The organism is Mesorhizobium sp. WSM4829, from assembly GCF_055811475.1.
This window is the reverse complement of sequence record NZ_JBVVQJ010000014.1, coordinates 80627-138297: the sequence shown is the minus strand read 5'-3', so window position 1 is coordinate 138297 and position 57671 is coordinate 80627. Positions and strand designations below refer to the sequence as shown.

The following is a 57671-nucleotide window of genomic DNA, read 5'->3' as shown; positions in this document are numbered from 1 at the left end:
GAACCCGCTGGCCGGCGCCGGGACCAAAGGCACTGTCGAAGGCGGCGCGGATCTGGCCAGAGGTCAGATCCCGGCCAATGTTCTGCGTGAAAAGGTCACGCAGGGATGACGCATTCACCGCGCGCGTCAAGTTCAGCGCATCGGAAAAATACGCCTGCTGGCTCTTGCCGTAACAGGTGCCATGCTTGATCCATTCATGCCTGTCGAGAGCGGATGCGGTGCCTGGCATCACCCGATCGAGCTCCGACCGCGTGTTCGGCTCGAGCTCGACCGGCGGCAGGTCCTGCCAGTGCGCCGGATTGTCGTTCGCCTTGTCCGCCGCTGCCACCTGGCAATAGAAATTTCCGTTCGGCTGCGGCCACAGCCCGTGCAAGGTGAAATGCGTCGCCTCAAAACCGGCCGCGGTCTGCGCCCTGCATTCGGTCTTGCCGGGCCTGGTCTCGCAAAACGCCGGCTGCCAGCTCAGCGCGAGGACATATTCGGGCTTTCGCGAAACCGGCGCAGCAGGTTTCTCCCGGTCGGCCGGCACAGGCGCTGCCGATTCCCCGGACGCGCTGCCACCCGAAACATGGCCGCAATCGACCTTCACCCAGCGACGCTCCGGATCGGCCCCGGGCACGCGGATCAGATAATGCGTGGGAGCATCCTTGTTGCCAGCCAGCAGCTCGTAGCTCTGTCCCGCATCGGTCGCGATATTGCCCGGGTTCTTGCCGCTCCTGATGGCCTGGGTGGCTGGACAGATGGCGTCGGCGACGAAAGAGCCGCTCATCTTGACCTCGGCCCGCACAGCACCCGTCAGCGACGCAGCGGCAAGCGCCGATCCAAAAACAAGACCTGTCAGCGTACGCATGGGTACTCTCCGGTTGAATAATGCTGGGCAACAGACTGCCGCCCTCTCTCGGTAGCAAATTCTCCATGTCAGAATTGCGATACCTGCGTTGCGGCGCAAGAACAGCGTTGCGAAACACCGCCGACGGATTGACGCAAAACCGGCGTCGGCGCACACAAATGTCCAGGCGGAAAAGGCGCGTTGGAGACGAATCGATAATGTCATTCAGCCAGCAGCGCGTGCTGCCATCGCCGACCGGTGCGGCGCTCAACCTTTACGTGAAACGCGCCGAGGGCCGCCCGCGTGCGGTCGTCCAGATCAATCACGGACTGGCCGAACATGCGGCGCGCTATGTCCGCTTCGCTACCTTTCTGGGAGAGTGCGGCTTCCATGTCTATGCCCATGACCATCGCGGCCATGGCGCCACCAAGGCGCCAGACGCTCCGCTCGGCACATTCGCCAAAGTGGATGGCGGCGCCAAGGTCATCGCCGATGTCGCCGCCGTGCATGACCTGATCGCCGGCGACCATCCCGGCCTGCCGGTCATCATCTTCGGCCATTCCATGGGCGGCCTCGTCGCGCTGAATTTCATGCTTCATCATTCGAACCGGCTGCACGCCGCAGCCATCTGGAACGCCAATTTATCCGCCGGGCTCGCCGGCCGTGCCGCACAAATCATCCTGGCCTGGGAAAAATTCCGGCTCGGCTCCGACATGCCGTCGCGCCTGCTGCCGAGACTGACCTTCCAAGCCTGGGGCAAAGCCGTCCCTGATCACCGCACGCCATTCGACTGGCTGTCGCGCGACGCGGCCGAAGTCGACAAATACATCGCCGATCCGCTGTGCGGCTGGGATGCGTCGGTGTCGATGTGGCGCGACCTGTTCGGCTTTGTCTTCGACGGCGACACCAAATTTTCCGGCATCCGCAAGACCCTGCCGATCTGCCTGGTCGGCGGCGAAAAGGATCCCGCCACCGGCGGTGGCAAGGCGGTCAGCCATCTCGCTGGGCGCCTGCACAGGATGGGCTTTTCGAATCTCTTTTCAAAGGTTTACGCCGAGACCCGCCACGAAAGCCTGAACGAGGTGAATCGAAATATCATCATGGACGATTTCGCCGCATGGGCCGACAGCGTGCTGAAACAAGCCTGACCGAGATTGGCACGGTCCGGTTGGCCCATTGCAAGAACCGTGACTTCGGCACGCGGGATTGATAGTGCATGTTGCCCAAAAGTGCGCAGCGGTTTTGGAATAACGACATGCATAAAAAGAAAACCAGAGCCTGCGCTTTCGATCAATCACGGTGATCCATGACCGAGCCTCCGCTGAAAGGCATCCGCGTAATCGAACTCGCCCGCATCCTGGCCGGGCCGTGGGCGGGGCAATTGCTTGCCGATCTCGGCGCCGACGTGATCAAGGTCGAGAGCCCTGATGGCGGCGACGATACCCGCAAATGGGGTCCGCCCTTCGTCATGAGCCATGACGGCGAAAACCTCTCGGCCGCCTACTACCATTCCTGCAATCGCGGCAAGCGCTCCATCGCCATCGATTTCTCGACGCCCGAAGGCGCCGAGACAGTGCGCCGGCTGGCTGCGACATCGGACGTGCTGATCGAAAACTTCAAGCTCGGCGGGCTGAAGAAATACGGCCTCGACCATGACAGATTGCGCAAAATCAACCCGCGGTTGATCTATTGCTCGATCACCGGCTTCGGCCAGGACGGGCCCTATGCGCTACGCGCCGGCTATGACTTCATCATCCAGGGCATGGCCGGCATGATGTCGATCACCGGCGAGGCCGGCCGCGAGCCGCAAAAGGCCGGTGTCGCCATTTCGGATATTTTCACCGGCCTCTATTCGGTGATCGCCATCCAGGCCGCACTTCGCCATGCCGAGAAGACCGGCGAAGGCCAGCATATCGACATGGCGCTCTACGACAGCCAGATCTCGGCGCTCGGCAACCAGAACCTCAACTATCTGGTCTCGGGAAAATCGCCGGTGCAGATGGGCAATGCGCATATGAACATCGCGCCCTACGAAGTGGTGCCGGTCAAGGACGGCCATATCATCCTGGCCATCGGCAATGACGGCCAGTTCGCCAAATTCTGCGCGGCTGTCGGGTTGGACAAGCTGCCATCCGACCCCGATTTCGCCACCAATCCCGCCCGGGTCGCCAACCGGGCGACGCTGCGCGAGCATATAATCGAGGCGCTGAAAACCTTCGATCGCGATCCGCTGCTGGCCAGGCTGGAGGCGGCAGGCGTGCCTGCCAGCCCAATCAACACGATCGGCGAGATGTTCGCCGATCCGCAGACCATCGCGCGCGGCATGCGGCTCGACCTCGACGACGGCCATGGCAATCTGTTGCCCTCGGTGCGCGCGCCGATGGTCATGTCGGGCACGCCGCTGGTCTATGAGCGGCCCTCGCCGCGGCTCGGCGAACACGCCGAAGAAATCCTTGCCGAACTGGAGAGGTCAGGAAAATGAAGACCGGCGGACAACTAATTGTCGATGCGCTCGAAGCCAACGGAACGGACCGTATCTATTGCGTGCCCGGCGAATCCTACCTTGCGGTGCTCGACGCGCTGCACGACTCGCCGATCCGCACCATCGTCTGCCGCCAGGAAGGCGGCGCCGCGATGATGGCCGACTGCCATGGCCGCCTGACCGGCAAGCCAGGCATCTGCTTCGTCACCCGCGGCCCCGGCGCCACCAACGCCTCGGCCGGCATCCACATCGCCATGCAGGATTCGGTGCCCGTCATCCTGTTCATCGGCCAGGTCGCCAGCCACGCCAAGCAGCGCGAGGCTTTTCAAGAGGTCGACTACGTCAGGTTCTTCGGCGACATCGCCAAATGGGTGGTCGAGATCGACGACGCCGCGCGCATCCCCGAATTCGTCACCCGCGCCTTCGCGGTGGCGACATCCGGCCGTCCCGGCCCGGTCGTCATCTCGCTGCCGGAAGACATGCTGACCAGCCTTGCGGAGGCGCCGGCCGCCCTGCCCCACACGCCGGTCGAAACGCGGCCGGGCGAGGCCGAGCTCGATGCTCTGGAAAAGCTTCTCAACAAGGCAAAGCGCCCCTTCGTCATCCTCGGCGGCACGCGCTGGGATGCGGAGGCCGTCGCGCGGATGCGGACGATCGCCGAAGCCTGGTCGCTGCCGGTCGGCTGTTCCTTCCGCCGCCAGATGCTGTTCGATCATCTCCACCCTAGCTATGCCGGCGATGTCGGCATCGGCATCAACCCGAAGCTGGCGACCGCCATCAAGCAGGCCGACCTCGTGCTGCTGATCGGCGGCCGCATGGGCGAGATGCCGTCCTCCGACTACACGCTGCTGAAGAGCCCCTACCCCGACCAGTCGCTGGTCCATGTCCATGCCGACGCCAGCGAGCTCGGCCGTGTCTACCGGCCGACGCTGGCGATCAACGCCTCGCCGTCCGCCTTCGTCGAAGCCTTTGCCGGGCGCAAGCCGGCCGCCTCGCCGGTCTGGGCGGATGAAACACCGAAGCTGCACGCCGCCTATCTCGACTGGTCGACACCGCCCGAAAGCGGCCCCGGCGCCGTCCAGATGGGGCCGATCATGAACTATCTCGAAAAAATGCTGCCCGACGACGCGATCCTCACCAACGGCGCCGGCAACTACGCCACCTGGGTGCACCGCTTCCACCGTTCCCGCCGCTTTGCCACACAGGCAGCACCGACATCCGGCTCGATGGGCTACGGCACGCCGGCAGCGGTCGCCGCCAAGGAATTGTTTCCCGAGCGCGACGTGATCGCCTTCGCCGGCGACGGCTGCTTCCTGATGAACGGCCAGGAATTCGCCACCGCCGTGCAGTACGATCTGCCGATCATCGTCGTCGTTGTCAACAATGGCATCTACGGCACCATCCGCATGCACCAGGAGCGCGAATATCCCGGCCGCGTCGTCGCCACCGACCTGAAGAATCCCGACTTCGCGGCGCTCGCCCGCGCCTATGGCGGCCATGGCGAAACCGTCGAGAAGACGGCCGACTTCGCGCCGGCCTTCGAACGCGCCCGTGCCAGCGGCAAGCCGTCGATCGTCGAGATCAGGCTCGACCCCGAGGCGATCACGCCGACCCGGACGATGACCCAGATACGGGACAGGACCTGAGCGCCAGAGGCATAGGCCGAATTCCTTCGCGGCGCTGTCCCGCAAACTTCGACAGGCCAGTGCAGCGCTCCGCCGGGCCGACGTTGCGCTACATCGTCGCCGCCTTCTCGATCTGCCCGCGGATCTCGCCGTCCTTGTGGGCCGCCGTATGGATGTTGATGTAGTATTTGCCGGCCATCAGGTCGGCAGCCTGCGCGTCGGTCAGGATCGCCGCCCCCTTGAACGGGCTTTTCGGAGCGCCCTTGAACGGGACTACGACGTCGGCATTTTCACCCTTTGCTGCCGGACCGTGAATATGTCCGGCCGTCGCCGGTCCACTGAGACCTGAATACATCACGTTCCAGGTGAGCTGTTTCGTGTCGGTGTTGAAGCCGAGAGTGGCCTCGCCTTTGCCCTCCGTGGTGACGGCTGGATTCTGCTGAGCGCCATCGAGCGTCGCCTTCATCTTCATCATGTCGGCCAAGGCCGGTGAAGCGCACAGGAAGGAAGCCGAAACGGCGAGCGCCGAAAGCATCGGCGGGAAGGATTGCATGCGCATGGAATTCTCCGTTGTGACGATGACATCCGCTGAAGCAGGATGCACTGGAACAACGGTTGTGGCGAGCGGATGTTTCCACCGGTAACGGCTATTTTACATCAAAAAAGGGGGCGGTCGCCCGTCCCCTTTTTTCAAACTGCGGACCCCAGAGGCCCTGGTTGACGGCTTACTTGATGGCCTTGTCGGTGATGGCGGTCGTGTAGGCGCCGGTCGGCTCCTTGGTGATGATCTTCTGGTCGAGCAGCGCCTTGGCGGTGCGCGCGTAGGTCGCCGGGTCGAGCTTGCCGTCGGCATTGTCGATCAGCTTGGCGACTTCGCCCATCATGCGCTTCTGATGGTTCTCGTCCTGGCCGCCATTGTCCATGACGATGCCGGCCGCCTCGTCGGAATTGTCGACGGCGTATTTCCAGCCCTTCATCGAGGCGCGCACGAAACGCACCATCTTGTCCTCGAAGGCCGGATCCTTGAGCTTGTCCTCCAGGGCGTAGAGACCGTCCTCAAGCAGGTCGTTGCCCATGGCCGAGTAGTTGAACACGATCAGCTCTTCCGGCTTGTAGCCGGCATCGATGAGCTGCCAGTATTCGTTGTAGGTCATGACCGAAATACAATCCGCCTGCTTCTGGATCAGCGGCTGCACGTCGAAACTCTGCTTCAGCACGGTGACGCCATCCGGGCCGCCGTCGGTCTTCAAGCCGAGCTTGTTCATCCAGGCGTAGAACGGATACTCGTTGCCGAAGAACCAGACGCCGAGCGTATGGCCCTTGAAGTCGGCTTCGGTTTTGACCGGGCCGTCCTTCGGGCAGACCAGCTGCATGCCGGCCTTCTTGAACGGCTGGGCGATATTGACCAGCGGCACGCCCTTTTCGCGTGCGGCCAGCGCACCGCCCATCCAGTCGACGATGACGTCGGCGCCGCCACCGGCGATCACCTGCTCGGGCGCGATATCGGGGCCGCCCGGCTTGATCTCGACGTCGAGGCCCTCGGCCTCATAAAAACCCTTGTCCTTGGCGACGTAGTAGCCGGCGAACTGGGCCTGCGTGACCCATTTCAGCTGCAGCGTCACCTTGTCTGCGGCCATCGCCTGGAACGCGGCAAGCGACATCGCGCCGGCCAGCATCGAAACAACAAGTCTTTTCATGCTTTTACCCTCTGGAGTTAAGTGTTCACCCTTTTAGGACCAGGACCTTCAATCCACCCCTGATTCCAAACCCGCCACCGCCCTATCCACCACGGACGGAGGGATGCCAAAACGTGACTGCTCTCTCGAAAAGAGCGACCACGCCATAAAAGACCGAACCCGCAAGTGCTGCAACTGCGATTTCGGCCCAGACCATGTCGATATTCATCCGTCCGACTTCGGTCGAAATCCGGAATCCCATGCCGACCACCGGCGTGCCGAAGAACTCCGCGACGATGGCGCCGATCAGCGCCAGCGTCGAATTGATCTTCAGCGCATTGAAGATGAAGGGGGCTGCCGCCGGCAGCCGCAGCTTGAACAGCGTCTGCCAGTAGCTCGACGCATAGGTGCGCATCAGGTCGCGTTCCATATGGCCGGAGGCGGCAAGCCCCGCGACCGTGTTCACCAGCATCGGGAAGAAGGTCATGATGATGACGACGGCGGCCTTCGACTGCCAGTCGAAGCCGAACCACATGACCATGATCGGCGCCACACCGATGATCGGCAGCGCCGAGACCATATTGCCGATCGGCAAAAGCCCGCGGCGCAGGAACGGCACGCGGTCGGCCGCGATGGCGACGAGGAAGCCAGCACCGCTGCCAACCACATACCCAAAGATCACGGCCTTGAAGATGGTCTGCCGCACGTCGGCAGCCAGCACCGGCAACGAATTGGCGATGCGCACGCCGATGGCGCTTGGCGGCGGCAGCAGGATGAAAGGAATGCCGGCACCGCGCGTCACCGCCTCCCAGATGATCAAAATCCAGGCGCCGAAGATCGCCGGGATGATCAGCCGCAAAGCGGTCGCCGCCCAGCGCGAGGCCGGGCGAAGCGCTGACAGCACCGTCACGCAGCGCCAGGCCAGAAGCCATGCCGCGGCGAGCAGCAGATAGAACGAGGCGCGAGCGGTGCCTTCGTTGCCGGTTATGCCGGCGAGCAATAGCCACGCTGCGCCATGCGCCCCAAGAAACAGACAGGTCGCCGCGATTGCAGGTGGAAATTGATCCATCTGGATCGCAAACAGCAACAGGATGAAGATCAAAGCCACCGTCGCGATGTCATAGCCCGGCGTGGCAGTGACAAGCGGCGCCGAAAAAAGGCCGACGGCAAGCAGGACAAGCGCGGCATACCCTTGCCACGAACGGGGCGTGATCGACGCGAGGCTGAGGAGATCGCTCATGCCGGCCTGCCGCCCATGGCGCGGTCGACGAGGCGCCCGGCTATGCCGACCACCATCACCAAAAGAGCCGCCACCACCGAGCCCGCCACCAGCGCCGACCAGATATCGATGGTCTGGCTGTAATAGGCGCCGGCGAGCAGCTTGGCGCCGATGCCGGCGACGGCACCGGTCGGCAGTTCACCGACGATGGCGCCGACCAGGCTGGCGGCCACCGCCACCTTCATCGAGGTGAACAGGAACGGCACCGAAGCCGGCACGCGCAGTTTCCAGAAGGTCTGCGAGGGGCTGGCATTGTAGGTGTGCATCAGGTCGAGATGGGTGAGTTCGGGCGAACGCAGCCCTTTGACCATGCCGACCGCCACCGGAAAGAACGACAGATAGGTCGAGATCAGCGCCTTCGGGATCAGGCCGGTGACGCCGATCGCCGCCAGCACGACGATGATCATTGGCGCCACCGCCAGGATCGGAATGGTCTGCGAGGCGATGATCCACGGCATCAGGCTGCGGTCGAGCGTCGCCACATGGACGATGCCGACGGCAATCAGGATGCCGAGCGAGGTGCCGAAAGCGAAGCCGAGCAGCGTCGAGGACAGCGTCACCCAGGCATTGTAGACAAGGCTGCGATTGCTGGTGACCTTGCGCAGAAACGTGTTCTCGAAGAAATTCACCGCCACCTGATGCGGCGTCGGCAGCGTCGGCTTGGGCTGCGCCATCGTCTTGCCGATAAACTCCACGATCCCCGGCGTCTCGCCGGCACGGCGGTCGAGATCGCGCTGGAACGGCGCGTTGAGGATGACGGCGAAAACATACCAGACGACCACCACGCCTGCGAGGATCGAGGTCACCGGAACGATCTTGTCGCGAAAGGAGTCCATCTAGCGGTACTCGCCAGACGGATGCACGCTGTGCGTTACGCGAGGGGGTAACCACGCCTTCGTCATCCTAGGGCGAAGCAAGGAGCGAAGCGACGCGGCGCAGACCCTAGGATCCATGCCGTTACCTTCGCGCTCCGCAACGGTGCGGAACATCGCTCCCTGTCTGGAGGAAACGTCGGCTGCCATGGCTTGCCTGGCGGACACTCTGAACCGCTTGCGCCTTTCGGCTAATGTCACGGCATGGATCCTAGGGTCTGCGCAGGCCGCTTCGCGGCTGCTCCGCCCTAGGATGACGAACGTGGCCGCCCCCTCACCCGACCTCCGCTTCGCTCCGGCCACCCTCTCCCCGTCGGGGAGAGGAGGGAGCTCATCCCGCTCAATCCTCATAGCTGTGCTGTGCCCTGCCCTGCGCCGCGTCGCTTCGCTCTTTGCTTCGCCCTAGGATGACGAAGGCGTGGTTGGCCGCGCTCTCGATGAACGCCGCTTCGCGGCGGCTCCGCCCTAGTCTTACTGAGTAGACGAAGGCATGGGTGGGCCCGCTGGCACCGTAGGGGAGAGGAGGGAGCCCATCCCGCTCAATCCTCATAGCTGTGCCCTGCCCTGAGGCCGTCACGGACCCGCGCCGCGATCGCCAAAAACTCCGGCGTCTCGCGAATGTCGAGCGGCCGCTTTTTCGGCAGCGTCGATTCGATGACGTCGCTGACGCGGCCCGGGCGCGGCGACATGACGATGATCCGTGTCGACAGGTAAACCGCCTCGGGAATGGAATGGGTGACGAAGCAGATGGTCTTGTTGGTCCGATCCCAAAGCTCCAGCAGCTGTTCGTTGAGGTGGTCGCGCACGATCTCGTCCAGCGCGCCGAACGGCTCGTCCATCAACAGAAGATCGGCATCGAAGGCCAGCGCCCGCGCGATCGAGGCACGCTGCTGCATGCCGCCGGAAAGCTGCCACGGGTACTTCTGCTCGAAGCCGGACAGGTTGACGAGGTCGAGCGTGCGCTTGATGCGCGCCGCCTGCTCTGCCTTCGACAGGCCCATGATCTCCAGCGGCAGCGCCACATTGCGCTCGATCGTGCGCCACGGATAAAGTGCGGCCGCCTGGAATACATAGCCATAGGCGCGGTTTTCGCGCGCCTGCTCCGGCGTCACGCCATTGACGGAGATGCTTCCTGATGTCGGTTTCTCGAGATCGGCGATGACCCGCAGCAAGGTCGTCTTGCCGCAGCCGGACGGCCCGATGAAGGAGACGAATTCGCCCTTGCCGATGGTCAGGTCGACATTCGACAGCGCCTGCACCGGACCGTCGCTGGTCTGGAAGGTCAGGCCGAGCTTGCTTGCCGAAACGACGGCTGGCGACTGTCCGGTCATAGGCCGCAGCCCGGCTTTTCGCGTCGCCGCCGCGCCAGCCGGTTACCCGTTGCTTTTGCCAAAATGCTGCTTTCCACTTATCTTGTCCCACTCGATCGAGAGTTTGCCCGATGTCGTCCAAACCCACCTGCCATCTTATCCGCCCCGAAAGCTCTTATGAAGGCAAGCAGGGACTGAGTTATTTCGCCGGCATCGCCGCCGAAACGGTCGGCTCTACCGGCATCTGCATGCACCTGCTCACCATGCCGCCCGGTGCCCGCGCCAAGGCGCATATGCACGAAAGCCATGAAACGGCGATCTATGTGCTCTCCGGCGAGGTCCATACCTGGTATGGCGACCGGCTCGAGCAGCGGATCGTCGCCAAGGCCGGCGACCTTTTCTACATTCCCGCCGGCGTGCCGCATCTGCCGGCCAATCTGAGCGACAGCCCGGCCTCGGCGGTCATCGCCCGCACCGATCCCAACGAACAGGAAAGCGTCGTGCTGCTGCCGGAACTGGAGGGGCTGGTCGCGCGATAGGCGGGCTACCCGCCGGCCAATTGGTATCGGGCATAGAGACAGTGCAATCGCTTCAGGTTTGCGCTGCCCCCCGGCGCCGACTTCGACAAACACTAGCACCGGGACAGTACCGTCCTTGCGCAAGCTCACACCCCGGTCGCCGGAATACCTGACCGTTCCACCTTGCGCGGCGCGGAGATTTCCTTCCAGGTCGACAGCGCCCGGTTGACTGCGGCATTCGGCTCGCGAGCGACGAACTCGCCATGGCCGGGCTTCGCCTTGACTTCAGCCTCCTGGATCGACAGTTCGCCGCGCGAGAAGACGAAGCGCGGCAGGCCGGTCACCTCAACACCTTCGAAGACGTTGTAGTCGATCACCGACTGCTGTTTCTCGGAAGTGATCGTCTTTGTGCGCTTCGGGTCCCAGACGAGGATGTCGGCATCGGCGCCTTCGACGATGGCGCCCTTCTTCGGATACATGTTGAGGATTTTTGCGATGTTGGTCGAGGTCACCGCGACGAACTCGTTCATCGTCAGCCGGCCGGTGTTGACGCCGGTGGTCCACAGCACCGGCAAGCGGTCCTCGAGCCCGCCGGTGCCGTTTGGAATCTTGGTGAAATCGCCGACACCGTTGCGCTTCTGGCTGGTGGTGAAGGCGCAATGGTCAGTCGCCACCACTTGCAGTGATCCCGCCTGCAGGCCGGCCCACAGCGAATCCTGGTGCAGTTTGTTGCGGAACGGCGGGCTCATGACGCGGCGCGCCGCATGGTCCCAGTCCTTGTTGAAATATTCGCTCTCGTCGAGCGTCAGATGCTGGATCAGCGGCTCGCCGAACACCCGCATGCCTTTTTGGCGCGCCCGGCGAATGGCTTCATGGGCCTGCTCGCAGGAGACATGCACGACATAGAGCGGCACGCCGGCCATGTCGGCGATCATGATGGCGCGGTTGGTCGCCTCGCCTTCCACTTCCGGCGGCCGCGAATAGGCGTGCCCTTCGGGGCCGTTGTTGCCGGCGGCCAGCAGCTTCTGCGAAAGCGCCGCGACCACGTCGCCATTCTCGGCATGGACCAGCGGCAGCGCGCCAAGATCGGCGCAGCGCTGGAACGACGAATACATCTCGTCGTCATCGACCATCAGCGCGCCCTTGTAGGCCATGAAGTGCTTGAACGAGGTGATGCCCTTGTCGACCACGGTGGCCATCTCGTCGAATACCTGCTTGCCCCACCAGGTGATCGCCATGTGGAAGGAATAGTCGCAGGACGCCTTCGAGGTCTTGTTGTCCCACATCTGCAGGGCCTCGAGCAGCGACTGCTGCGGCGACGGCAGGCAGAAATCGACGACCATTGTGGTGCCGCCGGCAAGCGCGGCGCGGGTGCCGCTCTCGAAATCGTCGGCCGAATAAGTGCCCATGAACGGCATTTCGAGATGGGTGTGCGGATCGATGCCGCCCGGCATCACATAGCAGCCGGTGGCGTCGAACTCGTGGTCCCCATGCAGGTTCGAACCGATGGCGACGATCTTGCCGTGCTGCATCAGCACATCGGCTTTCCACGTACGATCGGCGGTGACGATGGTGCCGTTCCTGATGACCTTGGTCATTTTCTTGTTCCCTTTGTTCTCTTCGCGCTTCTTGGGGAGCGGCGTTCAGAATCCTGGTTTCTAGCTCACCCCACGATCTCCGCCGTCTCCACCACGGCGTGGAACAACACGTCGGCGCCGGCCGCCGCCCATTCCTTGGTGATTTCCTCGGCCTCGTTGTGGCTGAGCCCGTCGACGCAAGGGCACATCACCATGGCCGTCGGCGCGACGCGGTTGATCCAGCAGGCGTCGTGGCCGGCGCCGGAGACGATGTTGCGATGCGTATAACCCAGGCGCTCGGCCGCATCCCGCACGGCCTTGACGCAGCCCGGATCGAAAGTCACCGGATCGAAATGGCCGACCTGGTCAATTTGATATTGGATGTCGAGCGCTTCGCAGATCGTGTCGATGCCTTCGCGGATGCGCCCGTCCATGGCGTCGAGCACTTCCTTTTCCGGCGAGCGGATGTCGATGGTGAACATGGTGCGGCCGGCGATGATGTTGCGCGAGTTCGGATAGACCTCCATGTGGCCGACCGCACCGACGGCGTCGGGCTGGTAGTCCATGGCGATCTCGTGCACCAGTTCGATCACCCGCGCCATGCCGAGCCCGGCATTGCGGCGCTTCGGCATCGGCGTCGAGCCGGTATGCGCCTCCTTGCCGGTCAGCGTCACCTGCAGCCATTTCAATCCCTGGCCATGGGTGACGACGCCGATGTCGATGCCCTCGTCTTCGAGGATCGGGCCCTGCTCGATATGCAGCTCGAAGAAGGCGTGGATCTTGCGCTCACCGACTTTCTCGCTGCCTTTCCAGCCGATGCGTTCGAGCTCCTCGCCGAATTTTTTGCCGTCCTTGTCGACATGTTCGTAGACGTCGGCCTGATCGAGGACGCCGGCGAACACGCCGGATGCCATCATCGCCGGCGCAAAGCGCGCGCCTTCCTCGTTCGTCCAGTTGGTGACGACGATCGGGTGTTTTGTCTTGATGCCGAGCTCGTTGAGCGAGCGCACGATCTCCAGGCCGCCGAGCACGCCGAGCACGCCGTCATACTTGCCGCCGGTCGGCTGGGTGTCGAGATGGCTGCCGACATAGACCGGCGGCAGATCGGGCTCGGTGCCCTCGCGGCGGGCAAACATCGTGCCCATCTCGTCGAGGCCCATTTCAAGTCCCGCCGCCTCGCACCAGCCCTTGAACAGCTGCCGCCCCTCGCCGTCCGCGTCGGTTAACGTCTGGCGATTGTTGCCGCCGGCAACGCCGGGGCCGATCTTCGCCATCTCCATTATCGAATCCCACAAACGGTCTGAATTGATTCGCAGATTCTCGCCCGGAGCGGCCATTTTAATACCTTTTCGATTGCGGCACGCCGGCGTCCCCCTCCCCCTCGAGGGGAGGGTGACCGCGAAGCGGTCGGGTGGGGTCGCCGAACATGCGCGCGACCTTCTCCTTGACCACTTGCGCGACATGCCAAGCGCTGTTTATGACATCAGGCTCGTCAACGCGGAAGACATCGAACCCGAGCGATCGCAGATAGGCATCACGGACAGTATCGTGCCGCTTGCCCCTCTCCTGCTCGTGCAAGTCGCCATCCACTTCCACGACCAGCTTTACCGCAAGACAGGCGAAGTCGACGATATAGGGTCCGATCGGGCACTGGCGACGGAACTTGATACCGGCCGATTTCAGCTCGCGCAGTTCATACCACAGCAGGGATTCGCCCTTGGTCGCGTGAACTCGAAGCGCCCGCGCCTTTTGGCGCATTTCGAAGCTCACGCGGGTACGGGGCATCAGAAATAACCTCGCAGCAAAAGGTCAGGTCGGCGCGCGTCGCCACCGACCCCACCCGACCGCTTCGCGGCCACCCTCCCCTCAAGGGGGAGGGAACGCTGCCGCCCGTCCTTCAATCCACCGCCCTCAGCACTTCACGCACATGGTCGATCAATTCGTTGATCTGGCCCTTGGTGATGATCAGCGGCGGCGACAGCGCGATGATGTCGCCGGTGGTGCGGATCAGCGCGCCGCGCTCGAACGCTTTCACAAAAGCCGAGAAGGCACGCTTGGTCGGACTGCCGGGGATGGGCGCCAGCTCGATCGCGCCGATCAGGCCGATGTTTCTGATGTCGATGACGTTCGGCTCGCCCTTCAGCGAATGCAGCGCGTCTTCCCAATACGGCGCCAGTTCCTCGCCGCGGGTCAGCAGGCCCTCTTCCTTATAGGTATCGAGCGTGCCGAGCGCCGCCGCACAGGCGATCGGATTGCCCGAATAGGTGTAGCCGTGGAAGAACTCGATCATATGCTCGGGGCCGGTCATGAAGGCGTCGTGGATTTCCTTCTTGACGAACACCGCGCCCATCGGGATGACGCCGTTGGAGACGCCCTTGGCGGTGGTCATGATGTCGGGCGTGACGGCGAAATAGTCGGCGGCAAACGGCGTGCCGAGACGGCCGAAGCCGGTGATGACCTCGTCGAAGATCAAAAGGATGCCGTGCTTGGTGCAAATCTCGCGCAGCCTCTCGAGATAGCCCTTCGGCGGCAGGATGACGCCGGTGGAACCGGCCACCGGCTCGACGATGACGGCCGCGATGGTCGAGGCGTCGTGCAGCGCGACGATGCGCTCCAACTCGTTGGCCAGTTCCGCGCCATGCTCGGGCACGCCCTTGGTGAACGAATTCTTCTCGGGCAGGTGGGTGTGCGGCATGTGGTCGACACCGCCGAGCAGCGTGCCGAACATCTTGCGGTTGGTGACGATGCCGCCGACCGAGATGCCGCCGAAATTGACGCCGTGATAGCCGCGCTCGCGGCCGATCAGGCGGGTGCGCGAGCCCTCGCCTCTGGCGCGGTGATAGGCGATCGCCATCTTCAGCGCGGTCTCGACCGATTCCGATCCGGAATTGGTGAAGAACACGTGGTCCATGCCCTCCGGCGCCAGGTCGACCAAACGGTTCGCCAGTTCGAAGACGATCGGGTGACCCATCTGGAACGCCGGCGCATAGTCGAGCTCGGCGGCCTGGCTCTGGATCGCCTCGGTGATCTTCGGCCGGCAGTGGCCGGCATTGACGCACCACAGGCCGGCAGTGCCGTCTAAAACCGTGCGACCGTCGCTCGTCGTGTAATGCATGTCCTTGGCGGACACCATCATGCGCGGCGCCTGCTTGAACTGCCGGTTTGCCGTGAACGGCATCCAGAATGCGCTGAGATCGTTCGGCGTGACTTTCAGCCGGTTGGACATGACCAAGACTTCCCCTTGTAACCTGTTTCGGTGCGGCTAACGCTTGGTCTTCCCGACACTTGGTCTCTGCTGCGTTTTCGTGCTACGCAAATTTTGACCGATTGGACAAACGTTAGCACCGCCCTGTCGGCGGTCAAGGGATTACTAGCGGAAATGCGGCAGCTGAGGCGCGCTCCACAGGCCGGAGAAAAACTGGTCCAGAGAATTGGTCCAGATGGCTCTCCAAGCCATGGTATGCCGCAGTGACGGCCGACATGGAAATTCCCGCTCCTCGCCGCACCCGCATCCAGCAGGAAAAGCGCGAGCTGATCCTGGAGGCGGCGCTCGAGGTGTTCTCGACCAGCGGCTTTCGCGGCTCGACCATCGACCAGATCGCCGAAGCCGCCGGCATGTCGAAGCCGAACCTGCTCTACTATTTCCGCCGCAAGGAGGACATCCACGAGACGCTGATGCAGCGGCTCCTCGACACCTGGCTGGCGCCGCTGCGCGAACTCGACGACATCGGCGATCCCTTGACCGAATTGCGCAGCTATATCAGGCGCAAGCTCGAAATGGCGCGCGATTTCCCCAGGGAAAGCCGCCTGTTCGCCAACGAGATCCTGCAGGGCGCGCCGCGCATCATGCCGATGCTGGAAGGCGAGCTGAAGACGCTGGTCGACGAGAAGGCCGCCGTCATCAAGGGCTGGATGCGCGCCGGCAAGATCGCGCCCACCGACCCCTGGCACCTGATCTTCTCGATCTGGGCGACGACGCAGCACTATGCCGATTTCGACGTTCAGGTCCGCGCCGTGCTCGGCCCCGACCGCGGCGGCGACGGCCGCTTCGAGGATGCTGCAAGGTTTCTCGAACAATTGTTCATCGACGGGCTGAAGCCGAAGAGCTGACGCTTCAGCAATATGGTTTGACAGATTGAGACCGTTTGCCAGAGGCTACGGTGGCTGCCTCCGCGAGGCGGCCACCGAACCGTCAAAGCGGCTGCGCCGCCAGCGCCAGGAAACCTCCGGTCAGCGCCACGTTGCCAACAAAGCCGTTGATGCGCGACGCACGCTCGGGCCCCTGATGATCCCAGAAATTGTGGAACATCGGCGTGGCCACCATCAGGAACAGCACCAGGCACAGAGCCGCGGCAGCGGTCCAGACACCTGATATCACCAGCGCTCCGGAAACGATTTGCAGGACGATCCCCAGCCACAGCATCAGCCGCGCCTGCGGCACGCCTCGCATCGTCATCAACTGGGTCAGGAAGCCTGCATTCTGGATGTTGCGCAGGCCGGCAAAGACAAAGGCGCCGCCAAGCAGCAGGCGTGCGGCAACCAGAATCTCATTCTCAAAATTCGACAACATGGTCTTGATCCCAAAGCAAAAAGAGACGCACGGCGTTAAGGCCGCGCATTCCAGTTTCGCCCACTCAGGCGGCCTTGGCTGCCGCTAACGGATGAATGGCGTGGAAGGGAACGCAGAGCCGGTTCCAGGTGTTGATCATGCCGATCGCGACGGACAGCTTGACCAGTTCCTCTTCCGAGAAGTGTTCGAGCGTGCGAGCGTAGAGATCGTCCGGCACGCCGCTGTCGGCGATCTTCGTCACCATTTCGGTCCAGGCGAAGGCGGCGCGTTCGCGCTCGGAAAACAGCGGCGATTCCTTCCAAGCGGAGACGAGATAGAGCCGCTGCTCGGTCTCGCCATCACGGCGCGCCTCGCGGCTATGCATCTCGACGCAGTAGGAACAGCCATTGATCTGCGACGCCCGCAGCTTGACCAGATGCAGCAGGCTTGCCTCGAGCCCGCACTCGTCGACCGCCTTGTTGAGCGCCGATACCGCTTTCATGATTTCTGGCGCCGCGCCGAAGAATTGCAGCCTCTGTTTCATTCTCTTACCCTTCACGCTTGCTTGGTTGAACTGGATTTTTGCGGTCGTTGATGACGCTCGACAAAGGCGCAGTTGGCGGCGACTGAACGAGGATCGGCATCGCTCACGTATTCCGCAACGATGTCGGACAGCCGGGCCTCGGCAAGATGGGCGCGATAGGCGCGCTCGGCCTTCAGCATCGCGACGCTGATGCCGCAGGGTTTGACATAGGCCGAAGCATCGAGCCTGGCCGGCCCGCGCTGACGAATTTCGCCGCAGCGGAAGGCCGGTTCGCGTCCTTCGACGGCGAGCACGATGTCGAGCAGCGTTATGCGCTCCGCCGGCCGCGCCAGCCGGTAACCGCCCGATGGCCCCGGCACCGATTCCAGGATGCCCGACGCCGTCAGCGCGTTGAGATGCTTGAGCAGATAGCTTGGCGACAGGCCGAACGCTTCCGCCATGGTAGCACCCGGCATGGTCGCCGCGCCTTCCACGCCGGCAAGCATGGCGGCGCAGTGGATGGCCGCTTCAACGCCCTCGCCCAGCTTCATTGTTTTGAGTCCCAATTCATGGATATATATTATCGTGGATAAATTTTATCCGCAATGGGAATTAAGAGTCTCGACTCTGGATGGATTGCCGGCGATTTTATCCGATCGATGGCGCCGCCCCTCATTGCCCTGCCGGGCATTTCTCCCCGTAAACGGGGGAAAGACGCCGGCATCGAAGTTTTCGCCAATCTCCAGCGTTGCAGAATAGAGAGCCAAGGCCGCGGACAGCGGGCTTCTCCGCGTTTACGGGGAGAAGGTGCCGGCAGGCGGATGAGGGGCAGCGCCGACCTCGACAATTAAACCGGACGAAACCGATCTGGCGCTTCGACCAAACTTACTCCGCGGCCACCTTGGCCATCGGATTGTTCGGATGCGTCGTCCAGTTGGCGTAGACCGGCGACACCGGTCTGCCGGTGCGCTGGTCGATGACGCCGGCCGCCAGCGGTTCCATGGTGATACAGTTCTCGACCGGGCAGACATTGACGCAGAGGTTGCAGCCGACGCATTCGGCTTCGATCACCTCGAAATGCCTGACGCCGTCGACGATTGCGGTGATCGCCTGGTGCGAAGTGTCCTCGCAGGCGATGTGGCAGCGGCCGCATTTGATACACGCATCCTGGTCGATATGCGCCTTGGCGACGTAATTGAGGTTGAGATATTGCCAGTCGGTGACGTTGGGCGTGGCGCGGCCGACGATGTCGTCGAGCGAGGCATGGCCCTTCTCGTCCATCCAGTTTTCGAGACCGGCGATCATCTCCTGCACGATCTTGAAGCCATAGGTCATCGCCGCCGTGCACACCTGCACATTGCCGGCGCCGAGCGCCATGAATTCGGCAGCGTCGCGCCAGGTGGTGATGCCGCCGATGCCGGAGATCGGCAAGCCGTGCGTTTCCGGATCGCGGGCGATCTCGGCGACCATGTTCATGGCGATCGGCTTCACCGCCGGGCCGCAATAGCCGCCATGCGAACCCTTGCCGTCGATCGTCGGCTCCGGTGCGAAACTGTCGAGATTGACGCCGGTGATCGAATTGATGGTGTTGATCAGCGACACCGCGTCGGTGCCGCCGGCATGGGCGGCGCGCGCCGGCTTTCGTATGTCGGTGATGTTCGGCGTCAGCTTGGTGATCACAGGCATGCGGGTGTTGGCCTTGCACCAGCGCACCACCATTTCGATGTATTCCGGCACTTGGCCGACGGCGGCACCCATGCCGCGTTCCGACATGCCGTGCGGGCAGCCGAAATTGAGCTCGATGCCATCGGCCCCGGTCTCCTCGACCACCGGCAGGATCGCCTTCCACGCATGCTCCTCGCAAGGCACCATCAGCGAGACGACGATGGCGCGGTCGGGCCAGTCCATCTTGACCTGCTTGATCTCGCGCAGATTGGTCTGCAAGTCGCGGTCGGTGATCAGTTCGATGTTGTTCAAGCCGAGCAGGCGGCGATCGGCGCCCCAGATCGCGCCATAGCGCGGGCCGTTGACATTGACCACCGGCGGCCCCTCTTCGCCGAGCGTCTTCCAGACCACGCCGCCCCAGCCCGCCCTGAAGGCGCGGATGACATTGTAGGCCTTGTCGGTCGGCGGCGCCGAGGCCAGCCAGAACGGATTCGGCGATTTGATGCCGACGAAATTGTTTCTGATATCTGCCATGCTCATGCCCTCCCGTTCGAGGTCAGTGCCCGGTGGATCGATTCGGCCGCGTCGCGCCCCTGCGCGACTGCCGAGACGGTGAGGTCGTCGCCGCCATAGATGCAGTCGCCGCCGGCCCAGACGTTTGGCAGCGAGGTGCGGCCTTCGGCGTCGACCTTGATGCGGCCGGCTTCCAGCGCCAGCAAGGCGCCGCTGCCGTTGAGCGCAGCCGGGACAAAGCTCTGGCCGATCGCCTTGAACACCTGGTCGGCGGTGAGCGTCAGCCGCTCGCCGGTGCCGACGAGTTTCTCGCCATCCATCGCCGTATATTCAAGCTCGATGCCCGATACCTTGCCGCCTTCGGCAATGACCCGCTTCGGCTGCAGCCAGTGACGGATGATGACGCCGTTGGCTGCGGCCAGGTCCTGCTCGAATTCCGAGGCGTTCATGTGCTCCTGGCCGCGCCGGTAGCAGATCGTCACCTCTTCGGCGCCGAGCAGCTTTGATTGCACCGCCGCGTCGATCGCCGTCATACCGCCGCCGATGACGACGATGCGCCGGCCGACCGGCAGGCTGGCAAGATCGCTGGCCTGGCGAAGCTCGGCAATGAACTCCACCGCATTGGTGACGCCTTGCGCGTCCTCGCCGTCGGCGCGCAGCTCGTTGACGCCGCCAAGCCCCATGCCGAGGAACACCGCATCGTAATTCCTGGTCAGGTCCGACAGCTGGTAATCGCGGCCGAGCGCCTTGCCGTTCTGGATGTCGATGCCGCCGATCGAAATGACATAGTCGACCTCGGCCTGGGCAAAATTGTCGATGCTCTTGTAAGCGGCGATGCCGTATTCATTGAGACCGCCGGCTTTCGGGCGCGCCTCGAGGATGGTCACGTCGTGACCGTGGCGGGCGAGCCGATGGGCGGCGGCAAGCCCGGCCGGTCCGGCGCCGACCACGGCGACCGTCTTGCCGGTCGGAGCGGCGCGCGCATAGAACTGCTTGTTCTCAGCCATCGCGACATCGGTGGCATAACGCTGCAGGCGGCCGATCTGCACCGGCTTGCCTTCAGCCACTTCGCGCACGCAGACCTCTTCGCACAGCGTCTCGGTCGGGCAGACGCGGGCGCACATGCCGCCCAAAATGTTCTGGTCGAAAATCGTCCTGGCCGAGCCGATCGGATTGCCGGTCGAGATCTGGCGGATGAACAGCGGGATGTCGATCGAGGTCGGGCATGCATTCATGCACGGCGCATCGTAGCAGAAATAGCAGCGATCGGACTCGACCAGCGCCTCGTGATGATCGAGCGGCGGATGCAGGTCGGAAAAATTATCGGCATATTGCTCGGGCGAAAGCCGCCCGCCGGCAATGCCCTGCTTGAAATGACCAGTCGCCATTCCGCTTCCCCATTCCTTGTTGTTTCGCGGAAGGCTAGCACGTTTTGTTTTTTTATCAATTGGTCAATTTTCGACGCAAGCCGCTGAAAAGCCACGACAAAACATGATACAAATACTCATGTTTTCTATATTGGCCTTGGCTGTCGGAATTCCGTCGCGAAGATCGTCCTAGATGGATCACGCATGATCGATGACTGGAAACCCAAGGAGCACGACAATGCCAAACTCCCCGACGTCCTTCTTCTGGTACGAGCTGATGACCACCGATCTCGACGCTGCCGAAGCGTTCTACACCGACGTGGTGGGCTGGAAGGCGCAGCCCTTCGACGGCGCGCCCGGCATGCCGCGCTATATCGTGATGAATGTCGGCGAGCGCGGCGTTGCCGGGCTGATGACGCAGCCGGACGAAGTGCGCAAGACGGGCATGCCGCCAGCCTGGGTCGGTTACATCCATACCGGGGATGTCGATGCTTCGACGAAATCGCTGAAGGGGGCCGGCGGTGCGGTTCACCGCGAACCCGATGACATTCCAGGCGTCGGCCGTTTTGCCGTCGTCGCCGATCCGCAAGGCGCGGTCTTCAACTTCCTGCAGCCCGACGGTCCCGACCAACCTGCCCTGCCGGCCACCACTCCCGGCAATATCGGCTGGCATGAACTCTACACGACCGACTGGCACGCCGCGTTCGATTTCTATGCCGGGCAATTCGGCTGGACCAAGGGCGACGCCATGGATATGGGGCCGATGGGCACCTACCAGCTGTTTGCCGCCGGCGGCGAACCTGTCGGCGGCATGATGAACAAGCCCGAGCAGGTTCCGGTGCCGGTCTGGCAGTTCTATTTCAATGTCCCCGCAATCGACGCGGCGGCCAAGCGTGTCACCGATAATGGCGGCACGATCCTGATGGGACCGATGGAGGTTCCCGGCGGCGGCTGGATCGTGATTTGCACGGACCCACAGGGTGCTCATTTCGCGCTGACGGCGCCGGTGCGGTAGCTGGATCAGGCGTAACCCGAAGGGCGGTTGTTGGTCGCGGTTGGCGCTCTACGGCGCCCCCCTCTGTCCTGCCGACCTCGCGAAATGGGCGCCGCCATCACCCTCGCATCCGCTCGAGATTCGCGTCGAACAGCGGCGTCGGCTGCACCCGTGCGGTGTAGCGCTTGCCCAAGAGCTCGATCTCGAAACCATCGGCCTCGTCGGCGATCTCCTTCGGCACATAGCCCAGGGCCACGGACGCCTTTGAATGATGTGCGTAGCCGCCTGACGTGACCCAGCCGCGCACCGCGCCGTCGAACCAGATCGGCTCGTCGCCGATGACGTCGGCGTCTGCCGCATCGACGACAAAGGCGCGCAGCCGCAGCTTGCCGCCTTGCTGGCGCTCGGCGAGTGCCGCCTGCTTGCCGATGAAATCGGTTTCTTTCCCGTAGGCGACGAAACGGTCGAGCCCGGCCTCCAGCGGTCCGTAGATCGGCCGGTATTCGCGCGCCCACGAGCCGTAATTCTTCTCCAGCCGCAGCGCGTTGAGCGCGCGCGCGCCGAACAGGCCGATGCCGAAGTCTTCGCCGGCCGCCATCAGGGTCTGGTACGCGGCACGCTGATATTCCGGCGCCACCCAGATCTCGTAGCCGAGATCGCCGGTGTAGCTGACGCGGCCGACCAGGCACGGCGCCATGCCGATATCCATCCTGGCCGTCGCCATGAACGGAAACGCCGCATTCGACACATCCGCCCGCGTGGCTTTTGCCAGCACGTCCCGCGCCCTCGGACCGGCAATCGACAGGCCCGTCAGTCTCGCCCCCAGCGCCTCGATATGGACCGAGCCATCTTGCGGCAGATGCGCCTCGAACCAGCGCATGTGATACTGCTCGGCAATGCCGGAACCGGCGAGGAACCAGCCCTCCCCGTTGGAATTGCCGCTGCCGAGATTGGCCAGCGAAAAGTCGCCGATCAGCCTGCCGTCTTCTTTCAGCATCGGCGCCAGCGTCATGCGGCCGGGCTTTGGCAGCCTGCAGGCAAGCAGGCGGTCGAGCCAGGCTGCCGCGCCCGCGCCCGTCACCCTGTATTTGGCGAAGGACGAGATTTCCGACAGGCCGACACTTGTCCGCACCGTCCTCACCTCTTTTGCGACATGCTCGAAATCGCTCGAGCGCCGCCACGAGAACTCGTCCCTGACGCCTTCGGGCGCATACCACAGCGGCACTTCCAGCCCATAGGCCACACCCCACTGCGCGCCCTTGGCCGACAAGAGGTCGTAGACCGGCGTGGTCTTGAGCGGCCGCCCGGCAGGCAGTTCCTCATTGGGGAAGCGGATGGAAAAACGCCGCGAATAATTCTCGCGCACCTTGGCGTTGGTGTAGGCCATCGTTGCCCAGTCGCCGTAGCGAGAGACGTCCATCGCCCAGATGTCGGCGCCGGGATCGCCCTCGATCATCCAGTTCGACAGCGCCAGGCCAACACCGCCGCCCTGCGAAAAGCCGGCCATGACGCCGCAGGCGACCCAGAAGCCCGGCAGGCCGCGCACCGGGCCGACCAACGGGTTGCCGTCGGGCGCGAAGGTGAACGGGCCGTTGATGATCTGCTTGATGCCGGTGTTCTGGAAGGCCGGGAAATGCCGAAACCCGACTTCCAATGACGGCGCGATGCGGTCGATGTCGGGCTCGAGCAGCTCGTGGCCGAAATTCCACGGTGTCTGGAACTCGGACCATGGCTTGTTGGCCTTCTCATAGGTGCCCATCAGCATGCCGCCGCGCTCCTGGCGCAGATAGAGCTCGCCGTCGAAATCGACCGCGTGGATGATCTCCGTGCCGGTCTTCTGGTTCCAGGCGGCGACCTCCGGCATGTCCTCGGTGATCAGGTACATGTGCTCCATCGCCAGCACCGGCAGTTCGAGGCCCACCATGCGGCCGACCTCGCGCGCCCACAGGCCGCCGGCGTTGACGACATGCTCGGCCACCACCTCGCCCTTGTTGGTGATGATCCGCCACAACCCGTCGGCGCGGCGCACGATATCCTCGACCTTGGTGAAGCGCTCAACCTCGGCGCCAAGTTTTCTGGCCGCCTTGGCATAGGCGTGGGTGACGCCGGACGGGTCGAGATGACCGTCCTCCTTGTTGCGCACCGCGCCGACGAACTGTTTCGGGTCGAGCAGCGGCATCAACTCGGCCGCCTCATCAGGCGAGATCTCCTCGAGGTCGATGCCGAGATAGCGGCCCTTGGCGACAACGCCGCGCAGCCAGTCGAGCCGCGCCTCGGTCGCCGCCAGAAGCACGCCACCGGTCAGATGCACGCCGGTCGCCTGGCCGGACAGCTCCTCGATCTCCTTGTAGAGCGAGATCGTGTATTTCTGCAGCTTGGCGACGTTGGGATCGCCATTGATCGTGTGCATGCCGCCGGCCGCGTGCCAGGTCGAGCCGGAAGTCAGCTCGTCGCGCTCCAGAAGCACAATGTCGGTCCAGCCGTGACGGGCGAGATGGAACAGCACCGAACAGCCGACAACGCCTCCGCCAATGACCACGACCTTCGCATGCGATTTCATGGGTTTTCTCGTTATTTCAGGGAGTTGGAGGGGTGAGATGAATCGGTGCGGGAGGAGCCAAGCCACACGGGCGCAAGCCTTCGACCATCACGGCTCGCCCTGCCCGATCGCTTCCTTGCGCCTGGCCACATACGCCTCCAGCGCCTCGCGCACGGCAATATCAAGCGTCGGTTCGACATGATCCTCCAGCGCTTTCTTCCACAGCCGCGTCGCCCGCGCCGTGGCGTCTAGCCCGCCGGCCTCCTGCCAGGCCTCGTAGTTCTGCCAATTCGAGAGCATCGGCTGGTAGAAGGCGGTTGCATAGCGCTCCAGCGTGTGCGGCTCGCCGAAGAAATGGCCGCCGGTCGGCACCGCACCCAGCGCCTCGACGGCGAGTTCCGCCTCGTTGACTTCGATCGGGCGCAAAAACTCCACCATGTGCTGGATCATCTCGACGTCGATGATGAACTTTTCGAACGATGCGGTCAGCCCGCCCTCCTGCCAGCCGGCTGCGTGGTAGACGAGATTGCCGTGGCCGAGCACCGCGCCCCACAGCGCCATCAGCGTCTCATAGGCGCCTTGCGCGTCGGCGGCGTTGGAGGCCGAGCCCGGCGTCGTCCGGTAGGGCAGTCCATAGCGCCGCGCCAATTGCCCGGAGGCGATGTTGGCCTTGGTGTTCTCTGGCGTGCCAAAGGCCGGCGCACCGGACTTCATGTCGACATTGGAGGTGAAGGCGCCATACATGAGCGGGGCGCCAGGGCGGACAAGCTGCGTCAAGACCACGCCGAACAGCGCCTCGGCGTTCTGTTGCGCCAGCGCGCCGGCAAGCGTCACCGGGCTCATCGCCCCCATCAGCGTGAACGGCGTCACCGCAACCGACTGGCCGAACTCGGCCATGGTCATCAGCCCTTCGGCCATCATCTCGTCGAAGCGGCGCGGCGAGTTGACCGAGATGATGGTGGTGACGCCGGGATCGTCGCGCATCTGGTCGAGGCTCAAGCCCCGCGAAATCGCCATCATTTCGATGCCATCCAGCGCCCTGCCGCGGCCGATCGCCGAGACGTGAAAACTCTTGTCGGTCAGCGTCAGATTGGCGAAATAGGTGTCGAGGTGGCGTGAATTGGCCGGCAGTTCCACCGGTGCGCAGACCTGGTTGCCGAGCATGTGGATGCAGTTGAAATGCTGCGCCAGCCGGGTGAGATCGCAATAGTCGCGCAAATTGCCGGCGCGCCGGCCGCGTTCCATGTCATGCACGTTCGGCGGTCCGGCGACGAGCGTAAAATTGATGGTGTTGCCGCCGAGATGGACTGTGTGGGCCGGGTTGCGCGGCGTCAGCGTATAGCTGGACCGCGTCGTCTTCAGTGCCTCGTCGACCATGCCGCGGTCGATGCGGACAGTCATCGACGCATGATCGACCTTGGCGCCGGCCTTCTCGAACAGCGAAAGCGCCCGCGGGCTCATCACCTCGATGCCGAAATTCTCCAGAATGTGCATCGACGCCTGGTGGATCGCCTCGATCTGGTCGGCCGAGAGCATCGCCATCGGCGGATAGGGATTTGTCACGCGGCGCAACGGCAGTTGCGGGATGGCGGCCGGTCCCCTGTTGCTGGTCCGCTCGGCGCCGCGCTTGCGTCTCGGTTCGGTCATGCGGCGCATCAAAGCGCCGGCACGACGATCGGGCTGTCAGAAATCCGCCGCCTGCAGGCGCGATTTTAGCCAAGGCGGCATTTTGGGATTTTCGTGCCGACAAAAGCGACGGAAAACGTCGGAATATCTATCCTCGCTGTATCGCGGCCAAGCGGCCGATCAGCCGTTAAGGAACGCTGCAAGATTCCTTTTATGTTTTCGGCCTAATCCTCTTGCGATGGGTCGGTCGAGTTTTCGTAAAATTGTAGCCGTTACCGTGCTGCTGGCGCTGTCGGCCTGCGCGACGCCGCCGAGCCATATCAACAATGTCTGCGCCGTCTTCGACCAGAATGACGGCTGGTTCGACAACTGGCAGGCGGCGGCCGAACGCGCCGAACAGAAGCACGGCGTACCGGTTCCCGTGCTGATGGCGACGGTGCGCAAGGAATCCGGCTTCAAGAGCAACGCCAGGCCGCCGCGCAAGAAGCTGCTCGGCTTCATTCCCTGGAAACGTGCCTCCAGCGCCACCGGCTTCTCGCAGGCGCTCGACGGCACCTGGGCGCAATATCAGAGCGAGACCGGCAGTTGGGCGGCGCGCCGCACCAGCTTCGCCGATGCCGTCGATTTCGTCGGCTGGTATCATTCCAAGACATCAGACACGCTCGGCGTCGCCCGCAACGACACCTACAATCTCTATCTGGCCTATTATCTCGGCTGGACGGCCTATGGCCGCGGCAACCGCGGCGATGCCGGCGTGCAGCGCTATGCGCGGGCCACCGAGCAGATGGCTCGGGACTACGCCGCGCAGCTACGCCAATGCGCGCGTTGATGGCGCCACGGACCTAATCGTCCGTCAGCTTCGGCCTCTTGCCGTGCGGACGCTGGGGCGGAGCGCCGGCAAAGCCCGGACCGACGCCCTGCGGCGCGTCGTCGGGCACGCCTTCATTGGCGGCATGCTCCTTGTCGAACTTGATCACCGGCTCCATTTTCGCCAGCACGTCGTCGGCAAGCCAGCACAGGCTCATATGACCGTCGCCGAGATGCTTGACCGGCGGCACCTGCGTCTCGCAAAGGTTGTCCGGCACCAGCTTCTTGTAGCCGCAGCGGGTCTGGAACGGGCAGCCGGTTGGCGGGTTCATCGCCGACGGGATGTCGCCTTCCAGCACGATGTGCTTCTTGATCACGCTGGTGTCGGCGATCGGGATCGCCGACAGCAGCGCCTCGGTATAGGGATGATAGGGCGGCGAAAAGATCTGGTCGGTCGTGCCCTGCTCGACGATATAGCCGAGATACATGACGACGACGCGGTCGGCGATGTAGCGCACCACCGACAGGTCGTGGCTGATGAACAGCATCGTCGTCTTGTTCTTGCGCTGGATGTCCATCAACAGTTCGGTCACCGCCGCCTGCACCGACACGTCGAGCGCCGAGACCGGCTCGTCGGCCACCACCACCTTGGCATCGCCGGCAAAAGCCCGCGCCACGCCGATGCGCTGCTTCTGGCCACCTGAAAGCTGGCGCGGCTTGCGGGTCTCGAACGCCCGCGGCAGCTTCACCAGGTCGAGCAGTTCCAGCATGCGCTTGCGGCGGTCGGCAACGGTGTTGCCGACATTGAACTTTTCCAGCGTGCGGATGATCTGCGAGCCGACCGTGTGGCTGGGGTTGAGCGTGTCGAACGGATTCTGGAACACCATCTGGATCGACGACACCGTCTCGACGCTGCGGTTCTCGACCCCGATCGACTGGATCTGCTGGTTGCCGAGCGTCACGCTGCCGGAGCTTGCCGTCTCCAGCCCGAGCAGCACCTTGGCCAGCGTCGACTTTCCGCAGCCGGACTCGCCGACTATGGCGACGGTCTCGGATTCGCGCGCCATGAAGGAGATCGTCTCATTGGCCTTGACGACGCGGCCCTCGCTCGAGCCGAACACCTCGCTGCCGCCGACCTTGTAGTACTTTTTGAGATCCTCGATCTTGAGCACCGGCGCGCCGGGCTCGACGCGCTCGTTGACCTTCTTGGCGCCGGGCGGCAGCGCTTCCCAGTCGATCTCGTTGAAGCGCACGCAGCGCGAAAAATGGCCTTCATGGCCGTCGACCGCGATCATCGGGATTTCGGCGGCGTTGCAGACGCCCTCGACGAAATGGTGGCAGCGGGGGCCGAAATTGCAGCCCTTCGGCCGCTCGTGCGGCAGCGGCAATTGCCCCGGGATTGAGATCAGAGGCCGCGAATTCTTGTCGGCGCCGGGCAGCGGGATCGAGCGGAACAGGCCTTGCGTGTAGGGATGGCGCATCCGGTCGAAGACGTCCTTGATCTTGCCGGTCTCCACCGCTTCGCCCGAATACATCACCGTGATGCGGTCGCAGGTTTCCAGGATCAGGCCGAGATTGTGCGACACGAAGATCATCGAGGTGCCGAACTTCTCGCCAAGTCCCTTGACCAGGTCGACGATGCCGGCTTCGACCGTCACGTCGAGCGCCGTCGTCGGCTCGTCGAGCAGCAGCAGCGCCGGCTTCGACAGCAGCGCCATGGCGATGACGATGCGCTGTTGCTGGCCACCGGAAAGCTGGTGCGGAAACGAGCGCATCATGCGCTCGGGATCGGGCAGCCTGACCGAGCGCACCATTTCCAGCGCGCGTCGATAAGCCTCTTCCTTCGACACCTTGTCGTGGATCAGCGGCACTTCCATCAGTTGCTGGCCGACCTTCATCGCCGGGTTCAGGCTGGCCATCGGCTCCTGGTAGATCATCGCGATCTTGTTGCCGCGGATGGCGCGCAGTTCCTCGTCGGACAGCTCGCCCATGTCCTTGCCCTGGAACTTTATCCGGCCGCCGACGATCTTTCCGATGTTGGAGAGGTCGCGCATGATGCCGAGCGACACGGTCGACTTGCCGCAGCCGGATTCGCCGACGATGCCCATCGCTTCGCCAGGCATGACCGTGCAGGAAAAATCCATGACGGCCGGTATCTCGCCCTTGCGGGTGAAGAAGGAGATCGACAGGTTCTCGATCTCGATGATCGGCCCGTTGGTCGGCCCATTGGTCGGCTTGGCGGGATTTCGAACTGCCTCATTCATGGGTCGCTCCAATCCTGGTTCTTTCAGCATATCGGGTCGAGAACCCGTCCATCAATCTTTCATCGATTGCTCACGCAGCGAGTCGGCCAGCAGGTTAAGGCCCAGCACGAACGACATCAGCGCGATCGTCGGCGGCAGCGCCGGATGGATGAAGGAGCGCAGCAGCCGGCTGGCATCCTTGATCGCGGTGCCCCAGTCCGGGCTCTCGGGCGCCAGCCCCAGGCCGAAATAGCCGAGCGTGCCGAGCAGGATCGTGGTGTAGCCGATACGCAGGCAGGCATCGACGATCAGCGGCCCGCGCGCATTGGGAAGTATCTCCCACAGCATGATGTACCAGGGCGATTCACCGCGCGTCTGCGCCGCCGCCACATAGTCGCGCGTTTTGATGTCCATGACCAGGCCGCGCACGATGCGGAACACGCCGGGGCTGGAGGCGAACACCACCGCCACGAAGATGTTGAGCTGGTTGGGATCGATATGGATGATCCTGAACGGATCGGCATCGAAAACCAGGCCGGCATAGACCCAGCCGCCAATGATCAGCGTCAGCCCCAGGAGGATGTAAAGGCGGTCGGGCCGTTTCTTGTAGCGCGTCCAGAACAGCACGCTGAAGAAGATGATCGGGAACATGAAGAACAGGCCGGCCATCGCATAGGGGATCGGTGTCTCCATGATGCCCGGCGTCACCAGGAGGTAGAACAGCAGGATCACCGGGAAGGCGAGCACCAGATTGGCGAGGAATGACAACACCGTATCGATCCTGCCGCCATAATAGCCGGCCGGCAGGCCGAGCGTGATGCCGACCATCAGCGCAAACCCGGTCGCCGCCGGCGCGATGATCAGCACGATCTGGCTGCCGTAGACCATGCGGCTGAACACGTCGCGGGCAAGCTTGTCGCCGCCGAACAGGTAGACTAGTCCCGATTGCGGCTCGACCGCGCCCGGCAGCGCGTCCTTCATGATCGGGATCTGGACAAGCGGATTGAAGGGCGAGACGGTCGACGCGAAGATCGCCGTAAACAGCCAGAACAGGCAGATGCCGACGCCGACGATGCCGACGCTGCTGTCGAAGAGCTGACCGTAGAGGCCAAGCCTCTTCTTGTAGGCGAAGCTCGCCCCCATCACCAGGACGAGAGCGGTCCAGACCGGCCAGAAACGCGCAAGCACGCCAAGCACCACATTGAAGGCGCCGATATATTCAAGCTGCATCCGCTCGATCCCCTATTGAACTCTGATACGCGGATTGAGAAACGCGTAGCCGACATCGGAAATGAGCTGCGTGATCAGGACGATGAACACCGAGACCAGGGAGCAGCCGAGCAAAAGATCGATATCGTTGTTGCCGGCCGCCTCGACCAGCGTGTAGCCAAACCCCTGGTAGCGGAACATCACCTCGACAATGACGACGCCGGTGAGCAGCCAGGGAAATTGCAGCATGATGACGGTGAACGGCGCGATCAGTGCGTTGCGCAGCGCGTGCTTGACCACGACGCTGCCGAAGGAGAGGCCCTTCAACCGGGCGGTGCGGATATATTGCTGCGTCATCACCTCGACCATCGAGGCGCGGGTCATGCGGGCAATATAGCCGATGCCATAGATCGCCAGCGTCATCACAGGCAGCGTGAAATTGTAGAAGGTGATGCCGCGACTGGCGGAAGCCGCCGAACCGTTCAGCAGGCCGAGCCATGAGGCGAAGATGACGGTGAAAATGACGCCCGAGACATATTCGGGCGTCGCCGTCGAGGCGATCGAGGCCACTGACAACGTCCGGTCGGTTCGCGAGCCTTCGCGCATGCCGGCGAGGATGCCGATCAGCAGCGAGATCGGCACCATCACCACAAGCACCCAGAACATCAGGATTCCGGTAGCACTGAGCGCCGGGAAAAGCTTCGACGCGACCGTCGTCTTGAACTTGGTCGAGCAGCCGAAGTCACCCTGCAGAACGCCGGAGAATGTCGGCTCGACAGGATCGTTGCAGAAAGCAAAACGTCGCGTGGGTTTGCCCGTTGCCGGGTCTGTGACTGGCTGCTTGGGCACGATACCCAGCCATTGGCCATAGCGGGAAAAGAAATTCTGGCGGTAGCCATGGTTGACAAGCCAGTTTTCGAGCTGCTCGGCCGAGGTGTGCATTTCGGTCTGGCTGATCGCCAGCTTTTTCAGATTGGGATCGAGATTGATCAGGAAGAACACGACCATCGTCAGGCACAGCATCGTCAATGCCATGGTGCCGAGGCGTCGAAGGATGAAAGAAAGCATGGCGGTCCCCTGCCGGCTGGTTGGGGTTGAGGCCGGCTCGGAGCCAGCTCAGCCGCAATCGGCAGAGCTGGCTGTCAAACGGACCCTCAGAATGCGATCAACCCTGTCTTATTGCACGCCCCTTTCCGAAGAGTCTGCGCTTTTTTTCTGCGCCCATCTGCGGTTGTGGGATCATGCATGGCGTGGGTGGAAGGGGCGAACCGCCCCTTCCACGATCGATCCGATCAGGCCTCCTCGTCGAGCCAGACCTTGCCGTAGTCGCGCTCGAAGGTCGGGTGCATGCCGTAGTTCTTAACGGAAGCGACCGAATGGCTGTAGAGCTTGCGCCAGTAGGGCTGGATGATGATGCCGGCATCCTGCAGGATCTGCTCGATGTCCTTCATCATTTCCTTGCGCTTGGCGGGGTCGGCAACGGCGAGCGCAGCGTTGAGCTTGGCATCCCACTCCGCATTCGCCCAGCCCGTCTCGTTCCAGGCTTCACCGGTGCGATAGCCAATCGCCAGAACCTGGACGCCGAGCGGCCGCATGTTCCAGTTGGTCATCGACAGCGGGTATTTGGTCCAGTCGTTCCAGAAGGTCGAGCCCGGCAGCACCGTACGCTTGACCTTGATGCCGGCGTCGCGCATCTGCGCGGCGATCGCATCGCCGGTGTTCTTGTGCCAGTCTTCGTCGACCGTGATCAGCTCGTGCTCGAAGTCGGCCTGGCCGGCTTCAGCCATCAGCGCCTTCGCCTTGGCCGGATCGCGGGCAATCTTCGCCAGCTCGAAGTATTCCGGATGGATCGGCGAGACATGGTGGTTTTCGGCAACTGTGCCGGCATTGCCGTAGCCGAGCTGCAGGACGACAGCGTTGTCGACCGCAAGCTGCAGCGCGTTGCGAACCTTCTGGTCGTCATACGGCTTGTTGGTCACATTGGTGCGGCAGACGATCGTCGAAGCGGTGACCACCTCGGACTTGACCAGATCGACACCGTCGAGGATCGACACATAGTCGGCCGACGTCTCGAAATTGGTATGGACTTCGCCGGCTTCGAAAGCGCTGACCATCGCCGCCGGATCGGTGCCATAGTCGATGAACTCGACGCCGTCGAGAAACACCTCACCGTCCCACCACTTGTTGTCTTCGCGGCGTTTGTAGACGACCTTCTGGCCGACATCGTAGGAAACCAGTTCAAATGGGCCGGTGCCGATCGGGCAGGCTTTGAAATCGCCGCCCTTTTCGTCGAAGGTCTTGTGGACGACGAGACCGGGATAGTCGCACACGTTGGGGATGAGCGCGATATCCGGCGAGCTGAGCGTCAGCTTGACCGTGTGTTCGTCGACCTTGGTGACGGCGCTCTCATCCAGCTTGTCGTCCTTGACCAGCGAGCCGAGACGACCGGGCATGGAATTGCCTTCGGCCTTCTTGTCGGCCCAACGCTTGAAGTTGAAGATGACATCGTCGGCGGTGAACGGATCGCCGTTGTTCCAGGTGACGCCCTTGCGCACATGCAGCGTGTATTCGGTGGCGTCGTCGTTGACGTCCCAGCTCTCGAGCAGGTAGGGGCGGAACGTGTATTCGTTCGTGTACTTGACCAGCGGCTCGAGCGCCTGGCGCTCGGCATTGGCGATTTCCGACCAGTCGGCCTTGCGCGGATCCTTCGGATCCTTGATCCACATAGCGACCTTCAGTATGCCGCCTTTCTTGCCCTGCGCGTCCTGCGCTCTCGCCGGCGTCGGGTCGGCGAGGCCGAGCATGCCATAGGCCATCGCCGTGGACGCGCCGAAGACGCTGGCCAAAGCGAGAAACTCGCGGCGATCGACACGTCCGGCCCTGGCTTCTTCGGCCATCGCATGGATGTGATCCGGAACGCGGTCGCCATTACTCTTGTAGATTGTCATCGAGAACTCCCATTGTTGGCTTTCTGCCTTTTACCATTCCGCATCCGGGCCGTGATGTCAAAAACGGCACGGATTGGGAACATGCCAAGGAATGTGCAACTTTGGAAGGGAAGCAGTTCGCGTGATAACGACAGTCTTGGCGCAAAATTGCTATTGCCCGGTAGATTTCGTTCGAATCTCCGGCATCGATCAAACTGAGACATTCACTGCCGCGCCGCACGTCCGGTTGGCCGCGCAACGGACGCTGTAGCAGTTTGATTTTGCGCCGAAATCGATTTCGATTCTCGCGGTCATGCGCGAAGCTTTGCACCGCGCCGGCCGATCCGGATGAGTGCCGATATGGCGACGAGGGCTGTCGGATTGCCGGACCATTTCGCGCAGGCCGGCTTCAGTACTCGCGTTCGTAGAAAATGCCACCCTTGGCTTCGCCGGCATCGGTGGCTTCGCCGCGCAATTTGACGCCGCGGCCGACGTCGAGATCGATCGCCGCCTTGCCCGAACCCGGCTTGTCGCCCTTCTGGATCGTCACATAGGTGCGGTCGTTGAGATATTTGCCGGCCGAGACCGCGGTGCCGCCCTCCTCGTCGGTGACGACGTCGAGATCGTCGACGCCGATGGCGCTGCGCAGGTTCTGGAGCAGCGAGGTCGAGCCGCCGATGCCGGCCAGTTGCGCGGCGGCTTCGGCAAGCTGGGCGATCTGCAGCGGCGACAGGTTCGACATCGAGCGGCCAAAAATCAGTTGCGCCAGGACCTCGTCCTCCGGCAGCGCCGGCACCGACGAGAAGTTGAATTTCGGATTGGTCGCCTCGCCCGAAACCACGATGGTGACGGTGGTGCTGCTCGTCGTCGATGTCGCCGTGAGATTGAGATAAGGCACCAGCGACCCCGAAAAGCCGACCGTGCCTTCGGTGAAGGTCAGCCGCTTGGCCAGGATCGACAGCCGACCGCGCTGCAAGTCAAAGGTGCCGACCGCTTGCGGCGACGATGCCGGGCCGGTCAGCCGCAGCGAACCGCCAAGCTCGGCATCGACGCCCCTGCCCTGGATGAAGATCTGGCTGGGCGCGTTGACCGTGACATCGAGGTTGAGGCCGCCGCCACTGCTGCTGCTACTCGCCGTCGCCGGGCGCAACGCCTTGTCCTGCGCGCGCACGGCGGCCGGTGCGTTCTTGTGCCTGACGTTGAGCGCCGCCAGCGAGCCCGGCAGCTTTTCGGGAACGGTGATGACGGTCTTGGCCAGGTTGATCGTGCCCGAGATCACCGGCGCCGATGCGAGTGGCCCCTTGATGGTCAGGTCGCCGCCGAGATTGGCGGTGACCACCCTGCCGTCGGTGTAGCGGCCGTCGACGAGCTTGACCGACAGGTCGGCCGGAAAGCCTTGCGCCGGATTGATGCCGACCGTGCCGCTGGCCGACAGGCTGCCGCGCGTCGACAAATTGCCGGTCAGGCGGTTTATCCTGGCGACGCCACCGCCGATCGCCACATCGGCGGTGATATCGTTGATCGCAAGTCCCGAGCGTGCATCGATCAGGCGGGCACCCGACGTGCGGACCGTGCCTGTGATCACCGGCGCCGTCGCCGGGCCGCGCACCTTCAGATTGACGTCGGCCGTGCCGCTCAACGACAGGCCTTGTGCGGCCAGTGTCCGGGTCAGGAAGGCGAACGGCACCTTGCCGGAAAAGTCGAGATCAAGCGTCGGCGTGCCTGATGTCGTCATCGTGCCGCCGCCCTTGAGGCCGAGACCGGCGGCATCGCTCATGTTGGCCTCGAAGGTCAGTCGGTTGCCGGAAAACGTGCCGGAGGACGAAACGCCCATGCCGCCGAAACCGGCGCCGCGGGTCTGCGACGTCTGGACGCCTGCGGCGTCGACCTTGAAGGCGACGGCCGGATTGGCCGGCGCGCCCGTCACCTTCACCGTGCCCGAGATCGTGCCGGCGGCATCGAGGCCGGGCGAGAAACTGTTGGCGAGCGACATCGGCACCCGCGCCAGCGTCGCGTTGAGATTGAGCGCCTCCCCGACCTTGCCCGAAACCGTCGCCGTGCCGCCGCCGAGGTTGAGTGCGAGCCTGTCCAGGCTGGTGGTGCCGTTGGCGATGGTGATGGTCGAGGTCTGGGCGATCGCCGCTTTGATGCCGCGCATGGTCGCCTGGCCGGAGGCGAGCTCAACCGTCGTCGTGCCATTGGCGACCCTGGCGCGGCCGGCCGCCTTGGCCGGAATGTCCTTGACGGTGGCGCCGCCGGAAAAGCCGGTCCAGTCGCCGTCGCGGGTCAGATCGACATCGATGCCGCGAATGACGGTGCCGCCGGAGGTGACGCTGTCGGCACGGATTTTTCCGGAGATCACCGGTGCCGCGAGATAATTGGCGATCGATGCATCGATGGTCACCGTCTTCGCCGAAACATCGCCGCGTGTAATCGAAGCCGTCGAAGCCTTGACGGTGACGCCAGGCGCATTGCCGGCCTTCGAGAAGACGATCGTGCCGCGGATGTCGCCTTCCGCCTTTTCCAGCGCAAGCGCTGCCAGCGGTCCGATGTCAGGCAGGTCGAGCGCCACGGTGCCTTCGGGCACGAACGCCTCGTCAAGCGCCAGGTCGCCTGATATCCGGTTCTTGCCGAGCGACAGCAAAAGCCCGTCGATGGCGCGCTTGCCGTCTGACGTCGCCAGCACGGCGCTGCCTTGCAGGGGCTGGCCCGCGACGTTTCCGGTCAGTTGGACATTGGCCGCCGGGTTGGCGGCATCGGCCTTGCCGGTGGCGGTGAGGCTCAACCCGGTGATCTCGCGTTCGGCAACCGAAAGCCGCTCGCTGTTGACCGTCAGCGACAGGTCGGGCGCGGTGCTGGCGCCTTGCGCGTTCAGCGCAAAGGTGATGGCGCCGTTGGCGTCCCCTGACAGAAGCGAGATGTCGGCCAGCGCGCCCTTGATGTCGACGGTGAGCTTGTTGTCGGCAAGGCTGGCCTGCCCGTCGGCGGTCAGCGCGCCGGATACCAGCCTGATCGCATCGGCGGTGACATTGCCATTGGCGTCGCGCTTCAGCGCGGCACTGAGTTCCGTCCGCTGCGCGAGCACGCCGCGCGCTGCCGCCGGCAGCGCCGCGGAAACGGCGTCGGTCTTGAGGTTGAGGTCGATGGCGCCGTCGGCCAGCGAGATCCTTCCATTGAAGCCGCTGTTCAGCGCGTCGCTCGTCACCGACCCGCTGTCGATGACAATGCCGTCGGTCGCCAGGCTGCCGGCGACTTGTGCCGTGATCTTGCCGGCGATCAGCGGCGCTATGGTCGGATTGTCCAGGCCAATCTTGTTTGCCGTCACCGTGCCGGAGACCGGCCCCGTCCGGCTCTTCACGTCGAAAGCGTCCGAGTGCAATGCCAGCGTGAGCCCCTCGACATCGCTGAATTTCGTCGCGACCGAAGGCAGAACAGCGGAAATGTCGAGCTTCGGCTGCGTGCCCTGCCCTGCAGCCTTTACCGAAAGCGCCTGCAGCTCGAGCTTGATCGGGCTCTCGGTGCTGCCGAGCGTCAGCGGCAGGCTCGGGCCGGCCGAGGCCAGGTCGAGCGAAAAATCGCTGGCGCCGTTCGGATTGATGGTGCCGGCAGCCTTGCCGGTAATTTTGTCTCCTGAAAGCGTCGCGCGGTCGATGGCGACGCCGCCGGCGGAGGAGAAGCTGCCTGCCGCATCGAGGTTGAGCGGCCCAAGCCCCGCCTGGCGGGTCTGGCTGGTCTCGGCGTCGTTGAGCTGCGCATCGAAACGAATGTCAGGGCCTGCCGACGGTCCCGTCACTTGCGCCGTTCCACCGAGCGTGCCCGCGGCGTCGAGGCCGGGTGAAAAATCATTGGCCAGGGCGGCCGGCAGCCCGGAAAACTCTGCCGCGAGATCGAGCGTCTGGCCGGCGGTGCCGGACACTGTCACCGATCCGCCGCCGACATCGAGCATCAGCTTCTCGATGCTGGCGTTGCCATTGGCGATGCTCAGGGTCGACGGCTGCGCGATCGCCGCCTTGATGCCGCGAATGGTCGCGTCGCCGGAGGCGATTTCGACGCTTGTCGTGCCGTCCGCGATCTTCACCCTGCCTTCTGCGGTGGCCGGAATGCCGGCGACGGTGGCGCCGCCGGAAAACCCGGTCCAGTCGCCGTCGCGCTTCAAATCGACATCGATGCCGCTGATCACGGTGCCGCCGGAGGTGACGCTGTCGGCACGGATTTTACCGGAGATCGCCGGTGCGGCGACATAGTTGGCAATCAGCGCATCAATGGTGACCGTCTTTGCCGAAAGATCGCCGCGCGAAATTGAATCTGTGGTCGCCTTGATGGCGACATGAGGCGCATTGTCGGTCTTCGAGAAGACGATCGTGCCACGCACGTCGCCGTCAGCTTTTTCCAGCGCCAGGGCTGCGAGCGGACTGATATCGGGTAGATCCAGCGCAACCGTGCCGAGCGGCAGGAATCGATCGTCGAGAGCAAGGTCGCCCGAAACTTTGTTGTCGCCCAGTGACAGGCTTAGTCCGTTTATGGACCGCTTTCCCTGGCGCGTTACCAGCGACGCCTTGAAATCGAGTGGCTCGTCATTGACGGATCCGGTGAGCGAGATATCGGCCGCCGGGCTAGCGACGTCGCCCTTCCCCGTCGCGGTGAGCTTTAGCCGGGTGATTTCTCGCGCCGCCACCGAAAGCCGGTCGCTGTTGACCGTCAGCGACAGGTCGGGCGCGGTGCTGGCGCCTTGCGCGTTCAGCGCGAAGGTAATGGCGCCCTTGGCATCCCCGGACAGAAGCGAGATGTCGGCGAGCGCGCCCTTGACGTCGGCGCTGACCTTGTTGTCGGCTAGGCTGGCCTGCCCGTCGGCGCTGAATGCACCTGATACCAGCCTGATGGCGTTGGCGATAACATTGCCGTTGGCGTCGCGCTTCAGTGCCGCGCTGAGCTGCGTCCGCTCGGCGAGCACACCGCGCACTGCCGCCGGCAGTGCCGCGGAAGCCGCAACCGCCCTGAGGTTGAGATCGATGGCGCCATCGGCCAGGGAGACCCTTCCATTAAAGCCGCTGTCCAGTACCTCGCTCGTTACCGAGCCGCTGTCGATGACGATGGTATCGGTAGCGAGATCGCCGGCGACCTTGGCAGTAATCTTTCCGGCGAGCAGCGGCGCGATGGTCGGATTGTCCAGGCCGATTTTGTCCGCCGTCACCGTGCCGGAGATCGGCCCTGTTCGGCCCTTCAGATCGAAGGCGTCGGAATGGAGCGCAAGCGCGATGCCTTCGGCCTTGGCGAGGTTGGTGGCGACCGACGGCAGTGTCGCGGAGATATTCAGCGTCGATTGCGTGCCCTGCCCCGCGACCTCCACCGACAGCGCCTGCAACTCGAGCTTGATCGGGCTTTCGGTGCTGCCAAGCGCCAGCGGCAGGCTCGGGCCGGTCGAGGCCAGGTCGAGCGAAAAATCGCTGGCGCCGTTCGGATTGATGGTGCCGGCAGCCTTGCCGGAAATCTTGTCTCCTGAAAGCGTCGCGCGGTCGATGGCGACGCCGCCGGCGGAGGAGAAGCTGCCTGCCGCATCGAGGTTGAGCGGCCCAAGCCCCGCCTGGCGGGTCTGGCTGGTCTCGGCGTCGTTGAGCTGCGCATCGAAACGAATGTCAGGGCCTGCCGACGGTCCCGTCACTTGCGCCGTTCCACCGAGCGTGCCCGCGGCGTCGAGGCCGGGTGAAAAATCATTGGCCAGGGCGGCCGGCAGCCCGGAAAACTCTGCCGCGAGATCGAGCGTCTGGCCGGCGGTGCCGGACACTGTCACCGATCCGCCGCCGACATCGAGCATCAGCTTCTCGATGCTGGCGTTGCCATTGGCGATGCTCAGGGTCGACGGCTGCGCGATCGCCGCCTTGATGCCGCGAATGGTCGCGTCGCCGGAAGCGATCTCGACGCTTGTCGTGCCGTCGGCGATCTTCACCCTGCCTTCGGCCGTGGCCGGAATGCCGGCGACGGTGGCGCCGCCGGAAAACCCGGTCCAGTCGCCGTCGCGCTTCAAATCGACACCGATGCCGCTGATCACGGTGGCGCCTGATGTGACCGTATCGGCCTTGATCGTGCCGGAGATCGCCGGCGCCTTGAGAAAGTTGGCGACCAGCGCATTGACGGCGATGGTCTTCGCCGCCAGATCGCCGCGGGAAATAGACCCGCTCGTCATATCGACGCCTACCGACGGCGCGCCACCATCATTCGAGAGGCGGATGCTGCCCTGCACGTCGCCGGCCGCCGTCTGCCCGGCAAGCGCGGCCAGCGGGCCGATATCGGGCGCTTCGAGGGTCAGCGTGCCGAGCGGCAGCAAGCTGTCGTCGAGCACGAGATCGCCCGAGACCTTGTTGTCGGCCAGCGACAGGCTAAGCCCGTTGACGGAACGCGTTCCGTCGCGCGTCACCAAAGATGCCCTGAGATCGAGCGGCTGGTCGTCGACGGACCCTGTCAGTGCGACATCGGCAGCCGGATTGACGATGTCGGCCTTGCCCGTCGCTGTCAGCTTGATCGCCGTGACCGTATGGCCCGACGCGGTCAGGCTGTCGCTGTCGGCCGAGACCGAGAAATCCGGCGCTGTGCGCGCGCCGCTCGCCGTCAGCGCGAAATCAATGGCCCCGCCGACCGCTACGCCGACCATCGGCGACAGCACCGAAACATCGCCGAGCGTACCCCTGATGTCGGCCTGAATGTCGGTGCCCGTCGCGCTGGCGGTGCCGCTGGCGCTGAGCGAGCCCGAATTGAGTTGCAGCGCATTGGCGGCAAACAAGCCTTGCGGGTCGCGGGTCGCGGTCGCCGAGAATGTCACGCGCTCGCCGAGAATCGGGCGGATCTGCGGCGGCAGCGCAGTCGAGACGGCATCGGCATTCATCTTGAGCGTCATCGCCAGATCGGCCAGCGTCACCCTGGATGTCACCGAGGCATTGAGCGCATCGCTGCGCAGCGTGCCTTGATCGACGACGATCTCGTCCTTGCTGACCGACCCGGCGAGGTCCGCGGTGACCCTGCCGGTCACCAGCGGCGCCAGCGTCGCCACGTCGGTGTTCAGGCCGCCGGCGATAAGCTTGATGGTGACCGGTCCGCTGCGGTCCTGGATGTCGAAGCCGTCGGAATGGATTTCGGCCACCAGATCGTCCACCCGGGTGCCCCCCGCCACCACCGAGACCAGGGACGCGCCGATGTCGATTATCGGCGCCTTGCCGCCGCCGAACGCGCGGGCCGTGGCGCCGGTGATCGCCACCGTCACCGGCTGCGCCGCGGCGCCGAGGCTGAGCACGATTGGTGGACCCTTGGCGGCGATTTCCGCCGAAAGGTCGCTGGCACCGTTGGGGTCGATGCTGCCCGCGGCGGTGCCATGCACGGCATCGCTGTCGATGCTGGCGCGCTCAACCTCGACGCCGCCTGTCACGATCGCGGTTCCGGCGAGGTCGAAGCTGGTCTTGCCGGCGAACAAGGATTTCAGATTGTCGGGCAAGAAGCGCTGGAAGTCGCCGTCGCCCTTGGCCTCGACATAGTTGCCCTTGTCGGTGACCTGGTGGCGACCGGTGAGCTGGGTGACGATCTGGCCGTCGACGACGAAGGTACCGATGCCGCTCCAGTTGGCGACCGGCCCGGTGCCGGTGACGACCATGTTGACCGGCGGCGCATCGGGCAATTTGAGCAGATTGGCGATGATGCCGCCGGCCGGCTCCGATGCCTTCAGATCGAGGTCCAGCTTGTTGTCGGCGGGCGCGAAATGGATGGTGGCGTCGACCTTGCCTTGCCTGCCGTCGCGGCGGGTGATGTTGAGGCTGGTTTCGAGCGCCAATGGCGCCGCGTCGGCCTTGAACGATCCCTTGGCGGCGAGCTCGGCGATACCGCTGCCGGCCAGCGCCTGCCCGAGCGCGATTTCCGGCAGGTCGATCTGCTTGACGTCGAGCGACACCGGCAGCGTGGTGGCGCCACCTTGGCTCGGCTGCGTGCCGGCCACCGGCAGCCGCGCCAGTTCGATGCGATGGGCGGCGACGCGGCCGGCGCTGAAGTTCTTCGACAGAAGCGCCAGCGGCGACCAGTCGACCGCCACCTTGCGCGCCACCAGCCAGGCGCCCTGGCGATCCTCCAGCACCACATGGTCGACCGTCAGGGCGCCGGACCAGATGCCGTCGATGCCGCTGACCGTGACCTTCTGGTCATCGCTCGACGCCGCGGTCGAGATGATGCCGGCGAGATTGGCGCGGCCGCGCTCGGTCTTGGTGAGCACGACGAGCGCACCGACCACCGCCGCCACAAGGACGAGCAGCGTGTAAAGGGCAATGCGAAGGATGCGCTTGAACATTGTCATCAAAACGCCTGGCCGATGCCGGCATAGATGCCGAAATCCGGGTCGTCGGGATCCGGGTTGAGCGGCACCGCCGCGTCGATGCGCAGCGGTCCGAACGGCGTAATATAGCGCAAGCCGACGCCGGCGCCGACCTTCATGCTGGAAAAATCCGGGAATTGATCGGTCGAGACGGTGCCGGCATCGACGAACGGCACGACGCCGATCGTGTCGGTGATGGCGATGCGCATCTCGATCGAGGTCTCGAAGAAGGACAGCCCGCCGATCGGCTCTCCGCCGGCGTCCTTCGGACCGATGCCCTGATAGGCATAACCGCGCACCGAGCCGCCGCCGCCGGAATAGAAGCGCCGGTCGGCCGGAACATCCTGAAGGCCGGCGCCGATGATCGAGCCGATGGCGACGCGTTCGGCCAGGACGAACTTCGAGGCCGCGTCGAGCGCCTGATAGGCCGATCCTTCGCCCCTCAGCTTGACGAAGGCGGCTCCGTTCAAAATGTCGTAGCTCGGCTCGGCATAGGCCAGCGCCCTGAATCCGGTCGTCGGGTTGAGCCGGTTGTCGCGGTTGTCAAAGACATAGCGCAGCGGAATGCTGGCGATCAGAAAAGTGTGCTTGCCGAAGGAATCGGTGATCTTCGAATAGTCGAGCGCGACCTCCGCCGAAACCGTCTGCCGCCTGTCGAGGTCATAAGACAGGCCGGTGCTGCCCTTGACCGAGAAACGGTCGTAGGCGTCGGGATGCTCCAGCACGGTGTTGACGTTGGCGAAGAATTTGGACGCCGGCCCGACCACGCCCGGCTTTTCGAACATGATGCCGGCATTGTAGTTGAGCTCGGTCAGCTCGTTGCTGCCGATGCCGCTGATTTCGCCCTCGATGCGCAGTTTTTCGGCACGGCCGAACAGATTGCGGTGACCCCAATAGCCTTCGAGGCCGAGCCCCTCGGTGTTGGAGAAGGTGCCGCCAAGGCCGAAATAGCGCGGCTTGCGCTCGCTGACTTCGACGCCGATCGGGATGTTGCCGTCGGCGTCGAGACCGTCGGCCTCCTTCAGCGTCACGCTGTTGAAGACTTCCAGCCCGAGCAGCCGGTCGCGCGCCTCGTCGACCTCTTCCGGCGAATATTGGCGGCCGCGCTTCAGGCCGGTCATGTATTCGGTGAAATCGCGGTCGACCTTTTCGGTGCCTTCGACCGTGGTGTCGCCATAGCCGGCAACCGGCCCGGCGGCCACGGTCAGCGCCACGTCGAGCGTCGAGGTGGCGTGATCGGCAACGATCTCGCGGGCGGTCACCTTGGCCAGCGGCCTGCCGTCCTCCTTGAGCGCCCGCACGATCGACGCCTCGGCCTTGAGCACGGCACCGGACCCGGCATCGCCGCCGGCGATCAGGCCGAAATCGGCGCCCGACAGCCCCGCCGCGTCGCCCTCCAGGCTGATGTCGCCAAGCGTGAACTTCGGCCCGGCCGCAATGTTGATCACCACCGGAATCGGCTGCGGACCCGAGAATTCGGCGTCGGGCGGCAAATCGTCGAGCGGCTTGCCTTCGATGGTAATGGTGACGACGCCCTCGTAGCGGGCGTCCGCATAAAGGGCGGCGACAAGCTGATCGCGGTCGGCACGCGCCTTGGCCAGCAGGCCGAGCGAACCGGAGACCGGACGTTCTTCGTCGTCCTTCAGCGCCGAGGCGTTTTCGAGTTTTTCGGCGAGATCCTCGTCGGCGTCGGGCGCCTCGATGGTCACCGCATAGCGCAGCGGATCGACGATGTCGGCATCTTCATCCTCCGACGATCCCCACAGCTTGATGCCGAAGATCTCGAAAGCGGCCGCATTTCCGCTCGCGCCAACCAGTGCAGTCGAGCATAGCAAGGCGGAAAGCAAGGCGAGCGAAAACACGCGCCGTGGCGCGGTTCCTCCCGACATCTGCCTTTCATACGCCGACATTACAACTCTACACTAGCGGCCAAAGCTAAAATTGGAATGAAGTTCTGAATTGCTCGTAAACGGGCCACAATCCAATTGCCACAATCCAACTGTCTTAAATGGACAGGGCTTGGAATTCACACCTTCTGCGTCGCCGCAAGAAAGCGTGATCCCCGTCCTGTGGAGGTACTACCGGTCATCCGCCGGAAAGGAAACGGTTGGGGCCGGAAAGGAAACCGTTGGCAGGCGGGAACCTGCCGCGTCCTTGTGTTGACAAGCTGGACCGAAGCTTGAACATGTCTGGACGTAACGTGGACGTAACGTAAGCAGTGTCCGGAGGGGTGTCATGGCAATGCGCGCGGCTCGTGGTCTGTCGATTCTTTTTCTTCTCTTTTTCGCCTGGGGCAGTGTCGCGCAAGCGGCCGAAGCGCGCCGGGTGGTGACATCGGACAATTCCGATTATTTCGGCTTCGATCTCAGATCCGACCAGAACGTCAGCCTCGATCAGTGCACGACGACATGTCTCGGTGATCCCGCCTGCCGCGCCTTCACCTACAACCCCAAGGCCAAATGGTGTTTTCTCAAATCCGATTATAACACGCTGAAGCCCTTCAAGGGCGCCGTCGCCGGCAAGGTCGTCAACGTCGAAGGCGACCCCGACATCGGCGCGCCGCCGGCGCTCGCCTTCTTCCCCGCCTGGATGGCCGACCAGGCCCAGCAATACCGCAACAGGCTCACCGGCCCGGCCTACACCAAGCCCACCGAAGGGCTGACGGCGCTGCGGGAGGCGGCAAGGCAAGCGTCGCAGGCCGGCGACCACCGTTTGGCCGTTCAAAAATACGAGGCTTTGGTTTCGGTATCGCCCGACGATGGCCAACTCTGGCTTGAACTGGCGCGGGAAACACTTGCCGTGCAGCCGGCCGCCAACAGCGCCGAGGCGTCGACCCTGCCGGCGAACGCCACCTCCGCCGGCTTCAACGCCTACAAATTGCTGCGCACCACAAAAACCCGCGCCGAAGCGCTGGCACTGCTTGGCGACGGGCTCGATCGCCGCGACCTCGCTCGGCCGGCGCTGCAGGCCTACGAAGCGAGCCTCGCCCTGGTCAGTTCGCCCTGGGTCACAGCCGCCTATCAGGACCTCAAGGCGCGCAAAGGCTTCCGCGTCGTCGATCACACGGTCGACGCCGACACCAGCGCGCCACGCATCTGCGCGCAGTTTTCCGAAGACCTGGTCAAGACCGGCGTCGACTACGCGCAATTCGTCACCGTCGACAACGCCGCCCCCAAGGGCGTCGAGGCCAAGGACAAGCAGATCTGCGTCGAGGGGCTCGAGCACGGCCAGCATTACGACGTGACCTTCCGTCCCGGCCTGCCGGCCGCCATCGGCGAGGTGATCTCCACCCCTGTGGTGCTGTCGATCTATGTGCAGGACCGCGCCCCGTCCGCCCGTTTCACCGGCGACAGCTTCGTGCTGCCGGCCGGCGCGCGCCGCGGCATCCCGGTCGTCACCGTCAACATGAGCGCCGCCGAAATGAAGCTTTATCGCATTGGCGACCGCTCGCTGACCCAGCTTCTGTCCGGCTACCAGTTCCTGCGCCAGCTTGACGGCTACGACATCTCCAACATTTCCGATCAGATGGGCGAGCCGGTTTGGCAGGGCCAGCTCGACATCGCCAACGACCTGAACAAGGAAGTCACCACCTCCTTCCCGGTCGACGAAGCGCTGCCGCAGCGCAAGCCCGGCGTCTATGTGCTGACCGCGCAACCGGTCGACGAGAACGACGACGACTATGATTCGCGCGCCACGCAATGGTTCGTCGTCTCCGATATCGGCCTGTCGACCTATACCGGGCAGGACGGGCTGAACGTCTTTGCCCGTTCGCTCGCAACCGCCAAGCCGATATCAGGTGCTGAACTGACGCTGCTGGCCAGGAACAACGAGATCCTCGGCACCGCGACCACGGACGCCGAAGGCCGCGCCGTCTTCAACCCCGGACTGACGCGCGGCGACGGCGGCATGGTGCCGGCCGTGCTGACAGCCAAGCAGGGTGACAGTGACTTCGTCTTCCTCGACATGGGCCGCGCCGGCTTCGATCTTTCCGATCGCGGCGTCACCGGGCGTCCGGCGCCGGGCGCGCTCGACGTCTATGCCTGGACCGAACGCGGCATCTACCGCGCCGGCGAGGACGTCCATGTCGCAGCACTTGCCCGCGACAGCGCCGCCAAGGCGGTCGAGAACCTGCCGCTGACCTTCATCTTCACCCGTCCCGACGGCGTCGAGAACCGCCGCATCGTCAGCGACGGCGCATCGGCCGGCGGCCATGCCGTCGACCTGCCTCTCGAACCCAACGCCATGCGCGGCACCTGGACGGTGGCGATCCACACCGACCCCAAGCAGGCGGCGGTCGCCAGCCAGATGTTTTTGGTCGAGGATTTCGTGCCGGATCGCATCGAGTTCGACCTGTCCTCCGACAAGCAGGAGATCGCGCAGGGCGACACCGCCAACGTTACCGTCGACGGCCGCTTCCTTTATGGCGCGCCGGCCGCCGGGCTGGCGCTCGAAGGCGAACTGACGCTGTCGACCACCCGCGCCTGGGACCGCTTCAAGGGCTATTCCTTCGGCCTCGCCGACGAGCAGTCGGCGGAACCGTCGGTCACCCCGTTCACCGGCCTGCCGGTGGTCGGCGACGACGGCAAGGCGACCTTCCCGGTTTCCGTCGACCAATTGCCCTCGACCACCAGGCTGGTCGACGCCAAGGTTACGGTCAGGATGCGCGAGACCGGCGGCCGCGCCGTCGAACGCTCGCTCAACATCGCCATCCGGCCGCAGGGCCAGATGATCGGCATCCGCCCGGATTTCGACGGCGACGAGGTGCCGCAAGGCGGCACGGCGAAGTTCAGCCTGGTTGCCGTCGACCCCGACGGCAAGCGCGTGGCGCTGCAGGGCGCGCAATGGTCGCTGGTCAAGGTCGAACGCAATTACCAATGGTACCGCTCCAGCAATTCCTGGAATTATGAGCCGGTCACCTTCACCAAGTCGGTGGCCAGCGGCCAGGTCGACCTGACCGCCGACGGCGAGGCCACCGTCTCGCTGCCGGTCGACTGGGGCCGCTACCGGCTCGAGATCGAGACGTCTGACCCGGAGGGCCCGGCGACCAGCTACGAGTTCGACGCCGGCTGGTATGTCAGCTCCACCACCACCGAAACGCCCGACGGCCTCGAAATCGCCCTCGACAAGGACAGCTATGCGGCCGGCGAAGTGGCCAAGCTCAAAGTGTCGCCGCATTTTGCCGGCGAGCTGCTCGTCACCATCGGCGCCGACAAGCTCTTGAAGATCGTCACCGCCAGCGTGCCGGCCGGCGGCAGCACCATCGACATCCCGGTCGGCGACGACTGGGGCGCCGGCGCCTATGTGACGGCGACGCTGTTCAGGCCGGGTGATGCGCAGGAAACCCGCATGCCGGCGCGCGCCATCGGCGTCAAATGGCTGAAGGTCGATCCGGGCTCGAAAAAACTCGCCGTCAGCCTGGCGCCGCCGGACAGGACCATGCCGCGCCAGCAGCTGTCGATCCCGATTTCGGTGGCCGGCGTGCAGCCGAGCGCCAACGCCTATGTCATGGTCGCGGCCGTCGATGTCGGCATCCTCAACCTGACCAACTACAAGGTGCCGGATCCGGAGACCTGGTTCTTCGGCCAGCGCATGCTCGGCCTTGAAGTACGCGACCTCTACGGCCGCCTGATCGACGGCTCGCTGGGCACGACCGGCAAGCTGCGCAGCGGCGGCGACGGCGCCAACATCCAGTCGCAAGGCAGCCCGCCGACCGAAAAGCTGGTCGCCTTCTTCTCCGGTCCGGTCCAGCTCGACGCCGACGGCAAGGCGCGGGTCGACTTCGACATCCCGCAGTTCAACGGCACCGTGCGCGTCATGGCCGTCGCCTGGACCGAGGACGGGGTCGGCCATGCCCAATCCGACGTGATCGTGCGCGATCCGGTGGTGATCACCGCCGGCCTGCCGCGCTTCCTGGCGCCCGGCGATTCGGCCGTCATGCGGCTCGATGTCACCGACGCCGACGGTCCGGAGGGCGACTATGCGCTGTCTATAAGCACGTCAGGCGATCTTTCGACCGGCGATGCCGCCCTGCCCGAAAAGCTGACGCTGGCCAAGGGCAAGCGGCAGACGCTGACCGTGCCGCTGATCGCTGAAACGCCGGGCAACGCCTCGATCACCATCAAGCTCGCCCATGCCGACGGCACCGCTGTCGAGCAGACGCTCTATGTTCCGGTGCGGCCGGCGCAATTGCCGGTGACCACCCGTATGGTGGTCGACCTCAAGGGCAAAGGCGGCTCGCTGCGCGTTGACAAGGAGCTCTTGGCGGCAAGCCTGCTCGACGGTGCTTCGGTCAGCGTCGGCGTTTCACAGGCGGCGGCCTTCGACGTGCCCTCGCTGCTGATGACGCTCGACCGCTACCCCTATGGCTGCGCCGAGCAGACCACCAGCCGGGCCATGCCGCTGCTCTATGTCAACGAGATGGCGTCGGGCGCCGGCATGGCCAGCGACGCCGACCTGCACGGCCGCATCCAGGACGCTATCTACAAGGTGCTGAGCTACCAGGCCTCGGCCGGCAGCTTCGGCCTGTGGGCTCCGGGCTCCGGCGATTTGTGGCTCGACGCCTATGTCACCGACTTCCTGACCCGGGCGCGCGAGCAGAAATACGACGTGCCGGCGCTGGCGATGAACCAGGCGCTGAGCAATCTGCAAAACGCGATCGGCTACGACCAGGACGTCAAGGATCGCGGCAGCGAGATCGCCTATGCGCTCTACGTGCTGGCCCGCAACAAGAAGGCCTCGATCGGCGATCTGCGCTACTATGCCGACACCCAGCTCGAAGCCTTTACCAGCCCGATGGCCGTCGCCCAATTGGCGGCGGGCCTGGCGCTCTATGGCGACACGCAACGCTCGGAAGCCACCTTCCAGGCCGCCCTGCAACTGGCCAATTCGACCTCGGCATACGACTACTACAGGTCCGATTATGGCTCGCCGCTGCGTGACGGCGCGGCGATGCTGGCGCTTGCCGCCGAATCCAAGCCGGTGCCGACGATCGTGCCGGTACTGATCAAGCGGGTGACGCAGGAACGCGCCGCCGTCAGATGGACCAGCACGCAGGACGAGTCCTGGATGCTGCTGGCGGCGCGTGCCCTAAAGGCCGGCAATGATGCGATCGCGCTGACCATCAATGGCGCGCCGCATGCCGGCGCCTATTCGGACCAGATCGCCGGCAGCGACATTGCCGACAGTCCGCTGACCGTCGCCAACACCGGCAGCAACCCGTTGCAGGCGGTCGTCACCACGGTGGCCTCGCCAATCCAGCCGCTGCCGGCCAGCGGCGACGGCTTCACCATCGGCCGCACCTACTACAAGCTCGACGGCACCGAAGCCAATGTCACGCAGGCGACCCAGAACGAACGCTATGTCGTCGTGCTCAATGTCTTTGAGCAGAACAAATGGCCGTCGCGGCTGGTGATCACCGATCTGCTGCCGGCCGGCTTCGAGATCGACAATCCGGGTCTGGTTTCCAGCGCCCAATTGTCGAATTTCTCCTGGCTGGCCCAGACCGACGCCGCCCATCTCGAATTCCGCGACGACCGTTTCGTCGCCGCTTTCAATCCGAACGACGGCGAAGGCGACCGCAACATCACGCTCGCCTATGTCGTGCGTGCGGTGACGCCGGGCACCTATGCCCATCCGGCGGCAACCGTCGAGGACATGTACCGGCCGCAATATTCGGCCCGCACCGCGACCGGCATGATGGAGGTCAAGGCGCCGTAAGGCAAAGATGGCGAACCATGGCGATGGCGCTGCCCCTCATTGCCCTGCCGGGCATTTCTCCCCGTATCGTGACGGGGAGAAAGAGGCCTGCGCCGAAATTTTCGCCAAACTCGAACGCTGCAGAAAAGCCGCTGTGGGCCGTGACAGCCCCCTTCTCCCCGTCACTATACGGGGAGAAGGTGCCGGCAGGCGGATGAGGGGCAGCGCCGTGCTCTCCAAAAAATTCCTGCACCGTTCAGCCATCGCCGCCGCCTCCCTCTCCGGCTTCGCAGCAATCGCCGCCGCCACCCTTTGGCAGCTCGACCGCGCCTTTCCGCCGCCGCTGCCGGCGGCGCTGACGGTATCGACCGAAGTCCAGGACCGCGACGGCCAGCTGTTGCGGTCCTTTGCCACGCCGGACGGCTATTGGCGGCTCGCCACCCGCCTCGATCAGGTCGACAGACAGTTCGTCGACATGCTGGTGACTTACGAGGACAAGCGCTTCTGGGATCATGAAGGCGTCGACGTGCTGGCGCTGGCCCGCGCCGCCGGCCAGTTCGCGACCAATGGCCGTATCGTCTCCGGCGGCTCGACGCTGTCGATGCAGCTCGCCCGGCTGACCGAACCGCGCGACAGCCGCAGCCTCGGCTCCAAGCTCAAGCAGCTGCTGCGCGCCCTGCAGATCGAGCGGCGGCTCAGCAAGCGCGAGATCCTCGAACGCTATCTGACGCTGGCGCCCTATGGCGGCAATCTCGAAGGCGTGCGCGCCGCCTCGCTGGCCTATTTCGGCAAGGAGCCGAAGCGGCTGGACGTCTCGGAGGCGGCGCTGCTCGTCGCGCTGCCGCAACTGCCGGAAAAGCGCCGGCCCGACCGCAACCTGGCAATCGCCCAAGCCGCCCGCGACCGGGTGCTGACGCGCATGGTCGCATCAGGCCTGCTCGGCGAGCGCGAGGCCGCACGTGCCGCGCTCGACGATGTTCCCACCAGCCGCCGTCCGCTGCCGGCACTCGCCGCCCATGCCGCTTATGCAGTGCTGCCCCGGGCCGTCCCCGGCCAGAAGCTGCGGCTGACGATCCGCAAGAGTGTCCAGGAAGGGCTGGAACAGGTGGCCAGGGATGCCGCCGCCAGGCTCGGCCCTCGCCTGTCCGTCGCCATGGTGCTAGCCGACGCCCGCACCGGCGACATCCTCGGCGAAGTCGGCTCCGCCGACTATTTCGACGCCAGCCGCTCCGGCTGGATCGACATGACCAGGATCGTCCGCTCGCCCGGTTCGACGCTAAAACCGTTCATTTACGGGCTCGCCTTCGAGCAGGGATTGGTGGCGCAGGAAACGCTGATCGACGACAGGCCGACGGATTTCTCCGGCTATCGGCCGAAGAATTTCGACATGGGCTATCAGGGCGACGTCAGCATCAGGCAGGCGCTGCAGCTGTCGCTCAACGTGCCGGCGATCAGTGTTCTCGACGCGGTCGGGCCGGCGCGGCTGCTCGCGCGCTTCCGGAAGGCCGGCGTCACGCCGATCCTGCCCGTCAACAAGGCGCCGGGTCTCGCCATCGGCCTTGGCGGCGTCGGCGTGACGCTGCGCGACCTCGTCCAGCTCTATGCCGGGCTCGCCAATGGCGGCAAGGGACACACGCTGCATGACGGCACCGAGCCGGCGAATGCCGAGCGCTCGACCGCTACCATCCTCAACGATCAGGCGAACTGGCAGATCACCGACATATTGTCGGGCGTCAAGCCGCCCGAGGGCGCCGCCCGGCGCGGCATCGCCTACAAGACCGGCACCTCCTACGGCTACCGCGATGCCTGGTCGGTCGGCTTCGACGGGCGCTATGTGCTGGGCGTCTGGGTCGGCCGCCCCGACGCCGGCGCGGTGCCCGGCCTGTCCGGCTATGTCTCGGCCGCACCGATCCTGTTCGAGGGCTTTGTCCGCTCCGGCCTGGCTGCCGTGCCGCTGCCAGGCCAGCCGGCCGGCGTCACCAGATCCAGGCGCGACGATCTGCCGGTGACATTGGCGCGCTTCGGTTCTGGCGCCGACGGCCTAGTCCAGGCGACGCCGACCGAGCCCGCGCCGACGATCATCTTTCCGCCCGACGGCGCCCACGTCGATCTCGCCGCCACCACCGCCAACGCCATGCCACTGGTGCTGAAGCTGCAAGGCGGCCGCGCCCCGTTCCGCTGGCTGGCCAATGGCAAGCCGCTGGTCGGCATCGACCGGCGGCGCACCGCGACCTGGCAGCCGGACGGCGCCGGCTATTCGACCCTGACCGTGATCGACGCGGCCGGGCGTGCGGCCAGCGTGAAAGTGTTCGTTGAATAGAATGCGCCAAGCGATTCAGGGAATTGGCTTTCCATTAGGTCGGCGAGTAAGCAGGACACGCTCGACTCCTCAGGCCATTGCCGAGGCGCGACCTGTCTCTAGATAGATTGCTTCATGTGCCCGGATTCGGCACTGCAGTGTTGCGTGGAATGAATTTCTTCGTGACGCCGAAAGCCGGCGAAAAATTGCTTCACAAGGCCGAAAAAAGCAACATTGATTGCATCTAATTTCTACCAATTCAATAGATTGAGGTGATCTCAACGGAGGCGGAAATGACCAATCCTCATTTCAGGAAACTGCTCGGCGCACTGGTCGCCACATCTGTCCAGTTCGGCACGCTCGGTTTCGCGTTTGCCGATACCACCATCCTCAACGTGTCGTATGACCCGACGCGTGAGCTTTACAAGCAATTCGACGAGGCCTTCGCCGCCCACTGGCAGGCCGGGACCGGCGAGACGGTAACCGTCCAGCAATCGCATGGCGGCTCGGGCGCACAGGCCCGTGCCGTGATCGACGGCCTCGACGCCGACGTGGTGACGCTGGCGCTCGAAGGCGACATCAACGCCATCGTCGAGAAATCGAAGAAAATCAATCCCGACTGGCGGACCAAGTTCGAGAACAATTCGGCGCCCTACACCTCGACCATCATCTTCCTCGTCCGCAAGGGCAATCCGAAAGGCATCAAGGACTGGGGCGATCTGGTCAAGGACGACGTCCAGGTAATCACGCCGAACCCCAAGACTTCGGGCGGCGCACGCTGGAACTATCTCGCCGCCTGGGCCTATGCCAACGCCAAGGATGGTGGTGACGAGGCCAAGACCAAGGAATTCGTCGGCAATCTCTACGCGCATGTTCCGGTGCTCGACACCGGCGCGCGCGGCGCAACTGTAACCTTCGCGCAAAAGGGGCTCGGCGACGTGCTGCTGGCCTGGGAAAACGAGGCCTATCTGGCGCTCGACGAATTCGGCGCCGACAACTTCGATATCGTCTACCCGCCGACCTCGATCCTGGCCGAGCCGCCGGTCGCCGTGGTCGACGCCAATGTCGATGCCAAGGGCACGCGAAAAGTCGCCGAAGCCTATCTGAGCTACCTCTACTCCAAGGAAGGCCAGACGCTGATCGCCAAGCACCACTATCGTCCGTCGAAACCAGAACTGGTGCCGGCCGAGGACCTCGCGAAACTGCCTGAGATCAAGCTGATCACCATCGACGATCCGCTTTTTGGCGGTTGGAAGAAAGCACAGCCTTACCATTTTGGCGACGGTGGTATATTCGACCAGATCTACAAGCCGGCCCAGTAGACCCAGTTAGCTAGACTCTAGATCAGGACGACATGACCACAGCACCCGCCAAGGCGGGGTGGCGGTTCAGACAGCCGAGCGTCATTCCGGGTTTCGGATTGACGCTCGGCTTCTCGCTTGCCTACCTCACGCTCATCATCCTCATTCCCCTGTCAGGGCTGATCTGGCGATCGGCCGCGCTTGGCTGGGCCGATTTTTGGGCGATCGCCACCGACCGCCGCACCATCAATGCGCTTGAAATCAGTTTTGGCACCGCCTTCATTGCCGCCATGGTCAATGTCGTCTTCGGCACGATCGTCGCCTGGGTGCTGGTGCGCTACAGCTTTCCGGGCCGCCGCATCGTCGATGCCATGGTCGACCTGCCCTTCGCATTGCCGACGGCGGTGGCCGGCATCGCGCTGACCACGCTCTACGCGCCGAATGGCTGGCTCGGCAGCCTGCTGGCGCCGCTCGGCATCAAGGTCGCCTATACGCCGCTCGGCATCGTCATAGCGCTGATCTTCATCGGCCTGCCCTTTGTCGTGCGCACCGTCCAGCCGATCATGGAGGAGATCGACAAGGAGGTCGAGGAAGTGGCCGCCACGCTCGGCGCCAATCGCTTCCAGACCATCGCCCGGGTTCTGCTTCCGGGCCTGGCGCCGGCCATCGTCACCGGTTTTGCGCTGGCTTTCGCGCGCGGCGTCGGCGAGTACGGCTCCGTCATCTTCATCGCCGGCAACCTGCCCTACAAATCCGAGATCGCGCCGCTTCTGATCGTCATCCGGCTGGAGGAATACAATTATGCGGCGGCGACCGCGATCGCGGCGATCATGCTCGCTTTGTCGTTCGTGATGCTGCTGGTCATCAATCTGGTGCAGACGTGGAGCCGCAAGCGCTATGGCTGATCCGGAGATAAAATCCTACGCACCGCACCACGAAAGCCAATCGGCGGCAGTGACCGAAAGCCGCCCGGCGAAAGCCGTGCTGATGATCGTGACCTTTGCCTTCCTCGGCATTTTCCTGCTGTTGCCGCTGATCGTCGTCTTCAATGAAGCCTTCGCAAAGGGCATCGGTGCCTATACCGAGGCGCTGACCAATCCCGACACGCGTTCGGCGATCCACCTGACGCTGCTGGTGGCGGCGATCTCGGTGCCGCTCAACATCGTCTTCGGCGTCTCCGCCGCCTGGGCGATCGCCAAGTTCGAGTTCAAGGGCAAGGCCTTCCTGACCACGCTGATCGACCTGCCGTTTTCGGTATCGCCGGTCATTTCCGGCCTGGTCTATGTGCTGTTGTTCGGCGCGCAAGGCCTGTTCGGCGCCTGGCTGAAGGCGCATGGCATCGTCATCCTGTTTGCCGTGCCGGGCATCGTGCTGGCCACCATCTTCGTCACCTTCCCGTTCGTCGCCCGCGAACTGATCCCCTTGATGCAGGAACAGGGCAATGGCGACGAGGAGGCGGCGCTGTCGCTCGGCGCCAATGGCTGGCAGGCGTTCTGGTACGTGACGCTGCCCAACGTCAAATGGGGGCTGCTCTACGGCGTCTTGTTGTGCAATGCCCGCGCCATGGGCGAGTTCGGCGCGGTCTCCGTCGTGTCGGGCCACATACGCGGACTGACCAACACCATGCCGCTGCATGTCGAAATCCTCTATAACGAATACAATGCCGCAGCCGCCTTCGCCGTCGCTTCACTGCTTGCGGGCCTGGCGCTGGTCACGCTGGTCTTGAAAACACTTCTCGAGATGCGCTACGGCGCCGAGCTCGCCGCGACGCGCGGACACTAATGCATGTTGCCCAAAAGTGTGCAGCGGTTTTGGGATTACGACATGCATCGACAAAAAAGGGACGGTTGATGGAAGTTCGCGTTGCCAACGTGCGCAAGGAGTTTGAGCGGTTTCCGGCGCTCCACGACGTTTCGCTCGACATCAAGTCCGGCGAACTGATCGCGCTGCTCGGGCCTTCCGGCTCCGGCAAGACGACGCTGCTCAGGCTGATCGCCGGGCTGGAGCGGCCGACGAAAGGCAAGATCTTCTTTGGCGAGGAGGATGCGTCGCAAAAGTCGATCCAGCAGCGCAATGTCGGCTTCGTTTTCCAGCATTATGCGCTGTTTCGCCATATGACGGTCGCCGACAATATCGGCTTTGGCTTAAAAGTTCGGCACGGGCCGTCACGGCCGTCGGCGCAGGAAATCCGCCGCCGTGCCTCAGAGCTTCTCGACCTCGTCCAGCTTTCCGGCCTGGAAAAGCGCTATCCGGCTCAGCTTTCTGGCGGCCAGCGCCAGCGCGTGGCGCTGGCCCGCGCGATGGCGATCGAACCGGCCGTGCTTTTGCTGGACGAGCCGTTCGGCGCGCTCGACGCCCAGGTCCGCCGCGAATTGCGCCGCTGGCTGCGCGACATCCACGACGCCACCGGCCACACCACGGTCTTTGTCACCCATGACCAGGAAGAAGCGCTCGAGCTTGCCGACCGCGTCGTGGTGATGAGCCAGGGCAGCATCGAGCAGGTCGGCACCGCCGACGAAATCTACGACACGCCGAATTCGCCCTTCGTCTACGGCTTCATCGGTGAATCGAGCGCGCTTCCGGTCAAGGTCGAGGACGGCCAGGTCTGGATCGCCGACCGCCCGATCGGGCTGTCGGCGCCGCAGGCGCCGCGGGGCGAAGCAACGCTGTTCTTCCGCCCGCACGATGTCGACCTGGTGGACGAATGCAATGGCTGCATCGCCGGCACGGTCGCCGCCAGCCGCCGCGTCGCCGGCACCAGACGGGTGGAGCTCGAAATCGGCGGCGACCGCCAGCGGGTCGAGATCGAGCTGCCGGTCGACCATCCGGCGGCGCAGAAGAGCCGGGTAGCGTTCAGGCCGCGGCGCTGGAAGCTTTTTCCGGCTGCTTGATCCCTTCCGGCGCTACTCAGCCAGTTCTCGACCTTCAGGCCCTTGATCCGGTTGAACTCTCCCATGGTGGCGGTTACCACGGTGGTGTCCAGCGCGTAGGCGTGGGCAGCAATAAAAAGGTCGTTTTGGCCAATAGTGGCTCTGCCCGCCGGGTTTCGGATCATGTCGCTGACAAGTTGGTGTCCAGCATGAGCCGCATTAAAAAATTCTTTCGGATTTGACAGGCATATCGTCGGTTCCGGGGAAGTCGTCCTCGGGACCGAGCGGTGGCTCTTGCGCCCATTGCGCGAGCCGCGCCGAGAGGCCAGGTTTGCGGACCGGCTCGATGACCAGGCGGTCGCCTTCACGGCTGATCAAGACCTTTTCGCCGGGGAACTCGAACTCGACAGGAATGCGCACCGCCTGGCTGCGATTGTTGCGAAACAGCTTCGCCTCTTTCGGCGGAGTCTTGGAATGGCGACGCTGGGGCATAGCGATGGCTCCTTTGTTTATACCATTTGTAAAATGCCAGACAGTGTCGCGATGCAATCGTCTTGCCAACGCATGGGGACCGCTGCCCAGGTGCTTCGCAAGACTCCGGGTGAAAGAAAATCCTAGTAACGGCCTGGAATGGGAACATTTTTCTCGCGATGGCGTGGTGAAGCCGCTCTGCGTGTCTCGTCGCCCACCATGCCTTGCCGCTATGGTTCGGCAATAAGCGCACTGCATCGGAGCCCTGTTTTCATGAAGCGATTTTTGCTTGGCGTCGCCACATTGGCCGGCCTGTTCCTCGCATCCTCCCAGGCCTGGTCGACCGACAAATTGCTGAACGCGTCCTATGATGTCGGCCGCGAACTGTTTGCGCAGATCAACAAGGCCTTCGTCGCAGAGCACCCCGGCGTGACCGTCGACCAGTCGCACGCCGGGACGTCGGCGCAGGCGCGTGCCATCGCCGAAGGCCTCGGCGCCGATGTCGTCACCTTCAACCAGGTCCTCGACATCGACTTCCTGGTCTCGAAGGGGCTTATCTCCGCCGACTGGCAGAAGGACTTCCCCGACAACGCCTCGCCTTTCTATTCGCTGCCATCCTTTTTGGTGCGCGCCGGCAACCCGAAGAACATCAAGGATTGGAACGATCTCGTGCGCGACGACGTCCAGGTGATCTTCCCCAACCCGAAAACGTCGGGCAATGCGCGCTACACCTATCTCGCGGCCACCGCCTACGCCAAGGAGGCCTTCAAGGGCGACGACGCCAAGGTCAAGGAATTCGTCACCAAGCTGTTCAACAACGTGCCGATCTTCGACTCTGGCGGGCGCGCCGCCACCACCACCTTCGTGCAGCGTGAGATCGGCGACGTGCTGATCACCTTCGAGTCGGAAACGCGCGGTATCCGCAGGGAGTATGGCGATGACAAGTTCGAGCAGGTGACGCCCTCGGTCAGCCTGCTGGCGGAGTTTCCGGTGGCGATCGTCGACACGGTCGCCGACGAGCATGGCATGCGTGACCTCGCCAAGACCTATCTCGACTTCCTCTACACGCCGCAGGGCCAGGACATCGCCGCCCGCAACGGCCTGCGGGCTCGCGACGCGGCGGTCGCCACCAAATACAAGGGCGAGTTTCCCGATGTCCGGCTGCTGACGGTCGAAGATGTCTTCGGCGGCTGGGCCAAGATCCAGGCCGAGCATTTCGCCGCCGGCGGACTGCTCGACCAGACCTATGGCAGCCGCTGAAGCAAGCGATCTTCGAAATCGGAAGAAAGCCGGCTTTGCCGGCTTTCTTCGTTTTCCGCGCCGGGAAGGTGGTTTCCCGCTTTACGGGCGCCCGCCGTCCAAAACGTCACGAACAATCAACGTGTTTGTGCGTACTGTGCCCGCGGACGGCTTGTTTCGCGAAACTGCATTGCGCGACAAAACGTCATGATTTGCACACAAACAACCGCCAGATGCGGGCGGTTGGGGTTTTCATGAACTGAATCGGGCATGCTTACCAAAAAAGGCAAATACGGCCTCAAGGCCCTCGTGCATCTGTCAG

At 64.0% G+C, this 57671-nt stretch carries 39 protein-coding genes and 1 pseudogene (2 of these 40 running past the window's edge); 15 read left to right on the top strand and 25 right to left on the bottom strand.

Annotated features, from left to right (window positions below; genetic code table 11):
* Positions 1-850 carry the 5' portion of a ribonuclease T2 family protein gene (locus tag AC0L17_RS16060; RefSeq protein ID WP_473516536.1) on the bottom strand. It extends 176 nt beyond the left edge of the window, so the window shows 850 of its 1026 coding nt (coding positions 1-850); its start codon is at positions 848-850; the stop codon falls past the left edge of the window.
* Positions 851-1047: 197 nt separating this feature from the next.
* Between AC0L17_RS16060 and AC0L17_RS16055 the strand changes: the two genes are divergently transcribed.
* The 3 genes from AC0L17_RS16055 to AC0L17_RS16045 all read left to right on the top strand — a co-directional run bounded on the left by AC0L17_RS16055 (position 1048) and on the right by AC0L17_RS16045 (position 4957).
* The gene (locus AC0L17_RS16055; protein ID WP_473516535.1) at positions 1048-1977 is read left to right on the top strand and encodes an alpha/beta fold hydrolase; all 930 of its coding nucleotides are present in this window, start codon (positions 1048-1050) and stop codon (positions 1975-1977) included.
* 158 nt (positions 1978-2135) lie between these two features.
* Positions 2136-3311: a CaiB/BaiF CoA transferase family protein gene (locus AC0L17_RS16050; protein WP_473516534.1), complete on the top strand. Its 1176-nt coding sequence runs from the start codon at positions 2136-2138 to the stop codon at positions 3309-3311.
* Complete coding sequence (locus AC0L17_RS16045; RefSeq protein ID WP_473516533.1) at positions 3308-4957, top strand: thiamine pyrophosphate-binding protein; 1650 nt, start codon at positions 3308-3310, stop codon at positions 4955-4957. The genes AC0L17_RS16050 and AC0L17_RS16045 overlap by 4 nt, the downstream gene beginning before the upstream one ends.
* Positions 4958-5045: 88 nt before the next feature.
* On the opposite strand, the gene AC0L17_RS16040 is transcribed toward AC0L17_RS16045, so the two are convergent.
* From AC0L17_RS16040 to AC0L17_RS16020, 5 genes are all read right to left on the bottom strand, one after another.
* Positions 5046-5495 carry a CHRD domain-containing protein gene (locus tag AC0L17_RS16040; RefSeq protein WP_473516532.1) on the bottom strand — a complete coding sequence of 150 codons (450 nt, stop codon included), beginning with the start codon at positions 5493-5495 and terminating at the stop codon, positions 5046-5048.
* A gap of 166 nt (positions 5496-5661) precedes the next feature.
* Positions 5662-6633 carry an ABC transporter substrate-binding protein gene (locus tag AC0L17_RS16035; protein ID WP_023798699.1) on the bottom strand — a complete coding sequence of 324 codons (972 nt, stop codon included), beginning with the start codon at positions 6631-6633 and terminating at the stop codon, positions 5662-5664.
* 82 nt (positions 6634-6715) lie between these two features.
* On the bottom strand, positions 6716-7852 hold the full coding sequence (locus tag AC0L17_RS16030) for an ABC transporter permease (protein WP_473516531.1): 1137 nt from the start codon (positions 7850-7852) through the stop codon (positions 6716-6718).
* Entirely contained in the window at positions 7849-8727 is an 879-nt protein-coding gene (locus AC0L17_RS16025) for an ABC transporter permease (RefSeq protein ID WP_473516530.1), read from the bottom strand. The genes AC0L17_RS16030 and AC0L17_RS16025 overlap by 4 nt, the downstream gene beginning before the upstream one ends.
* Before the next feature lie 575 nt (positions 8728-9302).
* Complete coding sequence (locus tag AC0L17_RS16020; protein WP_091600271.1) at positions 9303-10094, bottom strand: ABC transporter ATP-binding protein; 792 nt, start codon at positions 10092-10094, stop codon at positions 9303-9305.
* Between the two features lie 110 nt (positions 10095-10204).
* Between AC0L17_RS16020 and AC0L17_RS16015 the strand changes: the two genes are divergently transcribed.
* Complete coding sequence (locus tag AC0L17_RS16015) at positions 10205-10612, top strand: cupin domain-containing protein (protein ID WP_091600272.1); 408 nt, start codon at positions 10205-10207, stop codon at positions 10610-10612.
* A gap of 125 nt (positions 10613-10737) precedes the next feature.
* Here the strand turns inward: AC0L17_RS16015 and hydA are convergent, their stop codons facing one another.
* The 4 genes from hydA to aptA all read right to left on the bottom strand — a co-directional run bounded on the left by hydA (position 10738) and on the right by aptA (position 15394).
* The gene (gene hydA / locus AC0L17_RS16010; protein WP_473516529.1) at positions 10738-12189 is read right to left on the bottom strand and encodes a dihydropyrimidinase; all 1452 of its coding nucleotides are present in this window, start codon (positions 12187-12189) and stop codon (positions 10738-10740) included.
* A 65-nt stretch (positions 12190-12254) separates the two neighbouring features.
* Positions 12255-13505, bottom strand: a complete 1251-nt coding sequence (locus AC0L17_RS16005) for a Zn-dependent hydrolase (protein WP_473516528.1) — start codon at positions 13503-13505, stop codon at positions 12255-12257.
* Between the two features lies 1 nt (position 13506).
* Positions 13507-13926, bottom strand: a complete 420-nt coding sequence (locus AC0L17_RS16000; protein WP_473516527.1) for an endonuclease domain-containing protein — start codon at positions 13924-13926, stop codon at positions 13507-13509.
* A gap of 139 nt (positions 13927-14065) precedes the next feature.
* Entirely contained in the window at positions 14066-15394 is a 1329-nt protein-coding gene (gene aptA / locus AC0L17_RS15995) for an omega-aminotransferase AptA (RefSeq protein WP_473516526.1), read from the bottom strand.
* Positions 15395-15648: 254 nt separating this feature from the next.
* Here aptA and AC0L17_RS15990 point away from each other — a divergent pair, with 254 nt between their 5' ends.
* Positions 15649-16278: a TetR family transcriptional regulator C-terminal domain-containing protein gene (locus tag AC0L17_RS15990; protein ID WP_128174246.1), complete on the top strand. Its 630-nt coding sequence runs from the start codon at positions 15649-15651 to the stop codon at positions 16276-16278.
* 82 nt (positions 16279-16360) lie between these two features.
* On the opposite strand, the gene AC0L17_RS15985 is transcribed toward AC0L17_RS15990, so the two are convergent.
* The 5 genes from AC0L17_RS15985 to AC0L17_RS15965 form a co-directional block, all read right to left on the bottom strand.
* On the bottom strand, positions 16361-16738 hold the full coding sequence (locus AC0L17_RS15985) for a DoxX family protein (RefSeq protein ID WP_473516525.1): 378 nt from the start codon (positions 16736-16738) through the stop codon (positions 16361-16363).
* Between the two features lie 64 nt (positions 16739-16802).
* Positions 16803-17261: a carboxymuconolactone decarboxylase family protein gene (locus AC0L17_RS15980; protein WP_473516524.1), complete on the bottom strand. Its 459-nt coding sequence runs from the start codon at positions 17259-17261 to the stop codon at positions 16803-16805.
* A gap of 11 nt (positions 17262-17272) precedes the next feature.
* A complete protein-coding gene (locus AC0L17_RS15975; RefSeq protein ID WP_473516523.1) occupies positions 17273-17791 on the bottom strand; it encodes an RrF2 family transcriptional regulator in 519 nt (172 codons plus the stop codon).
* Positions 17792-18125: 334 nt separating this feature from the next.
* Positions 18126-19439 carry an NAD-dependent dihydropyrimidine dehydrogenase subunit PreA gene (gene preA / locus AC0L17_RS15970; RefSeq protein WP_473516522.1) on the bottom strand — a complete coding sequence of 438 codons (1314 nt, stop codon included), beginning with the start codon at positions 19437-19439 and terminating at the stop codon, positions 18126-18128.
* Between the two features lie 2 nt (positions 19440-19441).
* Positions 19442-20806 carry an NAD(P)-dependent oxidoreductase gene (locus AC0L17_RS15965; RefSeq protein WP_473516521.1) on the bottom strand — a complete coding sequence of 455 codons (1365 nt, stop codon included), beginning with the start codon at positions 20804-20806 and terminating at the stop codon, positions 19442-19444.
* A 217-nt stretch (positions 20807-21023) separates the two neighbouring features.
* Between AC0L17_RS15965 and AC0L17_RS15960 the strand changes: the two genes are divergently transcribed.
* Positions 21024-21800: a VOC family protein gene (locus AC0L17_RS15960; protein WP_473516520.1), complete on the top strand. Its 777-nt coding sequence runs from the start codon at positions 21024-21026 to the stop codon at positions 21798-21800.
* 97 nt (positions 21801-21897) lie between these two features.
* Here the strand turns inward: AC0L17_RS15960 and AC0L17_RS15955 are convergent, their stop codons facing one another.
* Positions 21898-24339 (bottom strand): GcvT family protein, encoded by a 2442-nt coding sequence (locus tag AC0L17_RS15955; protein WP_473516519.1) that lies wholly within the window; start codon positions 24337-24339, stop codon positions 21898-21900.
* Positions 24340-24426: 87 nt separating this feature from the next.
* Complete coding sequence (locus AC0L17_RS15950; RefSeq protein ID WP_473516518.1) at positions 24427-25965, bottom strand: trimethylamine methyltransferase family protein; 1539 nt, start codon at positions 25963-25965, stop codon at positions 24427-24429.
* A 217-nt stretch (positions 25966-26182) separates the two neighbouring features.
* On the opposite strand from AC0L17_RS15950, the gene AC0L17_RS15945 reads away from it, so the two are divergent.
* Positions 26183-26773: a transglycosylase SLT domain-containing protein gene (locus tag AC0L17_RS15945; protein ID WP_023798680.1), complete on the top strand. Its 591-nt coding sequence runs from the start codon at positions 26183-26185 to the stop codon at positions 26771-26773.
* A 13-nt stretch (positions 26774-26786) separates the two neighbouring features.
* Here AC0L17_RS15945 and AC0L17_RS15940 read toward each other — a convergent pair whose 3' ends face one another.
* The 6 genes from AC0L17_RS15940 to AC0L17_RS15915 form a co-directional block, all read right to left on the bottom strand.
* Positions 26787-29015: a dipeptide ABC transporter ATP-binding protein gene (locus AC0L17_RS15940; RefSeq protein WP_473516517.1), complete on the bottom strand. Its 2229-nt coding sequence runs from the start codon at positions 29013-29015 to the stop codon at positions 26787-26789.
* Positions 29016-29066: 51 nt separating this feature from the next.
* Positions 29067-30224: an ABC transporter permease gene (locus AC0L17_RS15935; RefSeq protein WP_473516516.1), complete on the bottom strand. Its 1158-nt coding sequence runs from the start codon at positions 30222-30224 to the stop codon at positions 29067-29069.
* A gap of 12 nt (positions 30225-30236) precedes the next feature.
* Positions 30237-31271, bottom strand: coding sequence for an ABC transporter permease (locus AC0L17_RS15930; RefSeq protein WP_287292385.1), 1035 nt, complete (start codon positions 31269-31271; stop codon positions 30237-30239).
* A gap of 224 nt (positions 31272-31495) precedes the next feature.
* Positions 31496-33151, bottom strand: coding sequence for an ABC transporter substrate-binding protein (locus tag AC0L17_RS15925; protein WP_473516515.1), 1656 nt, complete (start codon positions 33149-33151; stop codon positions 31496-31498).
* A 388-nt stretch (positions 33152-33539) separates the two neighbouring features.
* Entirely contained in the window at positions 33540-41456 is a 7917-nt protein-coding gene (locus AC0L17_RS15920; RefSeq protein WP_473516514.1) for a translocation/assembly module TamB domain-containing protein, read from the bottom strand.
* Positions 41456-43384, bottom strand: a complete 1929-nt coding sequence (locus AC0L17_RS15915) for an autotransporter assembly complex protein TamA (RefSeq protein ID WP_473516513.1) — start codon at positions 43382-43384, stop codon at positions 41456-41458. Before AC0L17_RS15915 ends, AC0L17_RS15920 begins: the two co-directional genes overlap by 1 nt.
* 325 nt (positions 43385-43709) lie before the next feature.
* Between AC0L17_RS15915 and AC0L17_RS15910 the strand changes: the two genes are divergently transcribed.
* The 6 genes from AC0L17_RS15910 to AC0L17_RS15885 all read left to right on the top strand — a co-directional run bounded on the left by AC0L17_RS15910 (position 43710) and on the right by AC0L17_RS15885 (position 55660).
* Complete coding sequence (locus AC0L17_RS15910) at positions 43710-49190, top strand: alpha-2-macroglobulin family protein (RefSeq protein WP_473516512.1); 5481 nt, start codon at positions 43710-43712, stop codon at positions 49188-49190.
* Positions 49191-49383: 193 nt separating this feature from the next.
* A complete protein-coding gene (pbpC, locus tag AC0L17_RS15905) occupies positions 49384-51489 on the top strand; it encodes a penicillin-binding protein 1C (RefSeq protein ID WP_473516511.1) in 2106 nt (701 codons plus the stop codon).
* A gap of 272 nt (positions 51490-51761) precedes the next feature.
* On the top strand, positions 51762-52790 hold the full coding sequence (locus AC0L17_RS15900) for a sulfate ABC transporter substrate-binding protein (protein ID WP_473516510.1): 1029 nt from the start codon (positions 51762-51764) through the stop codon (positions 52788-52790).
* A 32-nt stretch (positions 52791-52822) separates the two neighbouring features.
* Complete coding sequence (cysT, locus tag AC0L17_RS15895; protein ID WP_095493088.1) at positions 52823-53674, top strand: sulfate ABC transporter permease subunit CysT; 852 nt, start codon at positions 52823-52825, stop codon at positions 53672-53674.
* Positions 53667-54551 carry a sulfate ABC transporter permease subunit CysW gene (gene cysW, locus AC0L17_RS15890; RefSeq protein WP_023798668.1) on the top strand — a complete coding sequence of 295 codons (885 nt, stop codon included), beginning with the start codon at positions 53667-53669 and terminating at the stop codon, positions 54549-54551. Before cysT ends, cysW begins: the two co-directional genes overlap by 8 nt.
* Positions 54552-54619: 68 nt before the next feature.
* Positions 54620-55660: a sulfate/molybdate ABC transporter ATP-binding protein gene (locus tag AC0L17_RS15885; protein WP_473516509.1), complete on the top strand. Its 1041-nt coding sequence runs from the start codon at positions 54620-54622 to the stop codon at positions 55658-55660.
* A gap of 17 nt (positions 55661-55677) precedes the next feature.
* On the opposite strand, the pseudogene AC0L17_RS15880 reads toward AC0L17_RS15885, so the two are convergent.
* Positions 55678-55797, bottom strand: a pseudogene (locus AC0L17_RS15880) (type II toxin-antitoxin system VapC family toxin); the annotation flags it as partial.
* 61 nt (positions 55798-55858) lie between these two features.
* Complete coding sequence (locus AC0L17_RS15875; RefSeq protein ID WP_473516560.1) at positions 55859-56131, bottom strand: antitoxin; 273 nt, start codon at positions 56129-56131, stop codon at positions 55859-55861.
* A 252-nt stretch (positions 56132-56383) separates the two neighbouring features.
* Here AC0L17_RS15875 and AC0L17_RS15870 point away from each other — a divergent pair, with 252 nt between their 5' ends.
* Both AC0L17_RS15870 and AC0L17_RS15865 read left to right on the top strand, forming a co-directional pair.
* Positions 56384-57370, top strand: coding sequence for a sulfate ABC transporter substrate-binding protein (locus tag AC0L17_RS15870; RefSeq protein WP_473516508.1), 987 nt, complete (start codon positions 56384-56386; stop codon positions 57368-57370).
* A gap of 249 nt (positions 57371-57619) precedes the next feature.
* Positions 57620-57671 carry the beginning of an RrF2 family transcriptional regulator gene (locus AC0L17_RS15865; protein ID WP_027154320.1) on the top strand. The gene runs 398 nt beyond the window's last position, so only the first 52 of its 450 coding nucleotides appear in the window; the start codon lies at positions 57620-57622; the stop codon falls past the right edge of the window.

Excerpts from the sequence above, each read along its gene's own strand:
- AC0L17_RS16055 (WP_473516535.1), top strand. The coding sequence starts at position 1,048 with ATGTCATTCAGCCAGCAGCGCGTGCTGCCATCGCCGACCGGTGCGGCG.
- AC0L17_RS16050 (WP_473516534.1), top strand. The coding sequence starts at position 2,136 with ATGACCGAGCCTCCGCTGAAAGGCATCCGCGTAATCGAACTCGCCCGC.
- AC0L17_RS16045 (WP_473516533.1), top strand. The coding sequence starts at position 3,308 with ATGAAGACCGGCGGACAACTAATTGTCGATGCGCTCGAAGCCAACGGA.
- AC0L17_RS16040 (WP_473516532.1), bottom strand. The coding sequence starts at position 5,495 with ATGCGCATGCAATCCTTCCCGCCGATGCTTTCGGCGCTCGCCGTTTCG.
- AC0L17_RS16035 (WP_023798699.1), bottom strand. The coding sequence starts at position 6,633 with ATGAAAAGACTTGTTGTTTCGATGCTGGCCGGCGCGATGTCGCTTGCC.
- AC0L17_RS16030 (WP_473516531.1), bottom strand. The coding sequence starts at position 7,852 with ATGAGCGATCTCCTCAGCCTCGCGTCGATCACGCCCCGTTCGTGGCAA.
- AC0L17_RS16025 (WP_473516530.1), bottom strand. The coding sequence starts at position 8,727 with ATGGACTCCTTTCGCGACAAGATCGTTCCGGTGACCTCGATCCTCGCA.
- AC0L17_RS16020 (WP_091600271.1), bottom strand. The coding sequence starts at position 10,094 with ATGACCGGACAGTCGCCAGCCGTCGTTTCGGCAAGCAAGCTCGGCCTG.
- AC0L17_RS16015 (WP_091600272.1), top strand. The coding sequence starts at position 10,205 with ATGTCGTCCAAACCCACCTGCCATCTTATCCGCCCCGAAAGCTCTTAT.
- hydA (WP_473516529.1), bottom strand. The coding sequence starts at position 12,189 with ATGACCAAGGTCATCAGGAACGGCACCATCGTCACCGCCGATCGTACG.
- AC0L17_RS16005 (WP_473516528.1), bottom strand. The coding sequence starts at position 13,505 with ATGGCCGCTCCGGGCGAGAATCTGCGAATCAATTCAGACCGTTTGTGG.
- AC0L17_RS16000 (WP_473516527.1), bottom strand. The coding sequence starts at position 13,926 with ATGCGCCAAAAGGCGCGGGCGCTTCGAGTTCACGCGACCAAGGGCGAA.
- aptA (WP_473516526.1), bottom strand. The coding sequence starts at position 15,394 with ATGTCCAACCGGCTGAAAGTCACGCCGAACGATCTCAGCGCATTCTGG.
- AC0L17_RS15990 (WP_128174246.1), top strand. The coding sequence starts at position 15,649 with ATGGAAATTCCCGCTCCTCGCCGCACCCGCATCCAGCAGGAAAAGCGC.
- AC0L17_RS15985 (WP_473516525.1), bottom strand. The coding sequence starts at position 16,738 with ATGTTGTCGAATTTTGAGAATGAGATTCTGGTTGCCGCACGCCTGCTG.
- AC0L17_RS15980 (WP_473516524.1), bottom strand. The coding sequence starts at position 17,261 with ATGAAACAGAGGCTGCAATTCTTCGGCGCGGCGCCAGAAATCATGAAA.
- AC0L17_RS15975 (WP_473516523.1), bottom strand. The coding sequence starts at position 17,791 with ATGAAGCTGGGCGAGGGCGTTGAAGCGGCCATCCACTGCGCCGCCATG.
- preA (WP_473516522.1), bottom strand. The coding sequence starts at position 19,439 with ATGGCAGATATCAGAAACAATTTCGTCGGCATCAAATCGCCGAATCCG.
- AC0L17_RS15965 (WP_473516521.1), bottom strand. The coding sequence starts at position 20,806 with ATGGCGACTGGTCATTTCAAGCAGGGCATTGCCGGCGGGCGGCTTTCG.
- AC0L17_RS15960 (WP_473516520.1), top strand. The coding sequence starts at position 21,024 with ATGCCAAACTCCCCGACGTCCTTCTTCTGGTACGAGCTGATGACCACC.
- AC0L17_RS15955 (WP_473516519.1), bottom strand. The coding sequence starts at position 24,339 with ATGAAATCGCATGCGAAGGTCGTGGTCATTGGCGGAGGCGTTGTCGGC.
- AC0L17_RS15950 (WP_473516518.1), bottom strand. The coding sequence starts at position 25,965 with ATGACCGAACCGAGACGCAAGCGCGGCGCCGAGCGGACCAGCAACAGG.
- AC0L17_RS15945 (WP_023798680.1), top strand. The coding sequence starts at position 26,183 with ATGGGTCGGTCGAGTTTTCGTAAAATTGTAGCCGTTACCGTGCTGCTG.
- AC0L17_RS15940 (WP_473516517.1), bottom strand. The coding sequence starts at position 29,015 with ATGAATGAGGCAGTTCGAAATCCCGCCAAGCCGACCAATGGGCCGACC.
- AC0L17_RS15935 (WP_473516516.1), bottom strand. The coding sequence starts at position 30,224 with ATGCAGCTTGAATATATCGGCGCCTTCAATGTGGTGCTTGGCGTGCTT.
- AC0L17_RS15930 (WP_287292385.1), bottom strand. The coding sequence starts at position 31,271 with ATGCTTTCTTTCATCCTTCGACGCCTCGGCACCATGGCATTGACGATG.
- AC0L17_RS15925 (WP_473516515.1), bottom strand. The coding sequence starts at position 33,151 with ATGACAATCTACAAGAGTAATGGCGACCGCGTTCCGGATCACATCCAT.
- AC0L17_RS15920 (WP_473516514.1), bottom strand. The coding sequence starts at position 41,456 with ATGACAATGTTCAAGCGCATCCTTCGCATTGCCCTTTACACGCTGCTC.
- AC0L17_RS15915 (WP_473516513.1), bottom strand. The coding sequence starts at position 43,384 with ATGTCGGCGTATGAAAGGCAGATGTCGGGAGGAACCGCGCCACGGCGC.
- AC0L17_RS15910 (WP_473516512.1), top strand. The coding sequence starts at position 43,710 with ATGGCAATGCGCGCGGCTCGTGGTCTGTCGATTCTTTTTCTTCTCTTT.
- pbpC (WP_473516511.1), top strand. The coding sequence starts at position 49,384 with ATGAGGGGCAGCGCCGTGCTCTCCAAAAAATTCCTGCACCGTTCAGCC.
- AC0L17_RS15900 (WP_473516510.1), top strand. The coding sequence starts at position 51,762 with ATGACCAATCCTCATTTCAGGAAACTGCTCGGCGCACTGGTCGCCACA.
- cysT (WP_095493088.1), top strand. The coding sequence starts at position 52,823 with ATGACCACAGCACCCGCCAAGGCGGGGTGGCGGTTCAGACAGCCGAGC.
- cysW (WP_023798668.1), top strand. The coding sequence starts at position 53,667 with ATGGCTGATCCGGAGATAAAATCCTACGCACCGCACCACGAAAGCCAA.
- AC0L17_RS15885 (WP_473516509.1), top strand. The coding sequence starts at position 54,620 with ATGGAAGTTCGCGTTGCCAACGTGCGCAAGGAGTTTGAGCGGTTTCCG.
- AC0L17_RS15875 (WP_473516560.1), bottom strand. The coding sequence starts at position 56,131 with ATGCCCCAGCGTCGCCATTCCAAGACTCCGCCGAAAGAGGCGAAGCTG.
- AC0L17_RS15870 (WP_473516508.1), top strand. The coding sequence starts at position 56,384 with ATGAAGCGATTTTTGCTTGGCGTCGCCACATTGGCCGGCCTGTTCCTC.